Genomic DNA, 57,671 nt, shown 5'->3' on the forward strand with positions numbered 1-57,671 from the left:
CGATGTGATCAGCTACGATGAGATGCTTGAATTGGCCAGCCTCGGTGCCGGGGTGATGCACAACCGCAGCATTGAATTTGCCAAGAAGTTTAATGTACCGATTCATGTTCGCAGCAGTTTTTCGGATGCGGAAGGGACGATGATCGTCGCCGAAACCGAATCAAAGACCGCACCGGTATGTGGAGCCGCGATGACGCCGAACGAAGCGCGTGTCACGGTATTGGGGGTTCCCGACGTGCCAGGGAAAAGCTTGCAAGTGTTTTCCGCCATCGCGGAGAAGAAGATCGCCGTCGACATGGTGGTTCAGAATGTGGGCCGCAAAGGGCGAGCGGATATTTCCTTCACGGTCCGCCAAGATGACTTGAAACTGACTCTCGCGGCACTCGACAAAGTGTTGCCAGCGATCGGTGCCGACGCGGTGACGTTTGACGACCAAGTTTCGAAGGTTTCCGTGGTCGGAGTCAACATGGCTGATCAGACAAACGTTGCCTCGACGATGTTTCGAGCCTTGGCCGATGCGAACGTGAACATTCAAATGATCACGACGAGCGAAATAAAGATTTCAACGCTGGTGCCACGAGCCGAAGCCGGTGCGGCGCTGCGGGCGGTTCACGAAGTGTTTCGATTGCATGAAAAACCGGCTGACGCGAAGTCGTGGGACCAAATTCGTGCTGAGCGAGGCGAAACAGCCGACTTGGATACGTTGGTCAGCCGATTGCAAGATGATGCGCTGGAAGCATTGACGTTAACCGGCATTTCCCTGACCAAGCATCAAGCACGCGTGACGCTCTATGGTGTTCCGGATGAACCTGGCATTGCCGCAGATATGTTCGAAACCATCGGCCAAGCAAAGATCTTCGTGGACATGATCGTGCAGGGCTACGATGGTGAAGACGGTTCGACAAGCGTCAGTTTTACGGTGGACGAGTCGGATTTGAAGCAGAGTTTGGAGGTCGCGGTCGCAATCCGGGAAAAGCATGGAATGCGAGATATTCAAGATGGTTCCGACATCGCCAAGATTACCGTCAGCGGAATTGGATTGCGAAGTCACACCCATGTGGCGACGGTTCTGTTTAAGCAGTTGGCCGATTTGGGAATCAACATCGAGATGATTGGAACCAGTGAATTGCAGGTCAATGCCGTCATCAGCGCGACGAATTCCGACAAGGCACTCGAGCGTTTGAGTGCCGCTTTTGCGGCGAGTCTTGAAGCCGGGCGTTGACACGTTACCGATCTCGATGATCGGGGGTGAGACATCCCGAAACCACGTGGCGACCGGCGCAAACCTCGCAATCCGAACACTCTTGGGCAATCGTTAAGGTTTTCCTGGCCGCATTGCTAGCGGCAACCGGTAGAGCCGTCGATAAGTCTATCGTTCCCGAGACCAATGCTGGCCCCTTTGTCGGTGCCAATCCCATCATTCCTACATTGGTGTCTGGAAATCCCGCCGAACCTACACCAGAGGGTCGTCTAAACCCCATGGGCGGCCCCAGCGGACACACGCTGGAAGGAGTGCGGCATGGATGTCCGTGCGAGAAATCGCATTTATTCAGGAGGATTTTATTATGAAGGTTCTATTTGCGAAGCGATTCCGCCGTTTTCTGTTGTCGTGTTTGATCGCAGGTGCGACGACAACCTTTGTCGGCGATGTACATGCTAATGATGAGTACTGGCACCCAAGTCCCGATGAGTTTTCGGAGGTCGAGACGCTCGATGGCTTTGACCTTTGGTGCGACTGGGAAGCGTATAACGAAAAACGTTTGCAAGAACGGAACTTTCAAGAAGCAAATCAATCCGCGGTTGCTACCGTCGAAGGCAACGTCAGCGAGGTCGAGGAAGGATTCGACGAACTGTTTGAAGATGCGTACGAAGATCTCTACGGGAACTATCATTTCGCAGACTACTACAACAGTCTCGATATGCAGGCAGGTGACGATAGTGACTGCGTAGAAGTAGCAGTCGTGCAGCAAGACGAGGATGAAGCGTTCGAAGCGACCGAGATCGATGCAAGCTCCGTCAGCTCCGCTTTATTCGCCGTGGCCGAGACGATTTGTCGGCGTGTGGGAGTGTCGGTCCAACAGATGACCGAACCATTTGCGATGGTGACGCCCTACGCCCAAAGTTCACTCGAGGAAATTGCACGACTGCAACAAGTTGCGGACGTATCGGTGGCAGAAGAGGTTGAGGCAGAGGAATTCGTCGCGGCGGAAAAGGCTGAGGCAGACCTCGAAGCACTGGCGGTAGCCGAAGAGATCTGCAACGATTTGGCTTCGCTCGCAGCGGAGGAACGGATCGACGTTCGTGTCTTAGGACAGAGCGTGCTGATCATCCAGGACGTCACCGTGCAGGACGTCAGCAGTGTTGTCCAAGAACGCAGTGGGCAGAAGATGTCGGTTGGTTGTTCACCGATGATCGCGACGATCGAGGATGCGTACCTGCCCTATGACTTGGCCGCCGCCGACATCCAAGTCTGGAATTTCCTGCCTCTGGTTTCCAAGCCCTATTGCATCGTCGATCGCAACAATCATGTCGATCGACTTGATCTTTGGGAATCGGAAACGCCTGAGTCGGTGAGTGATGGAGACACTGCGCGACAAGCGTCGCCAGAAGAATTGCTTGACCGGTGGGTTTGCGAACTGCGTGACGCTGCCGCCGAGCATGGGCCAAGTCTCAAACGATGGTCCGCACGGCATGCGGGGCGCAAGATCGCATCGATCGTTGGCCCCAGCAGCGACGCGGCCAACTTGGCGGTCGAACTCGTCGCCCAAAGTTGGCCATCCAAGCCGCTGCCGGTCTTGGAAGTTACCGTCCCTAGCGATGAGCCCGCTGCCGCAGTTCAAATCGCCGAAAGGATCGACGAGACGGAACAGCGGTAAGTCTGGCCAGGTATCGTTCTCACCAATCCGCCAAAGCATTGCCTTTGGCGGATTCGGCTTGCGAGGACTTGACCGAACCCGGCGTTGCGAGCACCGACAACGTCATCGTTCCCGAGTCAGGAGCGACCGCTTCAAAGGCCACCATCGTGGTTCCTCGATTGGAAGAGTCCCATGGATTGCGAGGGGTTTCCGTATCGATCTGTTGCCACTTTGATTCGGTGGGACTTTCAATCGTCAGCTTAAGGGATGCATCGCCTTGACGAAGCAGCATGACCTCAGGCGATCGGTTTGACAGGTCCTTGGTCGGGGTGACCATTCCCCAACGCACGATCGTCCCAGGCTCCAAACCGGTCAATTCATCTTGGAACCAAACTTCGCCCGTCGGCAACATGCGAACGCCGCGGCGAATTGAATCGGCTTGACCTTGGTAAACCTCCGACAAATCGACAATGGTTAGCGGACGCTGTGGATCGTCCGAGAAAGCAACCACCTCGGCGCGGCCGGCCGATCGTTGCAGCGAATCGTCGATGACCAACGTATTGTGGCTATGGTTTTGTTGTCGAAAAATGGTCCATCGATCCGAATCTTGCTTCATGCTCCATAGATTCATCCCGCGTGATTCGATTCCGTGGTATCCCTCGGCGCCAAGATCGGTTGCCCATCGAACACCGTCTGCATCGAGGACAAATGAACCAGCGTCCATATGGGCGTGATTCGACGACGGTGATCCTGCTTTGATTCCCACAAACGTTGCCGGGCCGCCGTCCCAACTGCTGCGGTGGATCGTGATCGGAGCGATCCCCTCGCTGCTCCAGTGCAAAGGGAGTGAGCGGGTTGTCTCAAACGCATCCTCTTCCATCCACAACAATGCCAGCGGCATCAAACGCCCACCGGCACCACCGCGCCGGTCCGAAAATGTCTCCACAATTCGATCTTTTTCACCACGCAGGAACTCGGGACGTTCGAAACGATTGGCGAACCAAAACAGTGATTCTTGCGGGCCGCGGCCGGAACCTCCGTCAGCATAGTTGAAGGTCAGACCGGATGGGCCGGTGACCATGGCGAGGTAGCCGCCTGTTTCAGAAAACCCGGGGGCCTTCGACAGGCCAAAGTCGACACCCAGCACGCTTTCCAACTCGGCAATCAACAATACGTTGAACCCCGTACCGTAGGCCCAATAGCCAGGGCCTTCGGGATAGCTGCCCTTGGGCTCAAAAGCATGCATCGACCGTGGTACGTTGCTGACCGCATTGAGCACGGTGCGAGCGGCCAATTCCGGTTCGTCTTCCATGATCGCCAAGGCTCCGGCAGTCAATCCTGCATGACAAACTTGGCCCCAATTGTTCGTGGCTCGAACCCACCCCTTGTGTTTGGTTTCCCATGGCAGAATGACCCCTTTGCGGAGGATTGCATCGCGAAGGGTCTGACGCGACTCCGGCGATAATTCATGGAACAACCAATCGTAGCCGATCGAAAGTGCCAGCGTCATTTCGGCAACGTCCAAGAAATGGCTGGGGTTCCAGTCCGTGAACGCTGCCGCAGCCAACATTTCACGTTCGCATCGGTCCGCGAATTGGTCCTCTTGGGTCAAATGGTACGCCATCGACAAGGTCAACACCCGTTCGAGGCAACGTCGTGACACGCCCAGGAGGCGGCGTCCTTCCAGTTTGCGTTCGACCGGCTTGGCATCGAGCAGTTTCTTCGCGTTGTTGACCACTCCGTTGGCAATCGTTTGCTTGAGTGGAGAGGCCTTGACGACGCTCGGCAAACGCTCAAAGGTCTCTGCATTGGCAAACAAGCGAGGGTGCACTTTCGAAGCCGACGCAATGTACTCCGTGACCGCTTCGATCGATACATTGGGCGGGTACGTGAATGCGACATCGTCCGCTGTTGCAGCAAAGGACAAGAACAACGACAAGGCGATCGCCGCCGAATGGTTGGCAGGGGGGAACATCACGGGAAATTCCTTAGGGCGAAACGCTCAAATCCTTCGCGGCGAGTTGCGGGAAAGGACACGAGCGTGGGGAGGGATTCTGGTGGGCAGTTCGGCGGGTTGGAATGCAGCCGATCATTCCACCTTAAGGCCGTAAAACGATCGCGTCAAGCATTCTTGGGAAACCAGTGCACGTTTTGCCACGGCACTTCGATGTCTTGCAGTTCCCCAGGGCGAACGCTGATTTCAGGAGAAGTCAACACGGTGATGCGCTTTCCGTTGGTTTCAAACTCGAGATGCATCACGCCGCTAAATTCCGCTACCCAACAGCATCGCGCCGAAAAACGCAATCCGCCCACGGGAATCGGTGTTTTGGATGACGTGTCCCGTACGCGAAACGCTTCGGGACGAATGCCAACCACAAAATCACCCGAACAATCATTCGGCCAGGATTCGGTACGCGAAGCGGAGCAATCGAGGTCGGACAATTTGACTTGGTTGTCTTTCAAGGACGCGTCAAGCAAGTTGATTGGAGGCGAGCCGATCGACTTGGCGACGGAGACGCAGCAGGGATGGTGATAGATGTTGTGGGGTGTATCGACTTGAACGATCTCGCCCTGATCGATGACTGCAATCCGGTCCGCCATTCGCATCGCTTCGTTTCCATCGTGTGTCACATGGATCGTCGATGCCGGTTGGCTGTGATGGCATCGCAACAAGTCGTGTTGGAACTGATGGCGAACCGTTGCATCGAGCGCCGACAACGGTTCATCTAGCAAACGCACATCCGCTTGCCGGACAATGGATTTGGCCATGGCGGCGCGGCGAAGTTCGCCACCGCTGAGTTGGCTCGGAAGCCGGTCCAGCAGCGGTTTGATCTCGAGTATGGTTGCAGCTTGTTCGATTCGAGACTGCAATTCTCGCGAATCGATCTTTCGGTTTCGAGCTATCGACAAATTGTCTCGAATGCTGAGATGGGGATACAGACCGTCGTGCTGAAAGACCATCGACACATTTCGTTTCCTTGCGGGCAGGTCGGTCACGTCGACGTGGCCGAATCGCACTCGGCCACCATTGATAGGTTCAAGGCCCGCGATGGCTCGTAGCGTCGTCGTTTTGCCGCTGCCGCTCTCCCCAAGTAGCACAAGGTACTCGCCATCGCGAACCTCTAAATTTAGGTCTCGGAGAACCGCTTTGCCGTGGAAAGATTTCGAAACGTGATCAAGGTAAATCGCAGGCATGTGCTAAGGGGCTTTGTGGCAACAGCAAGGGTAAGCACGCACGGACAATGACGTGGCCAGTTTGCCGGTGCAGCGGTTCCGTTTGCGAAGGGATGCTGACGATCGATCAGGCCGCTCGGGACCACGGTTGTGACTCACGTTCATCCGATTGTAGCAGGGGCGACTGCAGTTCGGGAACGGACGGTCGAGAGAGGGGGACTTCCCATGTCATACCGAGCAACCGACCCAATCGCGTCCGTCGCACCATCACTTCGTAGCTCAGCACGCTCACGGTCACGCTCGTGGCGAATGCCATCGCCGTCTTGATCGTTGGGGGCGTGTCGGCCAACGTCAGTTTTAGATCCAAATGGGTAAGCCCAAGGATAGGGTGGTGTACCAGATAGATCCAAAACGAGGCTGCCGCCAAGTACTGGATCGGCAGCGATAGCTTTTGGAACGAACCACTCGCAGCGATCAAGAACAGCGTTGTTGACCAAGCACAAAGAACCGTGATCGCAGCCAAGAAACCCTTGGCCAATGCGTCGCCGCTGAACTGCAAATGCCAACGGCCCATGGTGACCGCCGTGACGAGCAACGCGACACTGGCAATGCCGAGTACCGGTGTTTTGCTCTGTATCCAAACTAAGCGAGGGTCTTTCGATGCGAGCAGCATGCCTCCTGCGAAGAAAGTCCCACTGTAGATCCACTTGCTCGGCACCGGAGCGAATGCATGCTGAAAACCCCACACCACTTCGGGGCGGAAAGCCAACACGACAAAGGCAACGAGAAACAACCCAATCGATACAAGGTGGGGTTGGGCGAGTGATCGTCGCAGCACAGTCGCTTTTCTGGATTGCGAAATTCCACGAAAAACGATGGCCGCGACCATGACGTACAAAAACAGATACAGCATGAACCATAAGTGGCTGAGGCCCCACAAATCTTGATCGATGACACCATCAAATTTCAAACTCTTGAGTTTGACGGGGGCCACGACTCCTTCGGCGACCCAAGCCAGGACCCAAGTGTAAAGTCCAATCGGCAGGACCACACAGACAGCGAACGCCAAGGGGACCAGCAGCCGTCGGGCACGACTGGAAACCAGGATCGAAGGGCCCTTTTTCGATAGCGTTTGCCAAGCCAAAAAGCCTGCCAAAACCAGAAAAATGGGCATGATGAACGATTCGATGCCCCAGAAAAGGCAGTCTAACAAGCCGCTGGTTCGGTCACGCACCGTCCACGCTAACCCCGGCATGGGATGTTGCAGGTACGGAACACAGGCGTGCAGGAGTACCACGGCGAGAGCCGAAAACGCACGTAACGCGTCGAAACCTGCGAAGTTCGGCTTCTCAGCTGGGCGAGTCGAAGGAGAGACGTTTCGTCGTAATGGCAGTGTTTCCATGGTGTTTTGGGGATTACCAAAACACGGCAATTTGTGGGAAGTCCAAATAGAAATCCGCTTGGCGGTTGCCGAGTGGGGGCAGGCAAGAGAGGAGAGAAAACTTTTTTTGGATTTTCTGTTTTGGGAGTGACCAGACTTGTCACTGGGGGCGCGAAGAATGGTCGTGTTGAGTGATTGATCGCTCAGCAGTGCTCGGCCTTGCCCATGAGCACTCAAACCATCCTCTTTGCACGGAAAACCAGTCCCATGACTCAATTGATGCTCTTCGACGCCCCCGCCTCGATCACTTGCCCAATCGTCACTCCGGCCGCAAAAGAAACCATCCAAGCATCAGTGCCGACGGTGAAAAGTCAGGCTGCAACCCCAAGCGAGCCCGATCGTGGGCTCAATCACATGGGCGATTTGGCTCGCTTGGTCTTGATGCGATACGACATGGTCGCTCGCCGTCGAGCCGCCCAGCGGCGATCCAAGTAGGACTACTTGGTTTGGCCTCTCAGTTCGTCAACCGCTTCAGCTTGCTTCGGTGCGGTTTTGACCTCCTTTGCCTTCGGCTCGGTCTTCTTTTGGGCTCGAAGCATCGAATAGGTCATGAGCGAACCGAGCAGGAATCCGGCCCCGGCGCTGGTCACGATCAACAGCGAAAGGGGCACATCTCGGCTGAAAAAGAACAGTTTGACTTCCGCCATGGCATTGTTTTGGACCGCGATCGCCAAAGCGACGATCACCCCGGCGAGTAACAAAAACCAGCGTATTTTCTGCCTCATCCGACACACTCTCCCAATCATTTTCCAAAAATGCTATCCATTCATGCTAGCAAATGATAGCATTGGTGCATGGCGTTTGGTGGCTTGCTCGGCAATTTGCCGCTCATGAGCAGCTGACCGATCCGCCGAAAACCATGGTAACGGTTGGGGCGATGGTAACGAGCATTTTGCCCTTGGTTTGGTTGTTTTTCTGACCCTGTCTGATTCCCGTTTTTTCGTTCAAGGATGCATTTGGTGACCGCTCAGCAAACGTTTGCATTCATGGAGGTTGCCGTCCCCATGCCGAAGCGGCCGGCTGCTTCGGCTGTAGCGGCCCCGGCGGTGGCCCCCTCGGCCCCAGCGGTCGCCGAAGCCCCAGTGGCAGCGGTCGCCCCAGCGGCAGCGAGTGAGTCTGCTGAAGAGCAAAGGCTCGAGTCTGCTAAAGAGCAAAGGCTCGATGTCCCGAACGATCGCCAGGCGATTCTCCGCCGCTTGCGGGCTCAAGCCGGATGCATCACCGCGGCAGATTCGAAAAACAAAAAGACCTTCTCAACGGGCAGTTCGGCGATCGACCAAAAATTACTTCGTGGTGGGCTTCGCATCGATGCGGTAACCGAATGGATTGCTGAATCTGACAGCAGCGGTGCCGCTGCGCTGGCGATGATCGTTGCGGCGAATTGTTTGCGAGTCCACTTGGGATCAGGGCCGTTGGTGATTGTGGATTCGAACAAGACCTTCTACCCGCCAGCGGCCGTTTCGCTTGGAATTCCGGTCGAGCGGATGATCTTGGTTCGGCCGCGATGTCACCGCGATTCGGTCTGGGCGATCGATCAAGCATTGCGGTGTGACGCGGTGGCAGCCGTTTGGGCGATGCTCGATGCGCGATTGGATGACCGAGATGCGAGACGCTTTCAGTTAGCGGCGGAGCAGGGCGAAACGACGGGATTGTTCGTTCGGCCCCGCGCGGTGCGTGGCCGACCGAGTTTTACCGACGTGCAATTTTCGGTTCAACGTGTGATCCCAAAACGAGAAACCGTTAAGCCCGCCATGGGGCATCCTTTGCAAGTCACGCTCGACCGCGGCCGCGGCGCCGAGCTTGGCAAAAGTGTTTGGCTGCAAATCGATGATCATGCTCGGCTGCACGAAGTGGCCGCTCCGCAAGAGAACCAATATGAAACGGCTGCTGTGCATCTGGCTTCCCAATTGGCCCATCCAAAGTCTGCGGTGGCGAGTTCAAGAGCGATCCGTCAAGCCGATCGAAAACGACGCGCGTAACGCTCCCTCGTCAATGGAGTGGAAACTCGCCGATGGGCCCACGTTGTTGTGGGCCGATGATCGGCGCCGCGGTCGTTTGGTCGTCGCTTGCTGTCGTCACGCGGCGATGATGGGAGTTCAGATCGCGATGCCGCTTGTTCAAGCCAAGCAACTGCTCCTTCACGATCCAAATCGGCCAGACGCAAACGTGTTGCCGCACGATCCGTTTGCTGACCAAACGCTATTGATGCGTTTGGCGACCGATCTTCAATCGGCCCTCAGCCCCAAGGTTGCTATCGAAACGTTGGCCGAGCACCCTTGGGCTGGTTTTCCACGTCACCAGCCGGAATCCTTGTTCTGTGATATCACCGGTGTCGAGCATTTGTTTGGTGGTGAATCGTCGTTGATCGATGCGGCGAGGACCAGGATGAACGAGCATTACGCCATCAACCTGCATGCGCGGATTGCTGCGGCGCCGAACATCGCCACGGCATGGGCACTCGCTCATTTCGGTGACCACGCGATCGAAGTGACGGAGGATCCTGAAACCGCACTGCGTCCCTTGCCAGTCGAATCGCTTCGCTTGATGCCGGCAACGGTGGGGACGCTCGGTCGATTGGGCATCGAGACGGTCAATCAACTGCTGCGTTTGCCACGCGGCGGATTGGCGACTCGGTTGGGGAAACCACTCGTCACTCGAATCAGCCAAGCGCTCGGTGAACTCGAAGAACCCATCACCGTTCATCATGACGATGCCGAATTGAGTTGCTCCGATACGCTCGAGTATCCGACGAGCGACCTGGGTATTTTACTCGATCGTATCGAACGACTGCTCGAAGAAATCAGGGTGGGGTTGGTGACACGCAAACATGGGGCACTTGGATTGCGATGTCACTTAAGTTTGGTGACTCCTCCGCCGCTCGAACTCCAGATCGGCTTGTTCGCACCCAGTCAAGATACGAAGCATCTTCTTTCGCTGCTTGAATCTCGACTCGAAACGCAGTCGCTGCCTTCCGATGTCGTCCGATTGACGATCTCGATTCCTTTGTCCGCGCCGATTCGCAGTGTCCAAGCTGGACTTTTCGAGCAGGAATCTGTGGGTGGATTGGATCGTGGGGCCGATTCACCTCAGTCGTTTGGTGGATCGGTGCTTTCACGAATGGTGGATTCACTGAGCGGCCGACTGGGCCGTGAATCGGTGTTGAAGGTCCGAATGGAACAGGATTCGGTACCCGAAAATTCTTATGTCGCCTATCCGATGACTGGTCCGTCACCGAGTCGGTCGCGTGCAAAGAGGGCAAAGCAAGTGGGGCGGGGCAACAGCGAGAACCGCGCTTCGCGAGACGACGGACAACATTTGCCCTCGAGACATGATGCGATGCGGCGTCCGTTAACCGTTTTTGATCGCCCCTATCCCCTTCTTTCCCTGAAGACCTCGACGCCACCACTTGGTGATGTGCCAGCGTTGGTTCGCTACCGCGGCCAAGCCTATCGGGTCATCCGCTGCTGGGGGCCCGAACGTATGGAAACCGGATGGTGGAACGGCCCGACGATCCGTCGCGATTACTACCGAGTCGAGACGGAGTCGGGTCAATGGTGGTGGATCTATCGAGACATGAAGGCGACCCAATCGGATCCAAACAAGCCGAAATGGATGCTCCATGGACTGTTCGCGTAAACGTCTTGATCTCGGGCACAGGTGCAAAGGGGCTAATTACGCGAGGGTCAATTCTTCCACCGGTTGAGGTGGGAACTGGAAGCGATCGTAACTGGCGCGAGCGATCATCACATTGGACTCACCAAATTGACGCTGGATGTCTGCAAAGACGCGGCGTGAGTACAAGCAGACTTCGAGCTTCTCTTCATGATCGAATGTGACGATCTTGGAATCCCGTTTTTCTGACATGCGAATCGTTAGCTCCAGGTGACTTGCAAGGAGTTTTTCGATTGAATCATGATTGCCCGATGCATAAACACCGTTGATGCCGAACTGGGCTCGCCGCGTCCTGGCAACCGTTTCGGAAACGGTCACGATGGCTAACCCATCATGTAGCACGCTGGTGAATCGAATGACCGGTTCGACCGCGTTGTCACTCACTTCGGCTAGCACTTTGTGGTCGCATCCAAATTGAAGTGCGATCGCCGGCACATTGTAGTCATCACTGGCGCGAACGTACGACGGATTGACAAAGCCAATCACGTCCAAACGCTCGACACAATCCATTGTGATGGAGCTGCAAGAATCATCCATTGCGGCCATAAAACAAGGGTCGACGTAATGGGTTGGCGCACAGTCCTCGGCGTCGTTCGCCATGGCCGCGAGTTGATCGGCCGAGGTGCGGTAGCTGAGCACCGGGCGAGTGGTCGGTTGAGTTGCCGAAGGGGGTGGTGGCAAGATGTTTTCAAGTGGTTGGCGTGCTCGGTGATGAAGGGCTGCACCGGCAAATGCGGACGTGCCCGTAGCTGCCAACAAGAACCCGATCACATGATGTATCGTGGTCCCGTCGGTTTGCCCGAAACCACCAAGGAAAACCATCTCATATCCGCCAACGACGAACAGGGTGAAGCCAACGATCAGGTACAGGATGCTGGTTTTTCGTCCCCCACGCCCCAGTCGAAGTGGAAAGCCGACCAGACCGAGGATAGCGGGAATTGGCATCAAGAACCAACCCAGCCAAGACATGGTTCCGCTGCCAAGTAGCAGCCATCCGAACACGATCGAGCCGAGGGAACATGCGAACAGACCAGCCGAGGACACTCGACTTGGTGGTCGATCCATCGGATCGATCAGGAATCGATCTCGCGCGGTCTCCTTTTGCTGCTTGATCTGATTGAGTTTTTCTAGCCAAGCGTTGGCATCTCGCTGCATCGCATCCGGGCTACCCAGCAATTGGATTGCTTGGCGAGTTTGCTCGCCATTGTCGATCGTAATGTAGCCACGGAGTTCGTTGTAATGGTCGATCTGATCGGCAGCCGTGGCAACCGCATTGCGGTTGCGTGGCAACGAAACGAGCTGCTCGGTCAAGCCGGCGTTCTTTGGGAACACTTTGATGGCAACCAGCGACTCGGCGACGAGATCTGCGATCTGAGACGTTCCGCCCTGTGCCGCAAGTTGTTGTTTTATCTCGGCGATTGTTTTCTGGATCTTTGCGGGATCGGCGGCGGTCGCCCCCGCTCCAATGCCCTCGAAACTCGATGCGATTCTCTCAAGCCGACTGGTTTTTTCCGTGCGGTCAAAATCAACGTTCGTGAGGTGAATGAATGCGTTATCGCCAATGCCCTCGTTCAGCAACGTCTGGTAATCCACAACACGCGGCGATGATTTCATCGCCAACGCTCGATGGAGATTGGAAACGGCGGAGGTTGACCCAAGCCATACTCCGAACAGGAGCAGCCCAAATCCAATAAGAACCGAGAAGCTGCCTCGCGAACGAGGTGGCTTGTTACGTTTGCGGTCGCGATGGCGAGACGGTTTTGGCATGATCGAACGGTTCCGATAACTCAGTAGGTCTGTACATGGGTTAAGTTGCGGTTGCAGTAAACCAATGAAAGCCTAGGTCATAGAATCGCGAGTCGATCAAGATCCGTGGCAGGCGAGGTAAAACGGGGGAACGGTTGTGAGGGTCATGCCGCAGGGTGCAACGGTAGGTCGTGCGAGCTACCGCTACCGTGAACCCGCCGTCGCTATTGCTTTGGCAGATCGGCCTGCGCCGCTTTTTCCAATAATTCCAATTGGCGAAGCATTGGAGGCGAATGAGGCATCAACTGAACCGCTTTGACTTGCGTTGCATAGGCGTTCTGAAAATCGCCAACGGCGTAATAGCATCGCGCCAGGGTATCGAGTTGTGCAGGCTCGTTTGGCAACAGCTCCAGCGAGCGTCTACTGTAACGAAGCGCACGAGCATAGTCTCCTTGGGTGTTGCTAACCAACCATGCGTATTGATTCAATAAATCCGCCAGGGAACCGCCCATCCCAAAGAACTGGCCAGGCCGCCTTAGTTGCGTTTCCCGCTCGTCGATCAATTTTTGTGTATCGCGGGTGCTCATCTTGATCAACGTCTCGGTTTGTTGAGTCCACTGGGGATCGTCTTGTTCGAGCCGATACATGTCAATCAGAATGTCGATGTTGGTTGGATCGATCCGCAACGCCTTTTCAAGCATGGGTTTTGCTTGCTCGATCTCACCTTGTTCTATTTTCGCCAAGGCTCCATGCCAGTGGATCATGCTGCGCATGGCATCCAGGTTGCGATGTTGGAAGTTCAATTGATTCCTGAATTGATCATCGCTGCTGATTCGGTTGACCAGAGGCGTTAAGACATCCACCACCTGTTGATGCTGCAGCAGATCGCCGAGCATTTGCGCCAGCGAGATTCTCGCGCTTGTGGATGGCATCGAAACGATGTCGAGTCGGTCGATGATCATTCGATACTCGGCTTCGGCCCAATCAAACAGACCGCGGGATTGTAGGTGATCTGCAATCTCACGATGGGATTGGGCTCTTTCCGCAAGGTCGTTCGGCGACCACTTTTCTTGTGTTTCGAGATCGCTCGGTATTGGCTGTGTACCGAGTGCCCGCACCGCGAGCGCTTCGCCGCCCTCGGGATCGTGGCTCGCATTCAACGCTTCCGCAGCGGAGTAGAGAAGCATCGGTTGGGCATCGAATAGCTGGGTGTGTCGGTTTCGCAGTTCAAGCACAGTGGAATACAGGCCGGTCTTGATCGCCCACCGACATGCTTCACTGAGTTCACGCGTGGTCGGAGTTACCAGATCCAAATGCTTTTCAACCAATTGCTGGGCATCGTCGGTTTGCCCGCGAAGCCAAGCTTGATTCGCACAGACGCGAACCAACTCTAAAATCGATGGTCGTGTCGTCTGGACGGCAGAGGCGGTGTCGAGTTGTTGGCGTTGCTGGTCGATGAGTTTGTCCCAACGCTTGGCATCAACAACGCCGGTCTTCAAGTCGTCCGCGTACGCCGCCAGCCAAATGACCGGAGCGCGGTCTCCTTGCCCCAGACCCAATTGAATTTGTTCCACGCGGTGGGCTGTCTCGTCCTCGGCAATCGTTTGCCGCATCAGCGAGAGGGCAGCGACACGACTCAGGGCCAGCGAGGTTTCAAAACGGGTCAGTCGAACGAGTGCGGCCAAGCCTTCGTGTTTTGGCAATTCGGCCAGCATCGCGATCCGAGCGCGGCGTTCGTCCTCGGTTTGGGCACCATACTCGTGCAAAATCTCGCGAACTTGCTCGGGATCGGTTTCCTTGGACCAGCTCACCAACAAACTGCTGACCAGGTGCCGCGCCGTCATCGCGATTTCGCTATCTGGGTGGTATTGTGCCGCATGGAGCTCATCGAACGCCTCAAGGCCCATTCGTTGAAGTGACTCCCGGGCACGCAGACGGGTGGCGTAGCTCTGACTGCCAAGCTGTTCGATCAGCGTGTCGGCAGTCGTGCCTAATGCGTCCAGCGAACCTCCCGTTTCACAAACCCCGATCTTCGCGGTTCCCGTTTCCAGCGCCACCACGATCAGGATCAGCGGCAGTAAGCCCCGCAAATTCGCCGGTCGAAGCAAGGCGGCAAAGCGTTCCGAGCCTGTCAACATGAAAAAACGCACTGAATCTCCGGGGGAATCGGGACAACGCGGTGGCATCGCCGAGTTTGCGACCGCCTCATTCTAGGGTCTTTTTCCACTTATTGCCAAGGATCGAGCCCGATTTCTGCCAAGGTTCTGATGGCGGCGAACGAATGGAATCGAAGTTCCGTAGTTGACGTAAAATCGCTACCATGCCAGTCCCGAGCGTGCCGTTTCGCTCGATTCCGTTTTTTTCACCGCTACGACCAGGCCAACATGAGCCGAAAAAATACTTCTGAATCGAATTCCACCCAAGGAGCGGTTTCGGCAGATGCCGACGCCCAAGCCAGCCCCGCTCAGGCTCGGGCCGCATCGTTTCGCACTGCGGCGCAACGGGAAACGGTGGAAGCCTTCGTCGTCGCATTTATTCTGGCACTTCTTTTTCGAGCGTTTTTGGCCGAAGCCTTCGTCATCCCCACCGGTTCGATGGCCCCGACGTTGATGGGGGCCCATAAAGATGTCGACTGCGACCGCTGTGGAACTCCTTTCCAGGTGGGTGCCAGTCTCGAACGCCGCGGACCGGTGACCGACAACGCGGTGGTGGCCGGAATCTGCCCCAATTGTCGGCACGTCAATCCCATGGACTTGGCGGGAAATCCTAATCACAGCACGTTCAACGGCGACCGGATTCTGGTCAGTAAGTTCGCCTACACGATCAGTGATCCGAAGCGATGGGATGTGATCGTGTTTAAGTTTCCTGGAAACCCCAAGCAGAATTACATCAAACGGTTGGTGGGTTTGCCGAACGAAACTTTGACGATCGATCACGGTGATGTTTTCACCAAGCCGACCGGAAGCGAAGCGGTGCGAGAAATCGTTCGAAAACCTGCCAAGACGCTTTTGTCGATGCGGCATTTGGTATACGACACCGATTATCAATCCGCGGAGTTGATCAAGGCGAACTACCCAAGTCGCTGGCAGCCATGGGTTGAAAGCGCGACTTCGCCGCCAAGCGATTCTTGGCAGATTGATCGAACGAATGAAGGGATGTCAGCGTCACTGCAAACCCGTTCGGCGGACGAGACCCATTGGCTTCGATACTTCCACCGTTGGCCAAGCGAACAACAATGGGAAATGGCGGACCAGGGGGCTTCGCTGGCCGACGTTGATCCTTACTCGAGTCGTTTGATTACCGATTTTTATGCCTACGATTCTTACGTGCACGTTCGATCCGACCAACTCTTCGACGAAAAACCGTCCGCCATACGGGGTGGCTCGCGATTGACTCGGATGTTCAACAGCGGCTATTCCGCGGGCACGCTGAAACCGGGTTTTCAATCAGGCTCGGGGCCCGAGCAGTTCAACGGGCGAGCCGAGTTTGGTTCGCAAGGTCTGTCACGCGATGGAATTCACTGGGTTGGCGACCTAATCGTCGAAGCGGATGTGGAAACGTCCAAAGACGCGCAAGCCTTGGAGTTGCAGATCGTTGAGTCTGGGGTGAAGTACCAATGCCAAATCGATCTCGCCAGCGGTATCGCCACTTTGTCGATTCGAGACGGGCAGGACCGGCCGTTTGATTCGGATTCGGAAACACCGAATCTGCACCCTCAGGCCGAAACCACGGTCAGGGCGGGCACACAGCATACGGTGCGAATGAGCAATTGTGACGATCAGATTTTGCTGTGGGTCGATGAGGACTTGGTGTCGTTTGATCAACCGACCCAGTTTGATTCGCGACGATTTCTTAGCGACGAGAATGACTACCCTCACTTTGCCGTCGGCGACCCGATGGATGCCAGCCCCGTTGCCATTGGAGTCCGAGGCGGATCCGGTACCCTTCGTCATTTGCGACTCGATCGTGACAAATATTACATCGCAACCAAAGACAGCTCGACAGGCATGTTCGACTACGACATGCGTCAAGTCTGGGAAGTCGCGGGACGCTCGGTAACGTACCCCGATGTTCAAGCCATGTTTGGCGAGCCAGAAAGCTGGTCGGAATTGCCGATCTGGAAAGCTCGCCGATCGGTCACCTTTGAATTGCAGGAAGATCAATTTTTTCCGATGGGGGACAACAGTCCCGAGAGCCTCGATGCGAGATGTTGGGCGGGGACGAAAGTGCGTTTTGGGATGCCTGAGGAAGCCGATCGATGGTCCGATGCCTCCTATGTGCCGCGTGATTTGTTGGTTGGGAAAGCCTTGTTGGTGTTCTGGCCTCACTCTTGGAATTCCCCTGTTCCGTTTACTCCCAATCTTCGCCAGATGAAGTTGATTCGTTGATTTGCCCCGCTTGCCCCGTAGCGGGCAAGAAGATCCCCCCAGACCAAAGAGCAAAAAGCATGGATGCGAGTCCCGAAAGACAACCGATTTTGCAGGCGGTTGATTTACAAAAGACCTACGGACGACGACGAGTCGTTGATGGGGTCAACCTCCATGTCGACGAAGCCGAAATCGTCGGATTGCTGGGCCCGAATGGGGCCGGAAAATCAACAAGTTTTCGGATGATCTGTGGCATGATCCAACCGGATCGTGGACGAGTTTACTTGGAGGGTCAGGACGTTACCGATTGGCCGATGTTCCGCCGCGCTCGTGATGGACATATGGGCTATCTGCCTCAAGAACCAAGCGTTTTCAAAAAATTGACAGTGGAGCAGAACATCTCGGCACTCTTGGAGTTGCTGGGAATGGACCGAGCGGCGCGAAAAACTCGCACGCAGCAGTTGCTTGAGGAGTTCAATATAACGCACATCCGTAAAAGTCGGGCGGCGGGGCTGAGCGGTGGTGAACGAAGACGCTTGGAAATTGCACGTTGTCTCGTTTCCGATCCGCGAATTGTGATGCTGGACGAACCGTTTGCGGGCATCGATCCGATCACGGTGCAGTCGATTCAAGGCGTGATCAAACAACTTCGAGATAGCGGTATCAGCGTGCTGATTACCGATCATGCGGCGCGTGAAATTTTGGGTACCGTCGATCGCTGCTATGTGATCTATCAGGGCCAGGTGCTGATCGATGGGAGTCCCGAAGAGGTGAAGGAGCATCCAAAGGTTCGCGAAGAATACCTCGGAGACTTGGACGGTGCGGCGCAAACAACGGTGCAGCGATCCGAAGCCGCTGGCCGGCCAAGCGGACACATCCCGCGCCCTCATTTTCGGGAATCCAACTCACCCGCCCGAAAACCAGCCCGCCGAGTCACCGATGTCTGAATCCGCCACCAGCCGAACGGATAGCGAAACGACCGTCGCGGAGCTCAAAGCCGTCGTCGAGCAATTCGTGAGCGATCGGGATTGGCACCCCTTTCACAATCCCAAGAATCTGTCGATGTCGCTGGCCATCGAAGCAGGCGAATTGATGGAACACTTCCAATGGTTGACACTGCCCGAGTCGGCCGAGGTGCAATCCGATCCCCAACGAAAACATGCTGTTGGCGAGGAATTGGCTGATTGTTTGGCGTATGTGATCGCGATTGCCAATGCGATGGAGATCGACTTGGCGACCACCTTGAAAGCCAAGATGATCCGCAACGCTGAAAAATACCCGACGTAAACGAAGTTACATCGCTTTTTTCATGGACATTTCCATGTCTTTGAATAATTGTTCGGCACTTTCGTCAAAGATTCGACCGATCAGCAAATCGGTGACGCGGCCGCGATGTTCGGGGTGCTCCTTCATAAACCGACCGATACTGAATTCCTTGCTGTAGAATGCGTGCACCAATTTGCGGACCCATTGAGCCCCTTCGAGAAACTCATCGGTCCACGAACCGAGTTGCCTGGCGCTGAGGTCGTTGCTCTGGAATCCAGCCACAACCGCATCCGCAGCTCGAATGCCCATTTCCAAAGCAAAGTAGACACCGGACGAATAAACCGGGTCGATAAATCCAAACGCATCTCCGACAAGCACCCAACCGTTCCCTGCGTTTTGCGACGTCGAGTACGAGAATTCCTTTGCCGTGCGAATCTCGCCTAACCGCTTCGCGTGCTCGAGTCGCGGCCTCAACCCAGGACAGAGGTCCAATTGCTCAAAAAAGACCTGCTCCGGTTTCCCGCCACCCTTGAGCAGATCGTCCGTATCGCCGACACAACCAATGCTGGTGATTCCGCGTGAAAGCGGGATAAACCAGAACCAAGCATCTTTGTTCTCTGTATTGAGAATGATGGTCGCGCCTTCGTTGTCACCCTCGCCACGGACGGCGCCGCGGTAGTAGGTCCAAATCGCAACCTTGCGGAGTTCCGCATCGAACTGTTTGAGTCCGAGTTTGTTGGCGAGAAAGGATTGTTGCCCCGTCCCGTCAATCACGACTCGACAATCGATTTCACGCTGAATTCCGTCACCATCACGAACCACCACTCCGGTCACCCGGTCATCCGCGTCGAAGCGGACGTCGACCCATCGGGTCCGATCGTAGCAATCCGCTCCCAATTCCTCGGCTCGATCGAACAGCATCTTGTCAAATTCGCTGCGTTCGACTTGCCAGGTGCTGCTGCAGGGCCGGTCGTCATGATTTCGAAAAAAGAACGGCTCCGACTCCGTGCCGCGGTGGGTGACGAATTGAACGCTCTTCTTTGATTGAAATCCCGCTTGACGCATGCGCTCGTTGATTCCCAAGCGTTCGAACGCCCAGTAGGTTTCGGGCATCAACGATTCGCCGACGTGGAAACGAGGCATCGGATCCCGTTCAATCAGCAGCGTCTCAAGGCCCGCTTGGGCGACGATCGATGCAGCGGAACCGCCAGCCGGCCCGCCGCCGATCACAACGCAATCGTAACTGGATTTCATGATTGACTCAGACTTGGAAAAACCTGGAATGGACGACACGTTTCGGTAAATGCCCCCCTTCATGAGTGATCCTAAACGGGTCGAAGAAGGCTGGCATTTTCGAGGCGTGCTGATTCTACATGCTGCGTTACTATAGCGGCACGGGCAAGCGGTATGGGCAAGCGGCACGGGGTCGGTTACGACCGTCGACGTTTTCGGCCCGTCGGGGCGAAACGTTTTCGAATGGCTGCGACGGCTTCGATCAAACGGTCGGCTTCCTCAAACGTATTGTAAAAATAGAAACTCGCTCGCGTTGACGCGGCGATGCCAATCGATTCGTGGAGCGGCATGGTGCAGTGATGTCCTGCCCGCACTGCGATTCCGTAACCGTCCAAGCTTTGAGCTAGATCGTGGGCGTGGACGTGATCGACCACGAAGCTGACGATTCCCGCCTTTTTTTCTGGCGTTGGACCAATCACACGGACACCTTCGATTTCGCGGAGTCGACGATCCGCATAGCCCCCGAGTTCGCATTCATAGCGGTGGATCGCATCGAGCCCGATTGCGGACACGTACTCGGTGGCCGTGCAGAGCCCGACGGCTTCGGCGATCGGTGGTGTTCCAGCTTCGAACTTATCGGGTAAGGCGGCGGAGGTGAATCCGGCGGTGGTGACCTTGTTGATCATACCGCCACCGCCGAGGAAAGCAGGCATCGAATCGAGCAAATCGGTCTTGCCATACAACACGCCGATCCCGGTGGGTCCGCAAACCTTGTGACCGCTGAAGGCCAAGAAGTCGACACCCCATGCTTGAACATCGGTCGGCAAGTGTGGCGCTGATTGCGCGGCGTCGACCAACACGGTCGCGCCCGCGGCCTGTGCCCATTGGGTCCACCGCTGGACGGGAAATTCCGTACCCAACGTGTTGCTGGCCGCCGTGAACGCAAACAGTCGTGGTTTCAAGCGATCGAGATGCTCGATGACCACCTCGTCGGGGATCTCAAATTGATCGTTGATCGGAAGGAACTCGATCCGGCATCCCGTTCGCTCGGCCAACTGGTGCCAGGGGACAATGTTAGCGTGATGTTCCGCGATGGTCAGCAGAATGGTGTCGGATGAGGACAGGTTGACATCGCCCCACGTTCGGGCGACCGTGTTGATTGCAGCGGTGCATCCTGCGGTGAAAATAACCTGCTTGTCCTCAGCCGCATTGAGGAAACGAGCGACACCTCGGCGTGCTTGCTCGTAGAGATCGGTCGATTCTTCGCTGAGGGTATGGATGCCGCGATGAACGTTTGCGTAGCAATTCTCGTAGAACTGCGACATCGATTTGACGACCGCAGTCGGCCGCTGGCTGCTGGCGGCATTATCAAGAAACGCTAGCGGCCGATCTCCGTTGACCTTTCGAGTCAGAATCGGGAAATCGCGGCGATAACGATCCACATCAAACACAGACGAAACGGCTGGATTGGGGGCGTTCATGGGCTTAGGATTCTTCGCTCAGGCTTGGGCCGCCAAAATCAGGGCTGCTGTCATCGCCGTCGTCAACCGGTGAATGGACGGCACTTTGAAGCACGCGCCAAGAAAGCAGACAACACTTTTGTCGGTTGGGGGTCAATTTGGGCCCGAACAGCTCAAGCATCTCGTCGGCCGAGAACGCCTTGACTTGATCCAAGGTTTTGCCTTCGATTTTCTCAATCAGCATCGACGCCGATGCTTGGCTGATCACACATCCGTCACCTTCAAACCACGCCTCTTTGATGGTTCCATCGGCATCCATCTTCAAGTCGATGTGAATCACATCCCCACACAGCGGATTGTTGCCTTCGTCTGCATGCGTCGCGTGGTCGAGAGCACCGCGGTGATACGGGTCCTCGTAGTGATCCAAGACGTGTTCTTCGTAAATGTCGTGTTCGTTCTGAGACATGTCGATCGTTCAAATGTCGCGGGACGGTGTGGAGATTGCCGATAAGGGAGGCGGAAACACGGCTCCCTGATTAAAGTCTATGTTCGTTGTCAAAAATAGACGACCCCTGATGGCCGATGCCCGGTTAGTGGCAAAGGATTTGCCCTTTGGCAGATCGAGTGGCAGTGGACGGGATCGTAGTGCGGCGTCGCCGCATGGGGCGAGTTGCCGTCTGCGGGCAAAAACGCTTCAACCGGGCGGTTCGGTCTGTTTTTGCAGCACGAAGACGGCGTCGATTAAATCGTCGTCCATCACTCGTGGTTGGTTGATGTCGTAATCGAAATCGAAGGCGTCAACGATTCGCAGCCGGTTGGAAACCTTCTTTAACAGCCCCTTGGCTTGTTGGATCGTGTACAGCCTGAGCGGAAACTCGCTTCGGACGCGGTGAACTTTTCCTCCGCGGGTGACCGCCTTGATGCTTGCACGCAGCGTTTCGAGCCGTTTTCGACGATTGAAGTCGACCACACGAAGGGTCACGTGAACTCGTGTCCCACCATGCACCGCCGACCATCGTTCGGTGCTCTCTTCGTCTGCGTCCAAGGGGATACAGTGGAAGCCAAGGATGTAGATCCCGCCGCTGCGAAGATGGTCAGCAACCGAATTCAGATGGGCAATCGCTGCGGTTTCGCTTGTCAAATGACGGAACGTATTGAAGGTGCAAAATGCAGCGTCGAACCGTGTGTCCAGCGTCATCTGGGTCATGTCCCCGAGAATCAACGATGCACGAAGCCCACGACGCGCCAGCCGCTTTTGCAAGTAGTCCAACATGGGTCGATTTAGGTCCAACCCGGTCACGTCGTAACCTCGCTTGGCCATTGCCGCGACGAGTCGACCGCTGCCACACCCCGGTTCAAGTAACCGTTGCGTTTTGCCGCTGACGTACTTGGTAAACGCTTGCTCGAAAAACCGTACTTCGGCAGCCGTTTCGTCACGAAAAATCATGTCGAAGTACTGCGGGTAGTCGTACCAGTTTTCCATTTACGTGGCTGCAGCTTCGGCGTTCTTCACGCTGGGTCGCCGAGTCCGTCGCCGCGGTTTGGCATGGGTCCACTCTTTGGTCATTGCCTCGAAAACCTCAGGCGTTTCGTAGCGAACAATCGTTTTGCCTTCGGGCATCGGGCCGATCAATCCACGAAACACCGGCATGCCGCGCAAATCCAGATCGGTGCTGCAATCGTCGGTTCCGATTTGCATGTGCATCTTCGAGAGCGGGTCACAATTCGGATAATCGCGAATCAAAATCGAACCGTCACTACCGCGCGTGACGACGCGGAACGTATCTTTCTTGGCCATGGTGCCTCCGGGAGGGGGGGAGATGATGTGGCGCATCTTGAACGAACGATGGGATGGTTTGGGTTGGCTCTGCTTGGCCCGAGAGCGTCGACGCTGACCAAAAAAAACGGGAAGTGATCTTGGGGAGAGTGTCACTTAAGGTTTGATTCAGGACTGGTCTGCGTCGACGCTCACCATTCTTTGGGTTGACCAGGGGTCAACGTACCGAGGAGGGTGGACTCGGCTTCCGCCTTCGAGGGGCGAACGATCGCGAAGCGAACCTAGTAACAGACATCGACGCTCGCGACGCGAAAGTCGAAAAAAGAATCGGTCGTCGGCGCACTGAGACGAACAGTCGCAATGGGTACAAGTTGTATTCGTAGTCGTAGCCGTACCTGAACGGTACGACACGCACATCGCTTTCCCTTACAACCCGCCAATCACCACCTTCCCACGCATCCCGCTTTGTAGACGGTGATTGGGATTTGCAACGGTTGCCCACAAACGAACTTGCCCCGTTACGGGATGAAGTTCAGGCGAGACGAAGACGACCTTGCCAAGGAACGTTTCCGCCTTCCCTTTGGATCGATTGGCATGGGGGATCTCCGAGCAAAAGAATTGGACTTCACGATTGACCAAGTCAGGGCCATACTTTCGACCGTCAATGAAGCAATCGATGCGAATCGGGTCCAGCGAGATCACTCGTACAACCGGTTTTCCTGCGTCAACCCATTCCCCTGGCTTCGGGGTGATTTCCACAACGACGCCAGCGACGCTCGATCGAATCGCATGCTCGGCGACTCGTTGTTCCGCAATCTGGACGGTGGCTTCCTTTTCTCGTGACTGAGCCTTCGCAATCTGCTGCTCATGTTCGGCTTGTTCGATTGCCAACTTTGCTTGATCGACCACCAGGCGTAACTTCTCGACCTCCGAATCACTGACAGCACCCGCGAATCGGACGTTTGCTTGTTCACTTTGTTGCAGCTCTCGGATGTGGAAATCGAGTGCGCGACGTGCATAACGAGCGTCCACATCATCATCGCTTCGGATCTTTGCCGCTTCCATTGCTGCGACCGCTGCCTCGCACTCGGTCCGTGCCATCGAATCATCCAATTGGACCAATAATCGGCCCTGCTCGATTTGATCCCCTTCGGCTACATCAATGGAACGAACGACAGCGGCGATCGGAGACGCAATGAATGCGTTCTGAATGTAGGAGACTTGAGCGTCGGCAATCTCGATCTGGCTCGATTTCTCCGCCGCGGTTCCCGGTTGAGCCAACGTCGGGGAATAGGCCATCAGCGCCAGGAACAAGAAACCGTATATCGCGTCGCGACGAGGCGTAGAAAAAATCATTTGTCGATTTCAACAGCTTTGGATGAAGGGCGACTCGGGGAAATACTACAATGCAGTCTTCACAACTTAAGTGATTTCTCAACTCGAGGGAACGGAACCATGCCTGATTCTGCTTCTTGTGTTCTCGTCATTTCTACCGTTGCATCGACTCAAGACGCCGAACGAATTGCTGATGATTTGATCAGCCAATCGTTGGCGGCATGTGTTCAAATGGATGGCCCGATTCAAAGTTTCTATCGGTGGGCCGGAAAGGTCGAGCGTGCGACCGAGTATCGGTTGCTGATCAAGACGACGTCTGCGGCTTGGCCCAAGCTACGAGAACGACTCGCGAAGCAACATCCTTACGATGAACCTGAAATCGTCATGATCCCAATCCGCGATGGCAGCGACGGCTATTTGAACTGGGTGATCGAACAGACCAGTTAGGATCGGGCGTACCCCAGACACGATCACCGTCTTGGCGACGTTCGCAACGGATGCGGCTCAATGCTCGTCCGAGAAGAGTGCCATCGCTCGAAGATGTCGGATCGCATCCTCCCGCTGCCCAAGTTGCAAATTCAGCTCAATCAGGCTACGTCTTAAATGGAGCTTGATCGGATAGTGTTTTGACTCTTCTAGCAGATCATTGAACAATTCCCTGGCCGCTTCGGGTTCCATTTTCTCTCTCGCAACGTCAATCGCTTGGATGGCCATGATCATCGGATTCGATCGAAGTTCCATCTTTTCGTGCTCCAATTTGACTTGAGCCATTTCGACTTCAATCTCAAGTTGACGCATCTCCAATTCATGCCCTCGGTGTTCCATCTCTTCACGGTGACGAGCCGGATCGAAATCACGCGGGATGCCTCGATCGCGAGGTTGTGATTCTCGTTCGCGCTCGGCTCGTTCGCGCTCGGCTCGTTCACGCTCGGCTCGTTCGCGCTCGGCTCGTTCGCGAAGTGCTCTCCGCTGTTCATGCAGTTGCCCCGCCTCACCCATTCGACCATCATCGATAGCCCGTTCGATTCGTACATCGAGCTCATGCATTTGACCCTCGACCCGGTCAGGGTCGCGTTCCTGTGCCGTTACCGAGCGATTCCATGTGTAGCACGCGAAGGCAACAAGCGTGAACGCAACGACAGCCAGCCATTTGATCGTTTTCATTACTTCATCTTCCCAGGGAAAAACCGCGTTTCTTGGATTGAGGTCTCTCTATCATAGCGTCCGCGTGAAGCAGCGAGTATCAAACTCCAATGATTTTGAAGTCTCCGGCATTCTGACGGTCACGCAAACGCTAGCGTTCACTCAGCATCCTGATCAGCGGGCCGATCAGCACGACGCATCCGACCGCAACGGCTCCGATTGCGGCGATGAAAACGGACGCAGCGGCCGTATCAAGTACATCGCCGATGCGGGGGTCTCGCTGGGGATGAAGCACGCTTACCAATCGCTCGATTGCGGTATTCATCAATTCCGCGGATAAAACCACCGTGATCGAAATCAATATGGCGACCCATCGCCACGGTTCAAGGTGCAGCCAAGCTGCCAGGGCGATGATGCAAAGAGCGACCGGCAAATGGACCCAGAAACTTGGTTGTTCGCGAATCGAGATGCCGAGCCCACGAATTGCGACCGCGAACTTGCGCCGCCAAGTTTTTCCTGCAGCGATCATTCTAGGCCTTCGACCCCTGGCGGTGGTATCAATTGGCCACCGATACGGCCAAGCCGTGGTGAGGGCCAAAAACGTGGCTCGATGGTAAAGCCAAATCCGACGTTGTCTCGTCCGCTATCGACGTTGAAACCGAGTCGTACGAGCAGCGATTCGCCAATCCGTGTCAGTGCAAACGATTGCCCCACGTTACCCGCCTCGCCAAAATCGTAGGTGGTCCCCGATGACCAAATCCACTTTTCGTTTAAACGCATGTCGATGACACTTCTCAGCACCGTGCTGCTGATCGGGCCTTCGAGGGAAAGAAGTCCAAAATAGATGTCGCCCACGCCAGGTCGACTGGTGCGAATCCCAGCGCTGTAGGAACGTAGCCCCGAATCGAAGAAGTCAAAGTACCCGTCACTCAAAAGGCTGACACGGTCTCCGATGTGGTAGGCCATGTCGTAGGTGGCAGGACCCACGGTTTCACCAAAGTTGTCCCGGTCAGCATCCGGAAATACCAACACATCGGTGTCAAGTGAAAACAAGTCGACAATCCGCTCACGTCCTGGTAACCCACGTTTGGTCTGCCAACGTTGATTCAGGCTAAGTCGGACCTGTTGCAAATCGTCTGCGACCGTGTCGCTGCCATTGGCGATGGACTTCTGAATGCCTTGCCGTAGGGCAAAGATTCGCGGATCGAGCGTTGCCGGCAAGATGCCTGCATAGTCGCTGACGGTGAACCTCCGCATGAACTGCTGCTGAGAATGATCATTCAGGGGATCGTAAAGGGGCAATTCATCCAAATCGGTATTGCTGTCGGCATAGAAATAGTCGGCTGTCCATTCCATTTTGTGAGCCAACCCACGTATGTTGAGCAAGCTGCTTTGAATGGATGGATCGACGCGTACCATGGGAAGTGTTGCGCGGATGCCTCCTTGTCCAAGGATTCGCGTTAGCGGATTGCCATCGGCCGCTTGGCCGTAACGTGCTGCTTCGCCCGAAACGTACGGAACGACCTTGACCGGTCCGGCCTGGATGGGCATCGCCAGTTCTTGGCGAGTCCGTGCGATCATGCCTTCCGTGTCCATTTCGCCCGGCAACGTCGTCATCGTAGCGGCTTCGGCCGGATTGGTTGCTGTATCGGCTGCATTGAGTCGAGTGTAGCTGATGTGATTGTGTGCGGACCAAGTGAACCAGTCGGCCAACAGGGAACCGCCAATCAAATAGTGATCCAGCGCCGGCAAGCGTTCGGTTTCTTCGAAGAAGTCGTTGACTTGGAATTTCCCGGACAGCTCAAACAGATTGCTGTGGTAGTTTTTTCTAAGCCGCAGTGCGGTATCTCGGTTCTTTTCCGTATCCCACTCTTTTTCAAAGAACTGTTCTTCAAAGTTTCGATCGCTAATCCAACCAAATTCCGCGATGAACTCGTAGTCGTTGGGCATTTGCTGACGATGCTCAAAAAGGACTCGACCTCGCGTCGTCACTTCGGGCGGCAGGTCTTTGCGGTCGCCGCCAAGCGTGTCGGTCCCTTTGTCCTTGATCACCCAAGCGTCGAGGAATCCGTTGGTTGCACCGGGGATGCCAAACAGCCCTGGGAAGTTGTAGTCGAGGAACGTACCAATCGCTGGACCACGATCGCTGAGGTAGTCCGTTGACAATTCCCACTTCAAGCCGTCAGGCGGGTTTTCCACCCCAAACACTTGCAACAGATTGAAGTCGAGAAGGATCTGGTTTCCGAAGATGCTGTCGTTTCGAATGTCAATGTCGCTAATGTAGAACGTCGGTTCTCGTAGTGGCGTCGAAAAGCGTGGCCAATAGAGGATCGGTACGCCACCAAAGTAAACGAAGTTATCGGTGCTGCTGACAAAGGGGTCTGATTGAATCGTACCCGTACCGCTAACCGGATCGCGGACGACCGTATTTCGATCCGTCAGTTGCAGTCGCTCGCTTTGCAGCCAATACCGCGGTACTCCCATTCGGCTGCTCGTGATGGCCGCATCAAAGGCATAGAAGTTGCCGCGACTGACTTGTTGCAGCACGTCGGCTTTCAATCGAACGATGCCTTGATAGTTGGGAATGGTCGTGATCGCTTCGGCGTCCAGCACGATGCCAATTTCTCGGCTCACGTTGAAGTACATCGAATCGGCATAAACGATCCGTTCGCCTTGTCGAAAGACGATGTCGCCCTCCAAGTACAGTTCGCCCTCGACTTCGCCAAGTCCGCCGTTGAACCAATTGGTCGCCAAGGGGGTCCAGGCAACAATCCGGTCTGCTGACAGAGAGATTGTACCGAGGTCCATGCCCGTCCCGCTGGGCATCTGCAGGCTGACATCGCGCACCAGCACGGTCGCCCCTCCTCGGGCCAAGACGACAGTTTCGTTTCGCTCGGGTCGATTGTCGGTTTCAAAAACCGGAAGACTGGATGGATCTCGTGGCAAAATCTCGATGCTTCGAGAGCCGCCGTTAACGTAGAATTGCCATTTTCCGGGCGTTGCAGGTTGAGCTGGCCTTGGCTCTTCTGACAGCGTGATGGGCGGGCTAGCGGACGATACGATCGGTAGCGGCATCGATCGGGAAAGCATCCCGTCGTCAAGAGCCGTTGGGGCGTTGGTTGTTTGGGGCGGTGCTTGCATGCCATCGAGGGTCGGCGCAGGCCATGATTGCAGGGGATCCTCAATCGGCTGCACCTGGGGACCTTGCGGCGCTTGATACTGAGCCTGCGTCACGAGCTGGCTGCCGCCCGTGCTACCCAACCGAGTTGGCTTCGCTACGGCGGCTCGTAAGTACTGTACCAGTCGCGGTGTTCGGTCCGGTGCACCTCGATAGAGCGGCGCTTGAATCTCGGGATCGTCCATGGTCACAAACGTGAACCGCTGTGGGCCGGTTTGCGGTGCCTTGCCGCCGTTCGACCGATCTTCGCGGATCCCCTCCACCACCACTTCGCTATGCACGTTTCCAATCTCGCCGCGAACCCTCACCAAGATGGAGCTGGCGATGATCTGGCGTCCTGCATGCTGCAAGACACAATCGCCTTCCAATAGCGACGCTTGCGCGTCGCCCATGTCCCAACGGTAGATCACGTTGCCACTGAGTCGCAGGGGGGCGGGGCTGACACGTGGTTGGAATTCCTCGGCGGTCAAGGGGCCGCCAAATCCAACAACCCAGCATGGCGAAAGCATCAATGCCAGAAACCAAAGCCCTCGGCGCGCAGCTCGAGCGCCAAGCTTCCGCAGTCGGTGCGGTTTTCTTGAAAAACGGTACTCAGCGGTGGCTTCCATGCCGACCAATGGTGCTGTATCCCTTCGAGTTAGAGTCTGGCGGAGTATACGATTGGATTTCCGCCGATCACAACCGAGAAACGGCTCGCCAGTGGCCAGAAAGCAGGGCCGAGAAAGAAAAAAACGCGTGGAACAAGCGTATTCCGCCGTGAAACTGGGGCAAAGCTAGCATGCACCCCTCATTGCGGTGACCGCTCACCGAGCACTTCATCGAGTCGTCGACGGATCAGCTTCGCCCAAAGCTTGTAGCCGGCTTCATTGAGATGCAGCCGGTCGCTACCGAACAGCTCGGTTCGAGGCAGACCGTTGGCGGATAGAAATGACCCCGCCGTCGCGATGAAATACGTCCCTGGGGTTGTCAAAGCAATGTCTCGCAACCGCTGATTGATCGCTCGTATTTTTCCCCAGGCCTCGAAACGCTTCGCCGTCGGTGTCACCTCGATCAAAAACACCGGTGCGTTGCTCCGGTGGGCATGAGAAACGTCGATAACATGCCGCACCCAAGCGTCCACCTGCTGGGGCGAATGATCTTCGGGCTTTCCCGAGACATCATTGCCGACGAAAATCACGAGCGCCCGATAAAGATGAGGTTGAATCAATCGATCCGCAAACACCGCAATGTCGCTGTATTTTGCGCCACCGTAACCACGATTGATCGTTGGGTAGGGAGCCATGTCGGTCGCCAGGGAATCCCAACGACGGATGCTGCTGCTACCGATGAACAGCACCGCGTTCTCGTTGGCCAACAGCGTTTCATCTTTTTTCTCTAGGTGAACGATGTCATTTTCCCAGCGGGCAATCGCGGCCGCACGAACGGGGGCGAGAACGTCATCGGCAGCGGATTCAGCGATTGCACGGGGTGCAGCACCCTGTGAAAACACGAAGCAGGGGCTCAAGGCCAACAGGGCTGCACAAAGCGATGGGATCGGCCTCATCAGGTCTCCTTCTAAAGCACGCAACCGTTCGGGATGTTGTTCGACATGGGGACGCCGATCATAGCGAAGAGGCGGCAAATCACCACTAGTGCGTTGTCCAGATTAAAAATTAGGGTGAGACCGGACGGCTCGCGCCGTTCCGCTACAAGTTTTAGCGGTATTGGGCGCGAGCCCTCCGGTCCCTCGAACCCTAAAATGAAAGATTGACAAACCACGAGTGGGTTCAAGATCTCCTCGGCTTGGTGCAAAAGACCTGGTTGCCGCAGCCACCTGCGAATTCGGTTAAGATCATCGGCGTTATCGAAAGCTACACCTGTATTCGGAGAGAGAGACGTTGCCACGAAATCGAGTCATCTTCCATCGGTTGGCCCTGGGGCTATTTTCGCTTTTGTCGTCACCTGGGTTTGGCGATCCCCCTGAGATGAGGGAAGAGGATCGGGCGATGAATGCACTTCTGGATCGCGTCTGGGAATTTGAACTGAACGAGTTTCCGATGCTTGCGACGGATGTGGGCGACCCGCGAGGCCAGAATCGATTGTCGGATCAAAGCTTGCCGGCGATCGAACGGCGGGCCGCCGAGACCGCCGCGTTTCAGGCCGATCTCTCCGCAATCGACCCAACCACGCTCAGCCCAACGCGGCAAATCGACTATGAGCTGCTGCGGCTGCGTCTCGACGGGCGGATTGCCGATGCCAAGTTTCTGACGCATCTGATGCCGATCAACAATCGAGAAGGGTTCCACATCAGTTTTCCGGAACTGCCACGGGTCATGGATCCACGTTCCAAACACGATTTTGAGAACTATATCTGTCGCTTGAACGCATTTTCAAAATACACCGATCAGCACATCGAATTGATGCGACAAGGTATCGCTAACGGATTGACGCAACCGTCCATCATCATGCGTGATTCGGCGGATCAAGCGATGGCCCACGTTGTCAAGGATCCCAAGCAATCGCTGTTACTGACCAATCTTCGCGACGAAGCGAAGGACCGTTTTTCGCAGGCGGAGTGGGCGACCCTTTCGAAACAGATCGAATCAGCGATTGCATCGAGTGTGATTCCTGCGTACCGCCGGTTTGCCGATTTTCTAAAAGACGAATACGTGCCGGCTTGCCGGAGCTCGGTGGGGGCTGCTGCGATGCCCGAGGGTCGCGATTTTTATCGTGATCGCACACGGCGTTTCACCACGCTTGACATCGCACCCGAAGAAGTACACCAAATTGGCATTCGAGAAAACGCTCGAATTCGTAGCGAGATGGAATCGATTCGCGAGCGTGTTGGGTTCCAAGGCGATTTGCCAGCGTTTCTTCAGCATTTGCGGACGGCACCCGAGTTTTACGCCAAGACACCCGAGCAACTGCTGCAGAAAGCAGCGTTGATCCTGAAGCAAGCGGACGGCCGCTTGCCGGAGTTGTTCGGTCGCTTGCCGCGAATTCCCTATGGCATCCGTGAAGTGCCCGACTATGTGGCGCCGCAAACCACGGCGGCCTACTATTGGCCTCCTGCGACCGATGGATCACGTGGCGGGTTCTATTATCTCAATACCTACAATCTTTCGTCGCGACCGTTGTACCAACTCGAATCGTTGTCGGCCCATGAAGCCGTTCCTGGCCACCATCTTCAACTGGCGCTTCAAGCGGAGCTTGAACATCTTCATCCGCTCAGCCGCCAGAGCAATATGACGGCTTTTATCGAAGGATGGGCGTTGTATAGCGAGCGTCTCGCCAAAGAAATTGGCTTCTACAAGGACCCGTACCAGGATTTTGGTCGTTTAAGTATGGAAGCGTGGCGCGCGAGTCGGTTGGTGGTGGACACGGGGATCCATTCGATGCAGTGGACTCGTCAACAAGCCATCGACTACATGCGAGACCACACCGCGTTAAGCGAACACAATATCGTGGCCGAGGTGGACCGCTACATTGGATGGCCTGGCCAAGCGCTGGGCTACAAAATGGGAGAGTTAAAGATCTCTCAGCTCCGGGCGAAGTGTGAACAGCAACTGGGTGATCGTTTTGACATTCGATCGTTCCATGACCGAGTCCTCGCCGCCGGTTCGATCCCCTTGCCGCTGCTCGAGAAACGAGTCGATCAGTGGCTTGCCGAACAGCTTGCCGATCGTAGCGATGGTGCTTGACCATCCGGACTCGAACGAGCCCGGCTCGTCGGCATTTTGAAAAGCTTGGTTTGAAATTTGGTCAAGCCGTTTCGCCTCGGGATCCGAGGCGTAAGCTTGGCTTGCCGTAGCTCACGCGCTGAGCATCACTCGTGGCGTAGCGCTTCAATCGGGTTCATCTTCGCGGCTCGGATCGCCGGGTACAATCCGCTGATCAAACCCACCATCACCGCAATCAACACAGCCAACGGAATCGTTTCGTACACAATCGTTGGTTCCGCTTGGCGAATGGCATCCGGAAGCGCTGCGAATTTCTCAGGGAATCCAACGCGAATGGCGCTGATCAGGCCGCGGTACATCGCTGGGCCAAGGAAGCCGAGCAAGATGCCAAGCGTTGCGCCGGCAAAGCTGAGGACCAAGGTTTCCACCAGGAATTGACGAACAATGTCCCCACGTTTGGCGCCGAGTGCACGACGAATTCCGATCTCGCGAGTTCGTTCGGTTACGCTCGCCAACATGATGTTCATGATCCCAATGCCCCCAACAATTAGCGAGATGCAAGCGATCAAGACACCAATGCCAAGGAACATCAAACGCAAGTTGCGTGCTTGTTCGAGAAGTTCCAGCGGCACGACCACGGCGATGTCGTTCGCTTCTGCATGGTTAGGGGCTAGCATGTATTCGATCATTGCCGAGGTCGTTTTGACTTGGTCAACACGCTCGACCTGTAAGGTGATCTGATTCAGCTCCATGATTTCAACTTGAAACTGGCCGCTGCGGCGAGTGACAATTGTATCGCCAACGCGTTTGCGGAGTGTTTGAATCGGTACGTAGATGTCGGCCGAGAAGTCCTGCGAGTCAAGCGAACCACCGATTGCAGCCGAGGGGTTGCGATGTTGAAGAATACCGACGACTTTGTAGAAGTCCTCGCTCTCGGGAATGTAAACTCGTTTGCCGAGCGGTTCTTCGAAAGGGAACAGTTTGTCCGCGACTCCGGACGAGATCACACACACCGTTGACGCTCGTATCCCATCGGCATCGGTGAGGAACCGGCCACCGTTCGCACGGATTTGCAGATTGTTGACGTCATCGTACATCGGCGTGCAGCCAACCAACCGGCCATCAATGACTCGGTCTCGAAATGTAAATTGACGTCGGATCTCGCGAATCGGTAAGGCGGATTGCACCGTCGGCACCGCACCGAGGATCAAATCAAGATCGCTGCGCAGCAAACCGTACTTGGTAGCAGCCGTACCGGCCAATTTTTCTTCAGGCGGTTTGACGCTGCGGATGATGATCGTGTTGGCACCGAGCGACTCGATCTGCTTTTGAACCTGGTCGCTCGCCCCTTGGCTGACCGCGGTCAATACAATCACCGCCCAAACACCAATCAAGATGCCGAGCATGGTCAAGCCGGTGCGTAGCGGGTGCAAGGAAAGACTCTTGATGCCCAACCTTACCGTTCGCAACCATATCATTGTCAGGTTCCTCGTAGCAGTTAGGTGGTGCGAGCCAGAAGTTCTTCTACGGCTCGGTGTTGAGCTGCCCGAGTGGCATCGCGGCGTTCTTCCGGCACAACTTCGTCGAGTGCCAACATGCCGTCTTTAAGACGAATGATCCGTTTGGAACGGTCCGCTAACTCGTCTTCGTGCGTGACCATGATGATCGTACGCCCTTCGTTATTGAATTCGTCGAAGATGCCAAGAATCTCCTCGGTTGTGATCGAATCAAGGTTCCCCGTTGGTTCGTCTGCGAGGATGAAGAACGGATCGTTAATCAAACTGCGAGCAATCGCAACACGTTGTTGCTGTCCCCCGGAAAGCTGACTTGGCCGGTGATCGAGTCGATCTGCCAAACCAACGCGCTCGGCCAACATCACCGCCCGGGCTCGCTCGTCCGCTCCGAGCCGCCCTTGGTAGTAGAGCGGAACTTGGATGTTTTCGACGACGCTTAGTTGTTGAATCAAATTATAGGATTGGAACACGAATCCAATCCTCTCACTTCGGATTTCAGCCAGTTGATCATCGCTCAATTTGCTGATGTCATCATCACCGAGCATCAAACTTCCGGCCGTGGGTTTATCCAAACACCCCAGCATGTTGAGAAGCGTGCTCTTGCCGCTGCCCGACGGCCCCATGATGGCAACGTAGTCGCCTTCCGGGACATCGAAGGAAACGCCGCGGAGTGCGCGCACGGTCTCGCTTTTCAGCACGTACTCTTTCTTCAGATTGCGAATGGATGTTGCCATTCGTCGTGGTGAAGTCGCAGCATCGCCCGAATCTGAAGCCACCGAGGTTGAATAGGCTTCCCTCATACTCATGGCCGGCCACCGCCACCGCCGGGTCCACCGCCACCGCCGGGTCCACCGCCACCGCCGGGTCCACCGCCCTGGCCTGATCGTCGGCCGCCACCGCCTGGGCCGCCGCCGCCTGGGCCGCCGCCGCCGCCGGGACCACCACCTTGGCTCATTCGTTTTCTCATCGCCGTGGTCAACTCAGCGGTCGACACGTTTCCATCGCCATCGGAATCCGCGGCGGACATCGAATCACGTTGTCGCTGGTTATCGATGGCTTTGATCTCTTCAGCCGAGAGCGAACCATCGCTGTCGGTATCGTAGCGTTGCATCGTGACACCCACGATCGTGGCGACATCCGGCATTCCGCCAGAACTAGCGGGTCCGCCGCCGGATTCGTCTTCAAGGTCACTTCCGCCGCGTGCTTTTGCTCTCTCGGCCTGGTCCTTGGCGATTTCTTGCATGTCGCTGTTGTCGGTCAAATCAAGTTCCGGCAGATCCATCAAAGACAAGTGACTGCGAAGGTTCAAGATGACCGTTTCCCCTTCTTCGAGTCCTTCCGAGATACAGGCCATCGTGTCGTTCGTCGCACGGATCTTGATCTCGCGGGTTTCAAACTGGTTGGGGCCTTTCTGAACCAACGCGAACATATTGTCGCCATGTTCATAAAGTCCTTGAATGGGCATCTGCACGGCGTTGGTCAATTGTTCAACAAAGATCTGAACTTCGGCCGTCATGCCGGTCCGAATGTTTTCAGGTGGATCAATGATCTCGACCCGAACCGCATATTCTTTGATCGAAGAGCTGAAGAAACTCCCCGGTTCCGCATAGCGATTGACTTTTGCCACCGCCCCGCGAAGTTCCATTCCTGGGATCGCACCGATCGAAATCTTGACAGGCATGCCCGATTCCACCAAGGTGATTCGCGACTCGTTGATTTTGCAGTTGACCTGCATCTGAGTGGGGTCGGGCAATTGGATGATCGCTTGTCGTTCGCGAACCGAGGCTCCCGCTTCGACGACGAATTCAGCATTACCACCACGCGAACTGTATCGGTTGACGTGAACCACAACGCCATCGGCCGGTGCGAAAATGTTGCAGCTCGCGTACTGCTTTTCGACGTCCGCCAATTCCTCACGCTCTTCCATCAACTCGCTTTCCGCTGCGGACAACTTTGCTTTTGCCGCATCGATATCGCTGTCATACTGAACCAACATCTTCTTCTTGGTCAATTCCTGCAGCACGCGAAGCTTACCTTTTTCGGCTGCCAGACGGTTGGTGGCATTCGCGACGGCGTACTTGTCGGCATCGAGCTGAAGCGACTTGACAAGTCCCTTGGCAACCAGCCGTTCGGTACTCTGCAACGCCAATTGCGCTTTGCGAAGATTCTGCTCTTCGATCGCCATCTGGCTCTCAATGTTGCTCACGTCGGTCATGTATTGGCCTTCGAGAAACTCTTGCCGCGAGATCGTCGCTTGCTCCAACATCGCCTTGGCACTCGCCACGCTCGATTCGGCGGTGATCACTTGGATGCGACTCTCCTTCAGCGTCAATTCAAGCTGCGAAGCGTCCAATTCGACCAGTTTGTCACCTTTATTGACTCGAGAACCTTCCTCGATGACCCACAAAATCGGCGTGCCTCCGCCGCCTCGGGCCTCCACCTCGCAAATGATTTCGATGTTGCTGCTGCTCTCGATTTCGCCCTGTTCCAACACAATGTGATCAAATGGACCACGGGTGACTTGAGCCGCGATGAGGTCTTTCTGAGAAACACCGTCGCCGGCGCTGTAAAGGTAGGAATAGCCGAACCAGCCAGCGGTGGCCGCGACAAGCAGGACGACGAGAAGGCCGATCATCAGCCCCCCGGTTCGCTGCGGGGCCGAGGCCGTGCGAGAAAAGAGATTCATTTGCGGAAGGAAAGATTGTGGGGATGGAGCGAAGGGAATGATCCACTAAGGAAACCGTACCGAGCGGGAAAGGTCTCGCTCGGAATCGCGGTGAGCTGCCAGTTCATTGTAATTAGCTGTCAAAGTATCGATCGACCTCGATTTTTAAATTCTGAGGAATCTTTTTGGCAAGCTGTGCGGATGATAACGCATATCGTGGGTTAATTTCGACCTTGACGTCCTCAGCCACCGTCGCACCAGCCGCTTCAAGCCATCGGCGATGTTGCGAAACGATAGCCTCTTTTGCCAATTTTGGTGTGTCGTTTTCGGCTCCGTCGGCATTCTTGACCGGCGCGAAACCGTCCGCAGCAGCTACTTCTACCACAAAAGCGTTTTTGGCACTTGGCAGCAAATCAAAGATGAATCTCTCAAATTTCGTCGCATTGGGTTCCGACGGCTCGACCAACTGGCCCGCCGCATCCACAAATGGCACTTTTTTGGACGCGCGGTGGAACGGTAAGGCCCCAACCTGCTTGCTGATCCGGCAGAGGAAATCGATCTGGATGACGTGGACGCCGATGCTGCCGGCCCACAACTTCAATTCGCCCTTAGCGTCCCGGGCTTCGGCTGCGGCAACCGGCAAATCGCTGTACTCGATCACCTGCACCACGCCACCCGCAACCGCGATGTTGCCTACTTTTTCCATCGGGTAGCGTTTGCGGATGACTTGGGTCGTCAATTCACTTTGGGACATCAAATGGTGGCCGATCAACGCAGGATCACACAAATTCACTAGCGGGTTGTCGACTTGAATGTACGACAAATGTCTGACACCGCGATGTTTGGCATCGTCCAACGCACCGCTGCGTTGTAGAGCCTGAACGGTGCCGCCATGGCCATCGGGACTGAGCGCCAACGAACTCTTGGAGGCGAGAAGCAGCTGGCCGGTTGCGGCGTCAACTGCTGGCATCGTGCCTTGGCGAAAAATCAGCACCTCGTCGGGCGACAGACCCAAATAGTCGTTCTGCTCAAAATAAGCTCGCGTCTCCGCATCGGTTGCCTCACTCGTCATGATGTAAAAGGGAATCGACTTGCCATACTTTTCGGCCAACGCCAACAGCCGGTCTGCGAAAAATTGAAACAGCGTTCGATTCGATACCGGACCGACCGGAAACATCCCCTTGGGTTGTTCGAAGCCCAGCCGAGTTCCTTGACCACCGGCAACCACGATCGCTCCGACCTCTCCGGCGGCGAGCGCTGCTTCGCCCGCTTGTTGGGCCTGCTCGACCGTCCAACCTGCTCCGCTGCCGTCAACTCGCACCGCAGGCGGAGCCTCTGCGGCTGCAGCCAACGCCGCAAAGTCCGGCTTTTCGTCTTCGTCGGCAATCAGTTTCGCCAACTGTTCGAAATCGATCTCCTCAAGCTGTGAGACCAAGCGAGCCTGCTCAGATGGGCTCAGCTCGTCCCAAAAGCGAAGCACATGTGACTGAGAAAACGATGCCAAGCGGGTCTGCAGTGATTCGAGGTTCTTCATGATTTCGCTACAAAGAGTCAGTGGTAGGACTGCGAATACGTCAATGCGTTTGGCGCAGAGCGACGATTAAGATAACGACTATCGGAGAAAATTCCATCCGCGCTCGTCGTATCGCTGTTGACGTAGTTGAACGATTTTGTCGGCTGGAACGGCCGCGGGCCAGTCCACGGCGGCGTCAAACACGTCACGTAGATCGGATTCCAAAAGGGTCCGATCGAGCGGCACGTTGGTGATGAATGCCTGGTGAGAGCGGCCGAGTCGATAGTCTGGCTGTCGCGGTGCGGTTCGCAAGCAGCGAGCGATCAAATCCAAGTCGGCATCATACAGGATCGTGCCATGATAAAGGACATGATGGCGAGTCATTCGCATGCTGTTGCCGGAGAACTTCCGATTCACAAACGTCAAGTCGCAGGTGCCTTGAAAGGCCGCCGTTTCGTCATGCTGTTGCTCCAATTGTCGATTCACTGCCTGAAGTAAACGTCGCATCACGAAGTGGTGATTGGCATCGATGTGAGTCAGTTCCGGTCGAAGATCGAGGTCCAACACGAGGCTGTACATCAAACATCCGGGACCGCCCACCACGCTCGCGCCACCGCTGCAGCGACGGAAAATCGGTATCGCACACGCATCACAATACGGCACATCCACTTCATCCCGAACACGGGACGATCGCCCCACCACCACCGTCGGCTTGGCAAATTCCCAAACTCGCAAAAACTCGTGTTGTGATTCCTTCAACTCGGTCGCTTCATCCGCGAACAACAACAATGCCTCATCCACGGCAAGCTGGTCCGCTGGGTGAGCGAGACGATGGGGAACAAAATGCATGAGGCCGAGGAGTGTTGGAGTTCACGCGTACGGGTGGGTCAGTCAAGGTCGTGCACAGCTCCATCCAAGTCGACAAACGGAGGAGGCATCCAAGTCGACAAACGGAGGAGCGAAAAAGCGTACCACAATCAACACATGGCTGGACGGGACGCCTGCCATTACTCAATTCCTGAGATCTCGGGGCCAACTCCTTTCGAACTCACCCGCTCCTTAGCGACTCGAGCAACGGCATCTTGACGACTCGTATGACGGCAAGGAGTCCCGCTAAGAGTCCAAAGGCGACAATACCAAGGACAATGACCAGCGGTTCCATCCAAGGTGGATGGATCCCGCTGATCCTGCCATAGGGCAATACGGCAAACAGCGCACACAACGCCCCGCAACCAATTCCGACTCCCAACAACATGGCCGTTTCTCGCATCACGACACCAGCCAATCGGTGCCGAGTAAACCCGACCGCTCGCATGACCGCCAACTCGCCTCGTCGCTCCAACACGCTGCGAAGTTGGGCGACCGCCAAACCGATGGTGCCGAGCAGCAGTCCGAGTGCCCCCAAGCTTTGGAACGTACGCAAATAGGTGTTCTGCACCGCTAACATGCCTGATAAGACGTCTCGCGTTTCCGAAACATCCATCCCAACATCCCCAAGCTCGTTCTCCAGCATGGGTGCCAAAGACTCGTTGCCGCTCGACGCCATCAAGAACAACCGATAGCCGCTGATACTGGGAAACTGCTTTTCAAAGTTGGCTTCACCAATCAGCAACTTTCCCTGCAATAGAGAATTGGAGAGCAGACCCACGACTTGAAAGAAGACGGATTTCCCCGAATCAAATTCAAAGCCGCGAACCTCGCCGATACCGCTGTGCATCTGTAGGCTCCACATCGCGGTATTCTGATCGATCACGACGGGGATCGGATCTTCGGCAGTTCCCGTTGCTTCCTTTGACAACAGATCCCACGGCGATTCGTCCTTGCCGGTCGGTGCAGCGGATGCCCACTCGAAGCCAGCCAAACGATCTGCATGACGCCGGAATAGCGATGGAAAGGAACGGCGTACTCCCAACACGGTCGGCGCCGTTGCTTGGTATAAATTGTTGCAACTGGCGTCTTGCCCCTCGCGGAGCCGAAGCGGTGCGATGATGGCCGATTCAAGCTGTGATGCGTTCTCTCCAAGCAAATCTTGCTGAACATCCGCGGCGGCGAAGTCACGATAGAGAGGCTGTGCGGATTGAGCGATGAGATCAAAACCGCCGGTTCCCTTTTCGGTCGGACGAAGCTGAAATGCTGTGATCGCAATGATTAAGAAGGAAGCGGTTGCCATCAATCCAATGGTCATCGTGCTCCGCAGCGGATTTCGAGACCCGTTTCGCACCGCCAGCGACCCGAGCGTAAGCGAGCTTTGGTCGAAATCGTTAATGATGGTTCGCGGACGCTTTAGTCGATCGTACACCACCAACATCGTCGCAATCAGAAGCAGCATACCGCCCCCCACAAAACCGCCTGCTGCAGCTTGTCCGCCCATGCTGGCGCCCACCGACGCAATCGCCACGGCCGCAGCGGCGATGATCATTGCCGCGATGGGAAGTCTTGTCCACCGTCTCGAGTTCTTGGTCGTTGTCACAAGCTTTGCGGATGAATCGGTATCTCTTCCCGACAGCAATTGCTGTGCATCAACCCGTACGATCGACCTCGTGGTGATCCAGAGTGTGAGCATCGCCACCCACCAACTTGCAGTCGCGCCGATCAGGATGCTCTTGAAGGTCCAGTGAAAGGTCAAGAAGGGAACCGTTACCGCACCGACCCACCACGAACGCAGCGCAAAAAGTACAAACATGGCGTAGCCGATGCCCACGACGATGCCGATCAACACGCCGGCAGTTGCAACCAAAGCTCCTTCGCCCAGCACCACGCGACCGACACGTTGTGGCGTCCAGCCAACAGCCAACAGGGTTCCGAGTTCTTTGAGCCGACCGCTTAGACCGAGTCGAAACAGCATTGCGATCAGCATCAAGGCAGACAAAATGACAAAGAAGCTTAACGATAGGAACAACGCATCGAATGGCGTCGTGCCTCGCGAGGCATTGAGTTGTTGTTCGCGTATTGGCTGGACTGCCCAGCCCAATGCGTCGAACTGAGGTCGCAGGGAGGCCAAAATCGTGCTCGCCAATGCTTGTTCGTTTTCCCCTTCGGTGGGTTGAATCCGAAGCCCTGTGACGTGTCCAAATCGGCTGCCGAACAACCGTTGGCCTGTGGCAAGTGGCAAGAATGCTTTCGGAGTTAAACGAAAATCATTCCAGTACAGATCGTCAGCGGAGGAAATCTCCCGCTGCAAAGTAAAGGGCAAGTCCCAGTCGTTGATGGAATCTTGGTCGGTCACTCCAGGAACAAGGGGCGTGAGATCTGGATCGTTGTACACGGTGGGGGGTTGGTCAAAAACCGCCTCGCGGCCGAGGCGGAAGGGCTTCGCCGGTGCGGTGATCGGAACAATTTGAGTCACGACCGCATCGAAAAATCGCTCCACTTCGCGGCCGTTTTCGACCTCGGGTTCATAATAGGCGACCCTTAACGGTGTCCCTACCGATGCATCAAGCTGCTTGGCAGCCCATTGGTTCAGCACCAACGGGACTGCCGCTGGGGAGGCGCCGTCCGGTCGTCGGAAATCGAGTGGCAACTCGGTTGATGAATCGATTGCGGTGATCGTGCTGTAGGGTACCGATGCCGTCACCTGGCCCTCGTCGGACACCCGTTCGATCGCATTGGCCAAGTACGTCATCACTGGGGCAGCCCGATCGTCGCCAACACGATTGATGATGGGGTCGACCGCGATCGTGGGGATCAACAAGCGATCGCTGGTGAGCGAGAAATAGTCATAGATGGTTTCCCCGCGATCGTCGGCAGGAAAGCGTTTTTGAATGCGTTTCAATTTCAAACCGAGCGCCGGTAAATCAATCGGCAATTCATCGCGCGTGATAGGGTGAGGAAACAGCACCATGTTCGCCTGGCCGTTTCGATCCAAGGCATCGGCCACGGTTTCTCGTCGCAAGTAGACGTTCCTTGGCGACGCTTGGCTTGGCAATATCGCAAATCGTCCAAGCCCTTGGTCAGGAAGGATGTCCAACACCGTCATTCGTGGCAAGCCTTCGCTTTGGACATCGCGGCGTCCCAACGGGCTGTCGGCAGGTACCGCCTGTTCAACAGGGAGCCGAACCGTGATGGTATCGCCGACGGTAACGTTCAGCTCGGACGCAGCCGATTGATTTAGCACGACACCGTCGTCGGTCGGCAAACGGCTCGGTCGTACATCACCCACGTCCAAATTCCAAAATGCCTCGTCGCAGCCAATCAACTGCACCGATCCCGCTCTTTGGATCGTTTTTTCCGTTTTGTGTTCTGCGATTCCAGAAGGAAAGAAGAGAACAGCCGCGGCGCCTCGGTTTTCTGCGACGATTTTGTCGCTTTGGAAGAATGATCCGGGTGCGACGATTGAATCGGTCATCCCGAGGCGTTCGACGGTCAACGCTCGCAAGCTTCCTCGCATCGAGTCCCCAACCAGAAGTGCTCCGACGATCACGGCGGTTGCCGTAGCAACCCCGATCGCGACGGATGCTGATATTCGCTTGCCGTGGCGAACGGACCGAGCGATCAGCGAAGAAAGTCCGAAATTGCGTCTTGGCATCTGACCGAGGCTCCTTGGAAGTGATGTTCCCGTCTGGGCGTTTGGCATACACGATTCCTTACAACATGCATAGTTGCCGTAACCGACATCGTGACGGTTGTGCAGTGTTTGGCAAGCGTCCCTCACGTGGGTGTAGATGACGTGAGGGTACATCCGATGCTTGACAGCATACAGCCTAGAACTATTGGCAAAAGGATGTGCCGAATCGTGGCCGCTTCACTAAACCAATCGTCGATTTCCCTGAAGCATCGCCGCAGCCGCCGTCGCTGGTGTTTGGCGGCAGCCATTCTGATCGCGACCGCGGGGTGCAGTTCCGCGAATCGCGGAGGTTTTCCCTATCGGAAGGCTGCGCCGGTGAAGCCGGAGGAACGATCGTGCGGGACGACGTCGCCGCCCGGGGACGCGCTGATTGCAGAGGAGCTCCCTGCGAAGCTGTCGCCCTTCCAATTGGCCGCATTTCAAGGCCATGGGGATCCGAAAGCCGAGCCTACCCAATCTGCGGCCCAAGATCTAATGGAATTGAGCGATCAAGCGGAGCAGCAGCTCGATCAGGATTCTTGGCTGGGCACCAAAAAGGTCACCCGCCATCCGGCGGGTCCTGGGACCCTTTCCTCGCCGAACACTTTCGCCTACGCGACCGATCCTGAGACGGCGACAAAGCGTCCAATCACGCAAAATGAAGTGATTGCGATGGCATTGGCGAGCAGCCCCGTGCTGAAGCCTCTGGGGCTGCGGATCTTGGCTCATCCCGAAACGGCCACCACTGTTTTCGACACCGGCATTGCCGCAAGCGATCCGTACTTTGGGCCGCAAGCGGCGTTGGCCGAGTTTGACAGTGTTTTGTCGGCCAGTGTCTCGTCGCAAAACAATGATCGTGTTTTCAACAATGCGACGTTGGGTGGTGACGTCCAAGAATTGTTGCAAGATTACGCCAATCTGACCGGTCGCGTACAAAAGCGAAGTCAAAATGGTGCGATCTGGGACATCAACACGATCAAGCTGTACGACAACAACAACCGAACGGGAAACATCTTTCCGAACTACTGGGAAACGCAACTCGAAGCAGGGGTACGACAACCTTTGTTGCGTGGTGCTGGACGTGAATTTAACTTGATCGCCGGCCCCAACGCACAGCCTGGTTTCAATTTCTCCAATGGGATTCTGATCGCGAGACTCAACAATCGGATCAGCGACACCGATTTTGAAATCGCAGTGCGGACGTTCGTCCGTGACCTGTACGCGGTCTATTGGGACTTGAAACGCCAATATCGACACTATGACAGTGTCATCGCTGCTCGCGACATGGCTTATCAAACGTGGCAAAGCGTTCTCGCTCGAAGTGAAGCGAAGCTGGGCGGCGGTGAAGCAAACAAAGAGGCCCAGTCACGGGCGAAGTATTACCGCTACTGCCGAGAAGCAGAAATGGCAATCGGCGGCAGCAGCGGTCAAGGTGGCGTGTTGGCGACGGAGCGACGATTGCGCCAAATGATCGGGTTGCCGAACCAGCCACACGAATTGCTGTTCCCGGTTGACGAAGATGTGTTAGCCGAGTTCTCCTTCGATCTCGACACGACGGTGGCGCGGGCGATGATGAACCGGTCGGAGTTGAAGCGGCAACGATTGAAGGTTCAGCAGCAAGAACTGCGATTGGTGGCGACAAAGAACTTCTTGTTGCCGCAATTGGATTTGATCGGTCGCTATCGGCTGCGTGGCTTTGGCGATGATTTGACTGGCGATGGAGAAAGGTTTAGCAGCGCCTACAAGGACTTCTTCTCGCTTGACCACCAAGAATTCGAATTTGGCGTTGAGATGGGCGTTGTCGCCGGGCAGCGACAAGCTCGTGCGGCTGTGCGGAACGCGACACTGCAACTCGCCAAAGACCGTAGCATTCTGCTGGAGCAACAACGGACGCTGCAATTTGAATTGACCGATGCCGTTGCGGAGGTTGAAACCGCCTTCGATGCGATGGAGTTTTCGCGGCTGCAAGCCGAAGCCGTCCGAGCCCGCTTGAAATCCTCCGAAGTCCTGTTTGAAGCCGACAAGATCCAAATTGAATTCCTCCTCGACGCTCAGGAGGATCTCTTGCAAGCTGAACTCAGCTACGCGACCGATTTGTCGAGGTACGCGTTGTCGTTGGTTTCGGTCAGTGCCGACACGGGCTCGCTTTTGCAAGACCTCGGCATCGTGCTGCAGAGAGATTGCAACCAAACACATCTGATAGGGCCAACGGAGTCGATTGGCAACTAAGAACTTATCCGAAAAGGGGTTTGACCCTCTCTTGGTCTGAGCGTATCGGTAGCGAATCCATTGGAAAACAAAGAGTTTGTTGAGCAATCGAAACGTCGGTCGACAAAGGGTCAGACCCCTTTTCGGATAGGTTCTAAAGTGCCGTGCTGCTCTTTAAGACCGGAACGAGCAAGGCCATGACGACCGCGAGGACAAGGATGGCCATCACCAACAGCATGATCGGCTCAAGCAACCGTACGAACAAGTCGAGTCGCCGGAACGTCCGCTTTTCAAGCGAATCGGCGATGTCGGGCAAGACCGTTTCGAGTGAGTTACTCTCTTCGCCAACGCTGATCATCTCGGTGACATTTGCCGGCAAATAGCCCGATGCACGTAGCGGCGTTGCCAAGCTCTCCCCGCTACGAATGTTCTCGGTCGCATCCGCAATCGATCGACTCAACAGCCGATTGCCCGTCGCGCTCCGGCTGATTTCCAGAGACTTAATGATCGGCACGCCGTTGCCCAGCAGTGTTCCCAAGACGCGGCAAAAACGGGCAACCGAGAGGTTCATCAGGATGTCGCCAAGTACCGGGATCTTTAATTTGACTCGGTCGGCCCATTCCTTTCCCGATTCCGTATTGAGTTTCATCTTGATCGCGATCACGGCCAGGAAAATCAGGATCAACACGATCCAACCATAGCTCTGCAGAAAACTGCTGAAAGCGAGTAGCCATTCGGTTGCCCAAGGCATTTGGCCCTTCTTACGCAATCGCTCAAATAGCAGTTCAAACTTTGGGACAAAGAACACCAACAACACGGTGATCACCACCGTGCCGACCGAGAACAGGAACACCGGATAGGCCATCGCACTGATCGTGCGGCCTTTCAGGTCTTCCTGCAATTCGGTAAAGGTTCCGACGCGGTCGAGGGCATCTTCCAGAAAACCGCCCTCGCTGCCGGCGCGGACCATGTTCACACTCATCTCACTAAACACGCCTGGGTAGCGTGAGAAGGCTTCACCGAGTGGTTCCCCATCTTCGACCCGTGCCCGCACGTCCGCGACGACTTCCTTCAGTACCTTGTCGGATGTCTGCGAACTGAGCACATTGAGCGACCGAATCATGGGCACTCCACTGCGCAGCAGCGATGCCAATTGGCCATAAAAGACGGACATGGTTTGGCCATTGACGCGTTTACTTGCTCCGAACAGGGACGACATTGTCGTGGCGTTGGTCTTTGCAAGATCGTCGACTTGAACAGGAAACAACGAACGCTCAGACAAAATCCCTGCGACCTCGCGTTCTCCGTTCGCTTCGATCGTTCCGGTCACTTGTTGGCCCGACAGATCACGAGCGATGTAGGAAAACGTTGGCATATTAAACGGCCTCGCCTCGAGTCACTCGAAGCACTTCGTCCACGCTGGTATCGCCTGCGATGACTTTGTCCCAGGCATCCATTCGCAACGTCCGCATCCCATGTTTGATTGCCGCGCGTCGGATATCCCAACTGCTCGCTCGTTCTTGAGCCAATTGTCGGATATCTTCGTTGCTGACCAGCAATTCGTAGATCCCCATCCGTCCACTGTAACCGACGTGGCGGCATTCACGGCACCCCGTGCTGTGATAGAGCGTCGAATCACCGGCGCGGTCCCAAGGAAAATCGCTTGGCAGTTCTTCCTTGGTTGGCTGGTACGCTTGTTTACAATGTTTGCACAATCGCCGAACCAGTCGTTGAGCCATCACGGCTTCGACGGTCCCGGCGACCAAAAACGGTTCGACGCCCATGTCGCCCATCCGGGTGAACGCTCCGGCGGCATCGTTGGTGTGCAACGTGCTGAAGACCAAGTGACCGGTCAACGACGCTTGGATCGCGTTTTCCGCCGTTTCCAAGTCGCGGATTTCCCCCACCAAAACAATGTCGGGGTCATGTCGCAAAATGCTCCGGAGTGATGCCGCGAAGGTCAATCCAATCTTGGGGTGCACTTGGATCTGGTTGATCCCGTCAAGTTGGTATTCAACCGGGTCTTCGGTCGTGATGATCTTGGTTTCCGGACTGCGGATCTGAAGCAAGCTGCTGTACAGCGTGGTGGTTTTACCCGATCCCGTAGGACCCGTCACCAAGACAATGCCGTGCGGATAGGTGATGATTTCGCTGAACGTATCGTAGACCTCATTGTTCATCCCTAAGCTTTTTAGGTCGAACACCATCGACGACTTGTCAAGCACACGCATGACCAAGCCTTCACCGTGGATCATCGGGATCACGCTCAAACGAATGTCCACTTCACGGCCATGCACTCGCAGTTTGATCCGCCCGTCCTGCGGCAATCGTTTCTCGGCGATGTTCAATCGGGCGAGAATCTTCAAACGACTGATGATTGCCGCTTGAAACCGATTGATCTCAGGGGGAACCGGTTGTTGATGAAGGATGCCGTCGATCCGATAACGGATTTGAAGCCCGTCGGATTGTGATTCGATGTGAACATCGCTGGCACGCACTTCGATGGCTTCCAGCAGGATTTCATTCACCAAACGAACCACCGACGCTTCCTGCGCCATCTCGCTCAACTCGCTGCCGTCGGTCTCGATCTGGTCGAGCAATTCGACTTCTTCGTCGCCTTTGGCCGCCATCAAACCTTCGACGGTTTCGCTACCGACGCCGAGGTGCTGCTTCACCAAGCGGGCGATCTCGGCACGTTCGGCCACGACCGGGACAATGCTCTTGCCCGTTGCGGCACTGGCCTCGTCGAGCGGGTACAGATCGAGGGGATCGGACGTCGCCACCACAATGGCTCCTTCGTCAAATCCGATCGGAAAGAGCGATTGGCGATAGATCAGTTTTTGCGGAAAGCCTTCGAGCGCCCTCAAGTCGATGTCCGTTTCTCGCAGATCGACATAATCAAGCCCCACCTCTTCGGCCAAGGCCTTCAACGCATCTCGCTCATCAACATAGCCAAGCGAAATGGCCGCTTGAACGATGTTGGGTGCATTGTTTTTGCGACTCTGCTCAAGCTGTTCGCTGCTCAGCAGGCCACGACGTTTCAGAATTTCACCCGCGTGCATGATCATCTCTTTTCCATCCCTTATAACACGAACTTACCGACCACCGCGTCCGCCGGGTGCTCCACCGCCGCGTCCGCTTGGTGCTCCTCCTCCTCCTCCTCCTCGGCCCGACGTTGTTGCTCCACCACCGCGGCCACCGAATCCGCCTGGCGCGCCGCCGCCGCCGGCTTGCATCGAGCGAAACATCTCGATCCGCCGTCGAATCTCGTCGGAACTTGGGGCGCCACTCGCAGCCGGTGTCGAGCCGCCTGAGCTGCTGGACGAAGCTCCTGATGACGCACCACTGGTGCTTTTTACCGTTGTTCCTAGTACCGACTCAAGTGCCTGTCGGACCACATCGGCCTTAATGTTGCCTTTTAAGGTTACCACTTCGACGCTTTCTTCGCTTTGCATGCCACCTTCGTCGAGGGCGATCACCAATTGTCGCACCTCTTCGAAATCTTGAGGTGTCGCGGTCACGACCAAGGAATTACTGCGGACGTCGACCGCCACGGTGATCTTGGAGGGTTCGCTCTCCGCTGCTTGTTTTCCGCCGCCCCGTCCACCACCACCCCGCAGCGCGGCAATCAACTCTTGAGGGCTCGGTTGACCGCCGCCTCCGCCTCCGCCGCCGCTGCGGCTGTTCGAGGCCTCTTGCATCCGATCGGCAAAGACGCTCTTGACGACTTCGGCAACATCCTTTGCGTCTTGATAAATGACGGGAATCAGAGCCGGTTTCGCAACGACCTCGACATCCTCGGGACTTTCTTGAATGTCGATTTTTTGCAGGATCAGTTCGACCAATTCAAGATCGATCGGGTTTGCTTGAACAATCAGGGCATTCAGCCGAGCGTCGGGCACAATGCTGACCGAGCCGGTGGCTGTCAACACGCTCTTGGCAGACGAATCGCTACCACCGCCACCGCCGACTCCCAACAAACCGAGCATCCCACCACCGATTCCGCCCAATCCGCTGCTGATCGAATCGGTCATGGAGGACAACGAGCTCTCTCCCCCGCCCAAAATACTACTAACCAACTCGGCCGTCACGTCGGCTTTGGCATACTTAAGCCAAAAAATCGTTGGCAAGCTGTTGCTCATCGCCGATTGGGAAGCGAACGATTGCATGAGCGATTCAAAGGCATCGAGCGCTTCGGTGTCTTCCGAAGCGACGATCATTCCCGCCGGTGAAAATTGGACGACGATGTCCGCACCCTGAAAGTCTAATTTGATCGAAGGGGGATCGCTCTGCGGTGCAGCGGCACGGTTCGAATCGGTATCCGCCGAATCGGTGACCGACGCAAGTTCGCCCACCTGGGTGGTCACCAAATGTTGCTCGCGGAATGGGTTGGCAACCTCGCTGGTCGGGCGGCGGGCAAAATCAGGCTGGTCGGGCGAGGTCGGCTTGTCGGGTTGCGTGGCAGGTCCGTTCGTTTGATTGGGTTCGGGGCGTGGATGAACACGACGATCCGGCATTCCGCCTCGCATTCCGCCACCACTCGATGGGCTGATCGTGCGAATCTGGTTTCCTCGGCCCAACACGGACCAAACATCTTGGACCTGTTGCAACGCATCGGCAGCGGGTTGCCCCGTGTAGGGCAAAACGCGTACTTTATCGCTCAGGGCGCCAAGCAAATCGTCACCTTCCAATTCACCGATCAATTGCTCGACCATCTTGATTTGCTCGGTCGTGCCGCGAACCCACAATCGGTTCGTGACCGGATCGCCGTCGATCGTCGGTCCTTGGCCGCCTTCCTCGGTCACGCCAAAGAATTTATTGATCGTCAATAAGGCTTGGGCTGGATCGAGTCGCTTCAGGTTGATGATTTTAAAGTCTTGCCCGTTGCCTTCTAATTTCGCAATCGTTTCGCTGATCAAAGCTTGCGTCTCGGGGCGCGCGTAAGAGACAATCGCATTGGTCTTGGGATCGACGGCGATTCGAGCATCCGGCGTCCCCGCCAGCAGCGTTTGCAGGACGTCAAAGACCGTCGAACTATCGGCCTGAGTGACCGAGTGCGTCTGGAAGACGGGCAAGATGACTTCATTTCCGGCGTCGGCGTCGGAGGTCGCCAGCGGCTTGTCGGCTTTTTCAATAATGCTTTCCAACAAGCTGACCTTTCCTGGTAAACCGGTGGCGTAGATGCGTTCGCCGTACAGGCCGACCGCGATGCGGATGGACTCGTCGGAATTCGCTCCTGGTTCCAGCCCGATCAAGGGTCGGGCAAGCTCGAGCATTTCGTCAGCGCCACGGTTGGTGAGAATGATTTCTACCACACTCGATTCTGCCTGCTTGGCGTTTTCGAGCAATTGGCGGATCGCCAACAATTTGCTGACCGTTTCGGTCACTTTCACCTGCCGGGCACTGTCCAATACGATCACGCGGCCCCAAGGCCCGATCAACTGGGCCAATTCTTCACGGGCGGAATCGGGTGTCAGACTGCCCAAGGGAAAAACGCAACTGACAATATCACTACGGCTTCGTCCGTCCAATTCCTCAAGAAGAACCAACTCGGCCATTTCGCTGATCAGATTTGCGGCGTTGTCAACTTCCAAATCGATCAGCAGCAACATCCGGCCACGACGTACCAAGGCATAGCCACGGTCTAACAACAGTCGATTGAGGATATCGAGGCTTTCGTCAACGCTGTACGAGCGAGAGGGGTCGGCAAAACTAATGGTTCCTGCCGGATAACGGTCGATTTGCAGCGAAAGGTCGGCCATTTCGGCGAACCACTCCAACACGTCTTGCCAACCGGTTCCAGAGAAGTTGAAGACCAATTGGCCGGTTTCGGCCGCCGGAGCCACGGTGGGCTGAGATGCCATCGGCTGCATGCCGACCTGCTCCGCGGCCGCTTCGGTAGCAAGGGGGGATTCCTCGGCCTCGACGCTTTCTTCTGCGGCAGCATCCGTTATCAGCGGTGATTCCACAGCCTCGACGCTTTCCTGTGCGGTTGCATCCGCAGCCAGCGGCGATTCCAAGGACTCGACGCTTTCCTGCGTGGTCGCATCCGCAGCCAGAGTCGATTCCACTGCCTCGCCGCTCTGCGCCGAAGCATACTTCGATGACATCGCCACAACGATCAGCAGGATTGCGATAGTAATGATTGAATTTTTCATATTCAAATTAGCAGAATCGAGAAAAGGAACGCGGTAGCCGTGGTGCAGCCCTTTTCGTGGGGGCCATCACAGGGTAAATAGCCCATCATAGTCACCACTTGCTGCGAATTATCATGGTTTGGCGGCGAAACCGCCCACATCGTGGCGTGTTTTATGGCAAAAATGCCGATTGAAACGCGCACAACCTATCTAACCCCCGAAACCGTCGAGAGTTTCAGCGTTTTTTTGTCAGATGTCGGATATTCCGGCTCTCGCGAACCAGTTTCGTCTGCATCCTCGATCCCCCCTCAATGGACCTATGACCGACCGACCCCGAATTTTTCTGACTGGCCCATTGCCCGCCGAGAGTCTCGATCGACTGCGGAACGGATCGCAATTGACCCTCAATCAGGTGAACCCCTAAGACGCGTTGGCGTCTCCTTTTCACATGATGTACCGTATCGACACGTGATGCATCGCAATGCTTGGAAGTAACCGAAGACAATCATGACTTGGGAATTATCTGAATTTGGCGATCAGCTTTGCGGCGGTAGTGGCATCGGAGAGTTGATGGATGACCTTGGTCATGCCTTGGCCAAAGGTGGCGATCAAGTCCGGATGCTGGGAGGGGGACAACCCGCCCACATTCCCGAAATGGATGCCTTGTGGCGCCAACGGATGGAGTGCGTTCTTGGCGAAGAGGGTGCACTCGAACATGCGCTGGGGCACTATGAGCCTCCCGCTGGGAATCCGCAATTTCGTAAGGCGGTGGCGGGGCTGTTTCGACGCCAATTTGGCTGGGACATCACGTCCGAGCATGTTGGGGTTACCGCGGGCGGCCAAACCGCATTCTTCATGCTGTTCAATTCGTTGGCCGGTAAGTTTCGTGACGGTCGCCGCAAAAAGGTGTTGCTACCGCTGGTGCCTGAGTACATTGGTTATGCCAATCAAGCGGTGGATGGTGGACCACCGAGCAGCGATGGTCGCAAAGATGATTTGGGGCTGTTTCGTGCTGTCAAACCACGAATTGAGCGGATGGGCGAACACCAGTTCAAGTATCGCGTTGATTTTGATGCCTTAACGGTTGCCGAAGACGTGGCTGCGATTTGTGTTTCGCGGCCAACGAATCCAACCGGAAACGTCTTGACCGACACGGAAATCGACCGCTTGGCTAAGCTCGCCACGCAGCACGACGTTCCGCTCATCATTGACAATGCGTACGGTGCTCCGTTTCCAAATGCGATCTACACTGACGCGACCCCGGTGTGGAACGACCAGATCATTTTGACGCTGAGCTTGTCAAAACTGGGGTTGCCGGGAACGCGGACGGGCATCGTCATCGCTCGTCCCGAGATCATTCGCTCTCTCGAATCGATGATGTCGATCATCGGTTTGGCAAACACGAACATCGGTCAAGCCATGGTGACGCCGCTGATCGAGAGTGGTGAGATCTTGACACTCAGTCGAGATGTGATCCAGCCGTATTACCGCAGCAAGTCACAGCAGGCGGAGCGGTGGGTGGAAGAGTTTTTCGACCCGAAGTTGCCCTATCGAATTCACGTCAGCGAGGGTGCGTTCTTTTTATGGATGTGGTTTGAGGGGTTACCGATCACATCGATGGAGTTGTACCAACGGCTCAAGCAACGCGATGTTTTGGTCGTTCCCGGCAACTATTTCTTTTTTGGTCTTGATGATGATCCATGGCGTCATCGGGACGAGTGCTTGCGCGTGACCTTTACGATGCCTGAACAGGCGGTGCGAGAGGGGTACCGAGTCATTGCCGAAGAAGTGGCCAAGGCCTACGCCGAAAAACGTTGATCGACATCCGCTGACTGGTCGCAAACGCGTGTGAGGAGGTTAGAATGCGAGTTCGCTATTCTTATTAGGCTCGTCGACCTTCATTGCGGCTCTCTCTCTATCTTCTGCGAATATCCGACCATGACTTCTTCCGATTTTGACTCCAGTGTCTTCCGTGGCTGCATTCCCGCAGTCATGACTCCCTGCAACGCTGACCGTTCGCCGAACTTTGTGGCGCTTGTTGAAACGTCCAAACGATTGATCGATCGAGGGATGAATGCGGTGGTTTATTGCGGATCAATGGGGGAATGGCCATTGTTGTCCGATGCCGATCGGAAAGAGGGCGTGCGTCAGTTGGCTGAGGCGGGTGTGCCGGTGATTGTCGGCACCGGAGCCCCCAGTCCCGCGGCGGCAGCCAGTCATGCCGAGCATGCTCAACGGGTGGGTGCAAAAGGCTTGATGGTCATCCCACGGTTGCTGTCGCGAGGCACATCGGCGTCCGCCCAGCGGGCCCATTTCGCTCGCGTCTTCTCGGCAGCACCTCGGTTGCCAGCGGTGATCTATAACAGCCCCTACTACGGCTATGAAACCAAAGCCGATTTGTTCTTTGACCTTCGCCGTGAATTTCCCAATCTGGTCGGCTTCAAAGAATTCGGTGGTGCGGCATCGCTAAGCTATGCCGCAGAGTTCATCACCCACGCCGACCAGGACGTGCTGCTGATGGCCGGCGTTGACACGCAAGTGTTCCATGGTTTTATAAACTGTGGCGCAAAAGGCGCAATCACGGGAATCGGCAATTGTTTGCCCGATCAAGTCTTGGCGTTGGTGTCGCTATGTCAAGCAGCCCAGCTCGGGGATGCGGAAGCACGACGGTTTGCAAAGGAACTTGACGAAGCCTTGAGAGTCTTGTCCACCTTCGATGAAGGCCCCGACTTGGTGCTGTACTACAAACACTTGATGGTCCAAATGGGCAACCCCGAATACAGCCATGCCTTGGAAGCGACCGATGCACTGAGTCCAAGTCAGCGAGAGTTTGCCGATTCACAACTGAAGCTGTTCTTAACATGGTGGTCCGCTTGGCCAGGCAAGACGTACGGGATGCCGGCGGTGCGATAATCAAGATCAGCGTCGTTGTCGACGATGGCCACCTCGTTCCTGTCACAGAAATCAAGGATCGAAGGCACGTCCTTGTAAAAGGTCACCCGCCGACCCCCGCGATCAAGAATGCGCCCAGCATGGACGCGAAACGGCCGTGCAAGGCAGTCGCACCAAGTTCCGGCACAGTCCCAAAGTGTAAAGTCGAGGTCGAAAACAATGAGCTTCGGCAAGGTCATTTCCGTTTCTCGATCGTTGGTTGGGGGGGATTCATGCTTATTCTACCATCCATGCTCTAGACGAGAGCCAACTTGAACTAGAACGTGTACCGCATCATCCAATCCAGCAGCACAGCTTTGCCGGGTTCGGTCGGCGCAGAGACGAACGTGTAACCCGGTTCGTTGGTCCGATTGTGGTAGTCGGTTCGCCAATTCGATACTTCGAAACCGGTCAACAGGTTGTCGGTGAACTTATAGAAAATGTTCGCGTACAGCACTTGGTTTTTCGTTCGTCCAATCAAGCTGTCGGCATCGTTGGGGTCATCAATCGAATAGCCAAAGTGAAGCGATGATTTCTTGTTCAGCACATAGGACAGCTCTCCCCATCCTCCGGTGGAACGAATGGGAACTCGCAAGCAGGGACAGACTCCCTGACTGATCCCGCCGAGAATGTTGCTTAGGTTGGATCCGGTGAAGAACTCACCTTGAAAGCTCATGCGCTCGGTCAGCGGGATCGTTGCGTCCCCGTTGAAGGACCACGTTTCAATCCGTGCGTCATCTTCGGCCACTAAGGCGGGGTTGGCTGGATGCCCGCCGCTGAAATCGAAGCCTGTTTCACCGAGATGACCGGAAACGCCGAGGGCCAGCGTTTTGCCGCCTGCGACCACGTTATTGAATGCGATCGCGGAACGTCCCTGAAGCATGGGCCAACTGCCTGATTCGCGAGTGACTCCGGCGGCACTGAATCCGGTTGCCAAGTCCTGGATGATGTTTTGAGCGATCCCGCCTTGCAGGCTCCACGTTGTTCCGGAGCCGAGATCGATGTAGCGCTCTGCTCTCGCTTGGGTCCTGCGGAACCCCACGTTCCCCGCAGCCCAGAGGACGGAGAAATTCACCGTATTGGGCAACAGCGGCGACACGATGTCCCAGGTTTGTCCGACCAGCAGCCGAGTATCGTCATTCTTGGCTTCCCAGTAGGCATGGCGCAGGCGAACATCGGGTTGGTTGTCCGTCGTGAAGTTGCCGAGAAAATCCACTTCCACTTTGGCGCCGCTGTCTAAACAGCCGATCGAGGGACCGAGCACATCCAACCCGACACGGCTTCGTCTCGCGTCAAGTTCGAACGCCGCTTCGCCTTGGTCCTGTTCGGACGCGATCCACAATGCGAATCGCCCCGGCACGGTGCGGCTGGTGGCGAAAACCATGTCAGCCCAAATGGTTCCGTAAGGGATGATGCGAAACGCGCCGACCGTAAAACCTTTTGGCGGAGGCTCGGTCGTTAGCACGGGTGAGCATTCGGAGCAGTAATTGATCTGCGCAATGCTGGCGGCGGAGGTGTCCAGCAACTCGACCGTCTCGGCCGAAATCAAATTAAGCCACTGCTCCCGCTCAGCAACCTGTACGTCCGTTTCCGCGGGCAGTGTCAGCAGGGGGCGTGGTGAATGGAGCGTGGGTTCAAAAACGGCTAATTCGGTCGCAGGGTCTGCTGCCTGAGTGGTCGACGTCGTCAAAAACAGAAAGAACGACGATGCGGCCGCACCAATCACGTAGGCGAATAGGGGGAAAGCTCGTCGCGAGCAGAGCATCTTCATCGAATCTTGTCTCTTTAGCAGCATGATCGCGTAGGGGGGCACGACTCCAGCGGTCGTACGCAATGTTTCTTCGGTGCGGGGCCACCTGTACAATCGGAATTTACGCCATGGCCCGCAAAGTCAACGCAATGCGGCGCGACCGTTGGCGAAACGAGCAACCGATCGGGGGGCAGTTTGGCCCGCTCTCGTCACTCGTTGGGATTGTGTTGTGATCCAAGCGAATTCAGCGATCACCGACGCGATGTGGGTAGCCCATCGGCCTCGATTCTGTTCCTCGATTGCCGGTGTGGTATAATCGGGCTGTCCCACCGAAACGCAATCCATGCCGTCGAGCCTTTTCCGGCACGACAACTTTCCCCCCCTTCCAGAACACCCATCATGTTCGTCGCCCCCCTCCAACGCATTGCCTCGATTCCAGTGGCCATGGCGCTATCCCTTCCCCGCTCCTTGTCGCTTCCGTTGCTGGCGGTAGTGTGGTTTTGTGCGCATCTGAGTCCTGTGACGGTCGCGGACGAGGCCGATTTGGCACTCGGAGAGAGTCTCTATTCCCAGGGCTGTGCATCGTGTCACGGCCAGCAGGGTGAGGGGGTAGAGAGTGAGTACGCAGCGGAATTGGTAGGCGATTTCTCGGTGGGGCAATTAGCGGAGGTGATCGCGGAAACGATGCCAGAGGAAGATCCCGATGCGTGTGTTGGCGAGGATGCCGAGGCCGTTGCGGCCTACATCCACCATGCGTTTTATAGCGAGGCCGCGCGACTGAGGAATCGGCCCGCCAAGCGGGCGTTTGCACGATTGACTGGCGAACAACTTCGCCAGAGTCTCGCGGATCTTTACGCCCACTTTGCTGGCAACAGTTGGATGCATCAAGAGCAGGGGGTCGAGGGGATCTACTTTGACGGCGCCCGTTGGAAGGAAGAGAATAAGAAGATCACGCGAGTCGATCCGGTCATCGATTTTGATTTTGGACGCGAAGGGCCTGGTGAGGGCATCCAGCCCGAAGAGTTCTACATTTACTGGTCTGGCACGCTGAAGGCGGATCGATCGGGCGAGTACGAGATCATCCTTCATAGCACGTGTTCGTGTACCTTGGATTTTGGCGACAGCGAACGAACGCTGATCGACAATCACGTGCAGTCCGAGGGACGCACGGAGTTCCGTAGGCGCATTCGCTTGATCGCCGGACGTGGCTATCCCTTTGACCTTTCGTTTATTCAACGGAAACGCAAAACCGAGCAACCACCGGCGTCCGTTTCGCTTTGCTGGGTGCCTCCGGGAGGCAGCGAAGAGGTGATTCCTTCACGCAATTTGCTTTCGACCAGCTTTCCTGCTGCGTTCGCGGTTCAAACGAAGTTGCCGCCGGACGACAGCAGTTATGGTTACGAACGGGGCACGGGAGTGAGCCGGATTTGGGATGATGCAGTGACACAGGCTGCCGTCGAATTCTCGCAATTTGCATCGAGCGAGTTGTGGCCGCGTTATCGCAAGAAGCATAAAAACGATTCCGATGAGAATCGCGGACAGCTTCGGTCTTTTTTAACCGAGATGGTCGAGACCGCATTTCGCGGCCCGTTAGACTCAGAGACGAAACAGGTCTATATCGATAAACAAGTCGATGCGACCGAGGATGATGCGGAAGCGATTCGGCGGGTTTGCCTGTTGTCGCTCAAGTCGCCGCGATTCTTGTATCCGACGCTCGACTCGAATCGGTCGAAGTCGCAGCAGGTTGCCAATCGGTTGGCTTTGACCCTTTACGACTCTTTGCCCGTGGACGATTGGTTGCTGAAAAAGATTGATAAGAACGAACTACAAAATGAACAACAGGTAACCGCGGCAGCATGGAGCATGGTCGATGATTATCGTACCCGCGGCAAAGTTCGAGCGTTCTTGTACCACTGGTTCCACGTCGCCAGCATCGACGAAATTACCAAAGACAATGACCAGCACTCTGGATTTGATCAACGCTTGGTGGCCGACTTAAGAGCGTCCTTCGATGCGTTTGTCGACGAAGTGGTCTGGAGTGAAGCCAGTGATTTCCGACAGTTCTTTGAGGCCGATTGGGCCTACACCACCGATCGCATGGCAG

General features: G+C 55.9%; 41 protein-coding genes (2 of these 41 only partly in view). 14 read left to right on the forward strand and 27 right to left on the reverse strand.

The window, feature by feature from the left end:
* Together Poly41_RS19910 and Poly41_RS19915 are read left to right on the forward strand one after the other, a co-directional pair.
* Nucleotides 1-1,222: the 3' portion of an aspartate kinase gene (locus Poly41_RS19910; RefSeq protein WP_146528479.1), read on the forward strand. It extends 575 nt beyond the left edge of the window; 1,222 of the gene's 1,797 nt are visible here — the last part of the coding sequence; its start codon lies beyond the left edge, outside the window; its stop codon occupies nt 1,220-1,222.
* 343 nt (nt 1,223-1,565) lie between these two features.
* Complete coding sequence (locus Poly41_RS19915; protein WP_146528480.1) at nt 1,566-2,876, forward strand: hypothetical protein; 1,311 nt, start codon at nt 1,566-1,568, stop codon at nt 2,874-2,876.
* A 19-nt stretch (nt 2,877-2,895) separates the two neighbouring features.
* Here Poly41_RS19915 and Poly41_RS19920 read toward each other — a convergent pair whose 3' ends face one another.
* From Poly41_RS19920 to Poly41_RS19930, 3 genes are all read right to left on the reverse strand, one after another.
* A complete protein-coding gene (locus Poly41_RS19920; RefSeq protein WP_231615811.1) occupies nt 2,896-4,830 on the reverse strand; it encodes a heparinase II/III domain-containing protein in 1,935 nt (644 codons plus the stop codon).
* Between the two features lie 146 nt (nt 4,831-4,976).
* A complete protein-coding gene (locus tag Poly41_RS19925) occupies nt 4,977-6,050 on the reverse strand; it encodes an ABC transporter ATP-binding protein (protein WP_146528482.1) in 1,074 nt (357 codons plus the stop codon).
* A 106-nt stretch (nt 6,051-6,156) separates the two neighbouring features.
* The gene (locus Poly41_RS19930) at nt 6,157-7,431 is read right to left on the reverse strand and encodes an acyltransferase family protein (RefSeq protein ID WP_146528483.1); all 1,275 of its coding nucleotides are present in this window, start codon (nt 7,429-7,431) and stop codon (nt 6,157-6,159) included.
* Between the two features lie 246 nt (nt 7,432-7,677).
* On the opposite strand from Poly41_RS19930, the gene Poly41_RS19935 reads away from it, so the two are divergent.
* A complete protein-coding gene (locus Poly41_RS19935) occupies nt 7,678-7,905 on the forward strand; it encodes a hypothetical protein (RefSeq protein ID WP_146528484.1) in 228 nt (75 codons plus the stop codon).
* A gap of 2 nt (nt 7,906-7,907) precedes the next feature.
* Here the strand turns inward: Poly41_RS19935 and Poly41_RS19940 are convergent, their stop codons facing one another.
* Nucleotides 7,908-8,195 carry a lipopolysaccharide assembly protein LapA domain-containing protein gene (locus Poly41_RS19940; protein WP_197231468.1) on the reverse strand — a complete coding sequence of 96 codons (288 nt, stop codon included), beginning with the start codon at nt 8,193-8,195 and terminating at the stop codon, nt 7,908-7,910.
* 234 nt (nt 8,196-8,429) lie between these two features.
* Between Poly41_RS19940 and Poly41_RS19945 the strand changes: the two genes are divergently transcribed.
* On the forward strand, nt 8,430-9,449 hold the full coding sequence (locus Poly41_RS19945) for an ImuA family protein (protein WP_197231469.1): 1,020 nt from the start codon (nt 8,430-8,432) through the stop codon (nt 9,447-9,449).
* On the forward strand, nt 9,346-11,106 hold the full coding sequence (locus Poly41_RS19950) for a DNA polymerase Y family protein (protein WP_197231470.1): 1,761 nt from the start codon (nt 9,346-9,348) through the stop codon (nt 11,104-11,106). The genes Poly41_RS19945 and Poly41_RS19950 overlap by 104 nt, the downstream gene beginning before the upstream one ends.
* A 36-nt stretch (nt 11,107-11,142) precedes the next feature.
* Here Poly41_RS19950 and Poly41_RS19955 read toward each other — a convergent pair whose 3' ends face one another.
* A complete protein-coding gene (locus Poly41_RS19955; RefSeq protein WP_146528488.1) occupies nt 11,143-12,756 on the reverse strand; it encodes a cytochrome b family protein in 1,614 nt (537 codons plus the stop codon).
* A gap of 356 nt (nt 12,757-13,112) precedes the next feature.
* Nucleotides 13,113-15,026, reverse strand: coding sequence for a tetratricopeptide repeat protein (locus tag Poly41_RS19960; RefSeq protein ID WP_197231471.1), 1,914 nt, complete (start codon nt 15,024-15,026; stop codon nt 13,113-13,115).
* Nucleotides 15,027-15,272: 246 nt separating this feature from the next.
* Here Poly41_RS19960 and lepB point away from each other — a divergent pair, with 246 nt between their 5' ends.
* From lepB to Poly41_RS19975, 3 genes are read left to right on the forward strand one after another with little or no spacing between them, the layout of a single operon-like run.
* Nucleotides 15,273-17,276, forward strand: coding sequence for a signal peptidase I (gene lepB, locus Poly41_RS19965; RefSeq protein WP_146528490.1), 2,004 nt, complete (start codon nt 15,273-15,275; stop codon nt 17,274-17,276).
* 59 nt (nt 17,277-17,335) lie between these two features.
* Complete coding sequence (gene lptB, locus Poly41_RS19970) at nt 17,336-18,202, forward strand: LPS export ABC transporter ATP-binding protein (protein ID WP_146528491.1); 867 nt, start codon at nt 17,336-17,338, stop codon at nt 18,200-18,202.
* Entirely contained in the window at nt 18,195-18,542 is a 348-nt protein-coding gene (locus tag Poly41_RS19975) for a nucleotide pyrophosphohydrolase (protein WP_146528492.1), read from the forward strand. The genes lptB and Poly41_RS19975 overlap by 8 nt, the downstream gene beginning before the upstream one ends.
* A 6-nt stretch (nt 18,543-18,548) precedes the next feature.
* Here the strand turns inward: Poly41_RS19975 and Poly41_RS19980 are convergent, their stop codons facing one another.
* From Poly41_RS19980 to Poly41_RS20005, 6 genes are all read right to left on the reverse strand, one after another.
* A complete protein-coding gene (locus Poly41_RS19980; protein WP_146528493.1) occupies nt 18,549-19,775 on the reverse strand; it encodes an NAD(P)/FAD-dependent oxidoreductase in 1,227 nt (408 codons plus the stop codon).
* Nucleotides 19,776-19,951: 176 nt separating this feature from the next.
* A complete protein-coding gene (locus Poly41_RS19985; RefSeq protein WP_146528494.1) occupies nt 19,952-21,235 on the reverse strand; it encodes a SufS family cysteine desulfurase in 1,284 nt (427 codons plus the stop codon).
* A 4-nt stretch (nt 21,236-21,239) separates the two neighbouring features.
* On the reverse strand, nt 21,240-21,680 hold the full coding sequence (gene sufU / locus Poly41_RS19990) for a Fe-S cluster assembly sulfur transfer protein SufU (protein ID WP_146528495.1): 441 nt from the start codon (nt 21,678-21,680) through the stop codon (nt 21,240-21,242).
* A 228-nt stretch (nt 21,681-21,908) separates the two neighbouring features.
* A complete protein-coding gene (locus Poly41_RS19995; protein WP_146528496.1) occupies nt 21,909-22,697 on the reverse strand; it encodes a class I SAM-dependent methyltransferase in 789 nt (262 codons plus the stop codon).
* Nucleotides 22,698-23,012: a hypothetical protein gene (locus Poly41_RS20000; protein ID WP_146528497.1), complete on the reverse strand. Its 315-nt coding sequence runs from the start codon at nt 23,010-23,012 to the stop codon at nt 22,698-22,700.
* Between the two features lie 405 nt (nt 23,013-23,417).
* The gene (locus Poly41_RS20005; protein ID WP_146528498.1) at nt 23,418-24,347 is read right to left on the reverse strand and encodes an efflux RND transporter periplasmic adaptor subunit; all 930 of its coding nucleotides are present in this window, start codon (nt 24,345-24,347) and stop codon (nt 23,418-23,420) included.
* Nucleotides 24,348-24,446: 99 nt separating this feature from the next.
* On the opposite strand from Poly41_RS20005, the gene cutA reads away from it, so the two are divergent.
* Nucleotides 24,447-24,773: a divalent-cation tolerance protein CutA gene (cutA, locus tag Poly41_RS20010; RefSeq protein WP_146528499.1), complete on the forward strand. Its 327-nt coding sequence runs from the start codon at nt 24,447-24,449 to the stop codon at nt 24,771-24,773.
* A 57-nt stretch (nt 24,774-24,830) separates the two neighbouring features.
* Here the strand turns inward: cutA and Poly41_RS20015 are convergent, their stop codons facing one another.
* The 4 genes from Poly41_RS20015 to Poly41_RS20030 all read right to left on the reverse strand — a co-directional run bounded on the left by Poly41_RS20015 (nt 24,831) and on the right by Poly41_RS20030 (nt 30,190).
* Entirely contained in the window at nt 24,831-25,490 is a 660-nt protein-coding gene (locus tag Poly41_RS20015) for a hypothetical protein (RefSeq protein WP_146528500.1), read from the reverse strand.
* A gap of 130 nt (nt 25,491-25,620) precedes the next feature.
* Entirely contained in the window at nt 25,621-25,998 is a 378-nt protein-coding gene (locus tag Poly41_RS20020) for a diacylglycerol kinase (protein WP_146528501.1), read from the reverse strand.
* Nucleotides 25,995-29,156, reverse strand: coding sequence for an LPS-assembly protein LptD (locus Poly41_RS20025; protein WP_231615795.1), 3,162 nt, complete (start codon nt 29,154-29,156; stop codon nt 25,995-25,997). Before Poly41_RS20025 ends, Poly41_RS20020 begins: the two co-directional genes overlap by 4 nt.
* Nucleotides 29,157-29,434: 278 nt before the next feature.
* On the reverse strand, nt 29,435-30,190 hold the full coding sequence (locus tag Poly41_RS20030; RefSeq protein ID WP_146528502.1) for a GDSL-type esterase/lipase family protein: 756 nt from the start codon (nt 30,188-30,190) through the stop codon (nt 29,435-29,437).
* 334 nt (nt 30,191-30,524) lie between these two features.
* Between Poly41_RS20030 and Poly41_RS20035 the strand changes: the two genes are divergently transcribed.
* Nucleotides 30,525-32,327, forward strand: a complete 1,803-nt coding sequence (locus tag Poly41_RS20035) for a DUF885 domain-containing protein (protein ID WP_146528503.1) — start codon at nt 30,525-30,527, stop codon at nt 32,325-32,327.
* A 125-nt stretch (nt 32,328-32,452) separates the two neighbouring features.
* Here Poly41_RS20035 and Poly41_RS20040 read toward each other — a convergent pair whose 3' ends face one another.
* The 6 genes from Poly41_RS20040 to Poly41_RS20065 all read right to left on the reverse strand — a co-directional run bounded on the left by Poly41_RS20040 (nt 32,453) and on the right by Poly41_RS20065 (nt 42,523).
* On the reverse strand, nt 32,453-33,784 hold the full coding sequence (locus Poly41_RS20040) for an ABC transporter permease (protein ID WP_146528504.1): 1,332 nt from the start codon (nt 33,782-33,784) through the stop codon (nt 32,453-32,455).
* A gap of 20 nt (nt 33,785-33,804) precedes the next feature.
* On the reverse strand, nt 33,805-34,626 hold the full coding sequence (locus Poly41_RS20045) for an ABC transporter ATP-binding protein (RefSeq protein WP_146528505.1): 822 nt from the start codon (nt 34,624-34,626) through the stop codon (nt 33,805-33,807).
* Nucleotides 34,623-36,506, reverse strand: coding sequence for an efflux RND transporter periplasmic adaptor subunit (locus Poly41_RS20050; RefSeq protein WP_231615796.1), 1,884 nt, complete (start codon nt 36,504-36,506; stop codon nt 34,623-34,625). Before Poly41_RS20050 ends, Poly41_RS20045 begins: the two co-directional genes overlap by 4 nt.
* A gap of 112 nt (nt 36,507-36,618) precedes the next feature.
* Nucleotides 36,619-38,019, reverse strand: a complete 1,401-nt coding sequence (locus Poly41_RS20055) for a UTP--glucose-1-phosphate uridylyltransferase (RefSeq protein ID WP_146528506.1) — start codon at nt 38,017-38,019, stop codon at nt 36,619-36,621.
* A 78-nt stretch (nt 38,020-38,097) separates the two neighbouring features.
* Nucleotides 38,098-38,847: a lipoate--protein ligase family protein gene (locus tag Poly41_RS20060; protein ID WP_146528507.1), complete on the reverse strand. Its 750-nt coding sequence runs from the start codon at nt 38,845-38,847 to the stop codon at nt 38,098-38,100.
* Between the two features lie 199 nt (nt 38,848-39,046).
* On the reverse strand, nt 39,047-42,523 hold the full coding sequence (locus tag Poly41_RS20065) for an ABC transporter permease (protein WP_146528508.1): 3,477 nt from the start codon (nt 42,521-42,523) through the stop codon (nt 39,047-39,049).
* Between the two features lie 207 nt (nt 42,524-42,730).
* Between Poly41_RS20065 and Poly41_RS20070 the strand changes: the two genes are divergently transcribed.
* Complete coding sequence (locus Poly41_RS20070) at nt 42,731-44,770, forward strand: TolC family protein (RefSeq protein ID WP_231615797.1); 2,040 nt, start codon at nt 42,731-42,733, stop codon at nt 44,768-44,770.
* 133 nt (nt 44,771-44,903) lie between these two features.
* Here Poly41_RS20070 and Poly41_RS20075 read toward each other — a convergent pair whose 3' ends face one another.
* The 3 genes from Poly41_RS20075 to Poly41_RS35435 are packed head-to-tail and all read right to left on the reverse strand — an operon-like array spanning nt 44,904 to nt 50,907.
* Nucleotides 44,904-46,124: a type II secretion system F family protein gene (locus Poly41_RS20075; protein WP_146528510.1), complete on the reverse strand. Its 1,221-nt coding sequence runs from the start codon at nt 46,122-46,124 to the stop codon at nt 44,904-44,906.
* 1 nt (nt 46,125) lies between these two features.
* Nucleotides 46,126-47,817 (reverse strand): GspE/PulE family protein, encoded by a 1,692-nt coding sequence (locus Poly41_RS20080; RefSeq protein ID WP_146528511.1) that lies wholly within the window; start codon nt 47,815-47,817, stop codon nt 46,126-46,128.
* Nucleotides 47,818-47,844: 27 nt separating this feature from the next.
* Nucleotides 47,845-50,907, reverse strand: coding sequence for a secretin N-terminal domain-containing protein (locus Poly41_RS35435; protein ID WP_146528512.1), 3,063 nt, complete (start codon nt 50,905-50,907; stop codon nt 47,845-47,847).
* 486 nt (nt 50,908-51,393) lie between these two features.
* On the opposite strand from Poly41_RS35435, the gene Poly41_RS20090 reads away from it, so the two are divergent.
* Complete coding sequence (locus Poly41_RS20090; RefSeq protein WP_146528513.1) at nt 51,394-52,704, forward strand: valine--pyruvate transaminase; 1,311 nt, start codon at nt 51,394-51,396, stop codon at nt 52,702-52,704.
* A 120-nt stretch (nt 52,705-52,824) separates the two neighbouring features.
* Nucleotides 52,825-53,799: a dihydrodipicolinate synthase family protein gene (locus Poly41_RS20095; protein ID WP_146528514.1), complete on the forward strand. Its 975-nt coding sequence runs from the start codon at nt 52,825-52,827 to the stop codon at nt 53,797-53,799.
* Here the strand turns inward: Poly41_RS20095 and Poly41_RS35735 are convergent.
* Nucleotides 53,706-54,017, reverse strand: a complete 312-nt coding sequence (locus Poly41_RS35735) for an HAD family hydrolase (RefSeq protein WP_146528515.1) — start codon at nt 54,015-54,017, stop codon at nt 53,706-53,708. The two genes, Poly41_RS20095 and Poly41_RS35735, sit on opposite strands and share 94 nt — an antisense overlap.
* A gap of 77 nt (nt 54,018-54,094) precedes the next feature.
* The gene (locus Poly41_RS20105) at nt 54,095-55,651 is read right to left on the reverse strand and encodes a hypothetical protein (protein WP_231615798.1); all 1,557 of its coding nucleotides are present in this window, start codon (nt 55,649-55,651) and stop codon (nt 54,095-54,097) included.
* 315 nt (nt 55,652-55,966) lie between these two features.
* On the opposite strand from Poly41_RS20105, the gene Poly41_RS20110 reads away from it, so the two are divergent.
* A protein-coding gene (locus Poly41_RS20110) for a DUF1588 domain-containing protein (RefSeq protein WP_146528516.1) crosses the window boundary here: on the forward strand, nt 55,967-57,671 show its 5' portion. 668 nt of this gene lie beyond the right edge of the window; only the first 1,705 of its 2,373 coding nucleotides appear in the window; its start codon is at nt 55,967-55,969; its stop codon lies beyond the right edge, outside the window.

The organism is Novipirellula artificiosorum, from assembly GCF_007860135.1.
Classification (GTDB): Bacteria; Planctomycetota; Planctomycetia; order Pirellulales; family Pirellulaceae; genus Novipirellula_A; species Novipirellula_A artificiosorum.

Coding starts and splice junctions, on each gene's coding strand:
- Poly41_RS20050 (WP_231615796.1), bottom strand. CDS start 36,506: ATGAATCTCTTTTCTCGCACGGCCTCGGCCCCGCAGCGAACCGGGGGG.
- Poly41_RS19980 (WP_146528493.1), bottom strand. CDS start 19,775: ATGAAATCCAGTTACGATTGCGTTGTGATCGGCGGCGGGCCGGCTGGC.
- Poly41_RS20055 (WP_146528506.1), bottom strand. CDS start 38,019: ATGAAGAACCTCGAATCACTGCAGACCCGCTTGGCATCGTTTTCTCAG.
- Poly41_RS19955 (WP_146528488.1), bottom strand. CDS start 12,756: ATGAAATCATCGCCGCGTGTTGTGGATTACCAGACGTTGCTGAACGAG.
- Poly41_RS20015 (WP_146528500.1), bottom strand. CDS start 25,490: ATGAAAACGATCAAATGGCTGGCTGTCGTTGCGTTCACGCTTGTTGCC.
- Poly41_RS35735 (WP_146528515.1), bottom strand. CDS start 54,017: ATGACCTTGCCGAAGCTCATTGTTTTCGACCTCGACTTTACACTTTGG.
- Poly41_RS20025 (WP_231615795.1), bottom strand. CDS start 29,156: ATGCTTTCGCCATGCTGGGTTGTTGGATTTGGCGGCCCCTTGACCGCC.
- Poly41_RS19940 (WP_197231468.1), bottom strand. CDS start 8,195: ATGAGGCAGAAAATACGCTGGTTTTTGTTACTCGCCGGGGTGATCGTC.
- Poly41_RS19930 (WP_146528483.1), bottom strand. CDS start 7,431: ATGGAAACACTGCCATTACGACGAAACGTCTCTCCTTCGACTCGCCCA.
- Poly41_RS19915 (WP_146528480.1), top strand. CDS start 1,566: ATGAAGGTTCTATTTGCGAAGCGATTCCGCCGTTTTCTGTTGTCGTGT.
- Poly41_RS20040 (WP_146528504.1), bottom strand. CDS start 33,784: ATGATATGGTTGCGAACGGTAAGGTTGGGCATCAAGAGTCTTTCCTTG.
- Poly41_RS19920 (WP_231615811.1), bottom strand. CDS start 4,830: ATGTTCCCCCCTGCCAACCATTCGGCGGCGATCGCCTTGTCGTTGTTC.
- Poly41_RS19995 (WP_146528496.1), bottom strand. CDS start 22,697: ATGGAAAACTGGTACGACTACCCGCAGTACTTCGACATGATTTTTCGT.
- Poly41_RS20005 (WP_146528498.1), bottom strand. CDS start 24,347: ATGATTTTTTCTACGCCTCGTCGCGACGCGATATACGGTTTCTTGTTC.
- Poly41_RS19935 (WP_146528484.1), top strand. CDS start 7,678: ATGACTCAATTGATGCTCTTCGACGCCCCCGCCTCGATCACTTGCCCA.
- Poly41_RS20065 (WP_146528508.1), bottom strand. CDS start 42,523: ATGCCAAGACGCAATTTCGGACTTTCTTCGCTGATCGCTCGGTCCGTT.
- Poly41_RS20075 (WP_146528510.1), bottom strand. CDS start 46,124: ATGCCAACGTTTTCCTACATCGCTCGTGATCTGTCGGGCCAACAAGTG.
- Poly41_RS19975 (WP_146528492.1), top strand. CDS start 18,195: ATGTCTGAATCCGCCACCAGCCGAACGGATAGCGAAACGACCGTCGCG.
- Poly41_RS20080 (WP_146528511.1), bottom strand. CDS start 47,817: ATGATCATGCACGCGGGTGAAATTCTGAAACGTCGTGGCCTGCTGAGC.
- Poly41_RS19950 (WP_197231470.1), top strand. CDS start 9,346: ATGAAACGGCTGCTGTGCATCTGGCTTCCCAATTGGCCCATCCAAAGT.
- Poly41_RS19985 (WP_146528494.1), bottom strand. CDS start 21,235: ATGAACGCCCCCAATCCAGCCGTTTCGTCTGTGTTTGATGTGGATCGT.
- sufU (WP_146528495.1), bottom strand. CDS start 21,680: ATGTCTCAGAACGAACACGACATTTACGAAGAACACGTCTTGGATCAC.
- Poly41_RS20095 (WP_146528514.1), top strand. CDS start 52,825: ATGACTTCTTCCGATTTTGACTCCAGTGTCTTCCGTGGCTGCATTCCC.
- Poly41_RS20000 (WP_146528497.1), bottom strand. CDS start 23,012: ATGGCCAAGAAAGATACGTTCCGCGTCGTCACGCGCGGTAGTGACGGT.
- Poly41_RS20045 (WP_146528505.1), bottom strand. CDS start 34,626: ATGAGTATGAGGGAAGCCTATTCAACCTCGGTGGCTTCAGATTCGGGC.
- Poly41_RS20020 (WP_146528501.1), bottom strand. CDS start 25,998: ATGATCGCTGCAGGAAAAACTTGGCGGCGCAAGTTCGCGGTCGCAATT.
- Poly41_RS19925 (WP_146528482.1), bottom strand. CDS start 6,050: ATGCCTGCGATTTACCTTGATCACGTTTCGAAATCTTTCCACGGCAAA.
- Poly41_RS19960 (WP_197231471.1), bottom strand. CDS start 15,026: ATGTTGACAGGCTCGGAACGCTTTGCCGCCTTGCTTCGACCGGCGAAT.
- Poly41_RS20090 (WP_146528513.1), top strand. CDS start 51,394: ATGACTTGGGAATTATCTGAATTTGGCGATCAGCTTTGCGGCGGTAGT.
- lepB (WP_146528490.1), top strand. CDS start 15,273: ATGAGCCGAAAAAATACTTCTGAATCGAATTCCACCCAAGGAGCGGTT.
- lptB (WP_146528491.1), top strand. CDS start 17,336: ATGGATGCGAGTCCCGAAAGACAACCGATTTTGCAGGCGGTTGATTTA.
- Poly41_RS20030 (WP_146528502.1), bottom strand. CDS start 30,190: ATGAGGCCGATCCCATCGCTTTGTGCAGCCCTGTTGGCCTTGAGCCCC.
- cutA (WP_146528499.1), top strand. CDS start 24,447: ATGCCTGATTCTGCTTCTTGTGTTCTCGTCATTTCTACCGTTGCATCG.
- Poly41_RS35435 (WP_146528512.1), bottom strand. CDS start 50,907: ATGAAAAATTCAATCATTACTATCGCAATCCTGCTGATCGTTGTGGCG.
- Poly41_RS20060 (WP_146528507.1), bottom strand. CDS start 38,847: ATGCATTTTGTTCCCCATCGTCTCGCTCACCCAGCGGACCAGCTTGCC.